Annotated in this window: 52 protein-coding genes, 3 pseudogenes, 1 riboswitch and 1 other annotated feature (1 of these 57 running past the window's edge); of the genes and pseudogenes, 14 read left to right on the forward strand and 41 right to left on the reverse strand. The window is 34.5% G+C overall.

Annotated features, from left to right (window positions below; translation table 11 throughout):
- Positions 1–77 precede the first annotated feature (77 nt).
- A complete protein-coding gene (brnQ, locus tag CQZ94_RS00005) occupies positions 78–1,436 on the reverse strand; it encodes a branched-chain amino acid transport system II carrier protein (protein ID WP_105583781.1) in 1,359 nt (452 codons plus the stop codon).
- A 237-nt stretch (positions 1,437–1,673) separates the two neighbouring features.
- Positions 1,674–2,366: an FMN-dependent NADH-azoreductase gene (locus CQZ94_RS00010; protein ID WP_105583782.1), complete on the reverse strand. Its 693-nt coding sequence runs from the start codon at positions 2,364–2,366 to the stop codon at positions 1,674–1,676.
- Positions 2,367–2,714: 348 nt separating this feature from the next.
- On the opposite strand from CQZ94_RS00010, the gene CQZ94_RS00015 reads away from it, so the two are divergent.
- Positions 2,715–3,686 (forward strand): arsenic resistance protein, encoded by a 972-nt coding sequence (locus CQZ94_RS00015; RefSeq protein WP_105583783.1) that lies wholly within the window; start codon positions 2,715–2,717, stop codon positions 3,684–3,686.
- 41 nt (positions 3,687–3,727) lie between these two features.
- Here the strand turns inward: CQZ94_RS00015 and topB are convergent, their stop codons facing one another.
- A complete protein-coding gene (gene topB / locus CQZ94_RS00020) occupies positions 3,728–5,872 on the reverse strand; it encodes a DNA topoisomerase III (protein WP_105583784.1) in 2,145 nt (714 codons plus the stop codon).
- A 438-nt stretch (positions 5,873–6,310) separates the two neighbouring features.
- Here topB and CQZ94_RS00030 point away from each other — a divergent pair, with 438 nt between their 5' ends.
- Complete coding sequence (locus CQZ94_RS00030; RefSeq protein ID WP_105583785.1) at positions 6,311–6,856, forward strand: hypothetical protein; 546 nt, start codon at positions 6,311–6,313, stop codon at positions 6,854–6,856.
- A gap of 79 nt (positions 6,857–6,935) precedes the next feature.
- Here the strand turns inward: CQZ94_RS00030 and CQZ94_RS30805 are convergent.
- Together CQZ94_RS30805 and CQZ94_RS00040 are read right to left on the reverse strand one after the other, a co-directional pair.
- Positions 6,936–7,055: pseudogene (locus CQZ94_RS30805) on the reverse strand (multicopper oxidase domain-containing protein); the annotation flags it as partial.
- 172 nt (positions 7,056–7,227) lie between these two features.
- Positions 7,228–8,511, reverse strand: coding sequence for an aminopeptidase P family protein (locus CQZ94_RS00040; RefSeq protein WP_105583787.1), 1,284 nt, complete (start codon positions 8,509–8,511; stop codon positions 7,228–7,230).
- A gap of 192 nt (positions 8,512–8,703) precedes the next feature.
- On the opposite strand from CQZ94_RS00040, the gene CQZ94_RS00045 reads away from it, so the two are divergent.
- Positions 8,704–8,934, forward strand: a complete 231-nt coding sequence (locus tag CQZ94_RS00045) for a DUF896 domain-containing protein (RefSeq protein WP_105583788.1) — start codon at positions 8,704–8,706, stop codon at positions 8,932–8,934.
- Between the two features lie 50 nt (positions 8,935–8,984).
- Here the strand turns inward: CQZ94_RS00045 and CQZ94_RS00050 are convergent, their stop codons facing one another.
- The 6 genes from CQZ94_RS00050 to deoC all read right to left on the reverse strand — a co-directional run bounded on the left by CQZ94_RS00050 (position 8,985) and on the right by deoC (position 13,756).
- Positions 8,985–9,467 carry a CcdC family protein gene (locus CQZ94_RS00050; protein WP_105584302.1) on the reverse strand — a complete coding sequence of 161 codons (483 nt, stop codon included), beginning with the start codon at positions 9,465–9,467 and terminating at the stop codon, positions 8,985–8,987.
- 21 nt (positions 9,468–9,488) lie between these two features.
- The gene (locus tag CQZ94_RS00055) at positions 9,489–9,884 is read right to left on the reverse strand and encodes a DUF2871 domain-containing protein (RefSeq protein ID WP_105583789.1); all 396 of its coding nucleotides are present in this window, start codon (positions 9,882–9,884) and stop codon (positions 9,489–9,491) included.
- Positions 9,885–10,030: 146 nt separating this feature from the next.
- A complete protein-coding gene (locus CQZ94_RS00060) occupies positions 10,031–10,426 on the reverse strand; it encodes a cytidine deaminase (RefSeq protein WP_000358532.1) in 396 nt (131 codons plus the stop codon).
- Positions 10,427–10,459: 33 nt separating this feature from the next.
- Positions 10,460–11,761, reverse strand: coding sequence for a pyrimidine-nucleoside phosphorylase (locus CQZ94_RS00065; protein ID WP_105583790.1), 1,302 nt, complete (start codon positions 11,759–11,761; stop codon positions 10,460–10,462).
- A 36-nt stretch (positions 11,762–11,797) separates the two neighbouring features.
- Positions 11,798–12,979 (reverse strand): NupC/NupG family nucleoside CNT transporter, encoded by a 1,182-nt coding sequence (locus CQZ94_RS00070; RefSeq protein ID WP_105583791.1) that lies wholly within the window; start codon positions 12,977–12,979, stop codon positions 11,798–11,800.
- Between the two features lie 105 nt (positions 12,980–13,084).
- Positions 13,085–13,756, reverse strand: a complete 672-nt coding sequence (deoC, locus tag CQZ94_RS00075; protein WP_105583792.1) for a deoxyribose-phosphate aldolase — start codon at positions 13,754–13,756, stop codon at positions 13,085–13,087.
- A 156-nt stretch (positions 13,757–13,912) separates the two neighbouring features.
- Here deoC and CQZ94_RS00080 point away from each other — a divergent pair, with 156 nt between their 5' ends.
- Complete coding sequence (locus tag CQZ94_RS00080; RefSeq protein WP_105583793.1) at positions 13,913–14,275, forward strand: hypothetical protein; 363 nt, start codon at positions 13,913–13,915, stop codon at positions 14,273–14,275.
- Between the two features lie 47 nt (positions 14,276–14,322).
- On the opposite strand, the gene CQZ94_RS00085 is transcribed toward CQZ94_RS00080, so the two are convergent.
- From CQZ94_RS00085 to CQZ94_RS00130, 8 genes are all read right to left on the reverse strand, one after another.
- On the reverse strand, positions 14,323–15,270 hold the full coding sequence (locus CQZ94_RS00085) for a DNA-binding transcriptional repressor DeoR (RefSeq protein ID WP_105583794.1): 948 nt from the start codon (positions 15,268–15,270) through the stop codon (positions 14,323–14,325).
- 450 nt (positions 15,271–15,720) lie between these two features.
- On the reverse strand, positions 15,721–16,320 hold the full coding sequence (locus CQZ94_RS00090; RefSeq protein ID WP_105583795.1) for an undecaprenyl-diphosphatase: 600 nt from the start codon (positions 16,318–16,320) through the stop codon (positions 15,721–15,723).
- A gap of 432 nt (positions 16,321–16,752) precedes the next feature.
- On the reverse strand, positions 16,753–16,932 hold the full coding sequence (locus tag CQZ94_RS00100) for a type 2 periplasmic-binding domain-containing protein (RefSeq protein ID WP_105583796.1): 180 nt from the start codon (positions 16,930–16,932) through the stop codon (positions 16,753–16,755).
- Positions 16,933–17,461: 529 nt separating this feature from the next.
- On the reverse strand, positions 17,462–18,088 hold the full coding sequence (locus CQZ94_RS00105) for a LysE family translocator (protein ID WP_105583797.1): 627 nt from the start codon (positions 18,086–18,088) through the stop codon (positions 17,462–17,464).
- Positions 18,089–18,322: 234 nt separating this feature from the next.
- A complete protein-coding gene (gene nheC / locus CQZ94_RS00110; protein ID WP_105583798.1) occupies positions 18,323–19,402 on the reverse strand; it encodes a non-hemolytic enterotoxin subunit C in 1,080 nt (359 codons plus the stop codon).
- 131 nt (positions 19,403–19,533) lie between these two features.
- A complete protein-coding gene (nheB, locus tag CQZ94_RS00115) occupies positions 19,534–20,742 on the reverse strand; it encodes a non-hemolytic enterotoxin NHE subunit B (RefSeq protein ID WP_105583799.1) in 1,209 nt (402 codons plus the stop codon).
- Positions 20,743–20,779: 37 nt separating this feature from the next.
- Positions 20,780–21,940 carry a non-hemolytic enterotoxin NHE subunit A gene (nheA, locus tag CQZ94_RS00120; RefSeq protein WP_105583800.1) on the reverse strand — a complete coding sequence of 387 codons (1,161 nt, stop codon included), beginning with the start codon at positions 21,938–21,940 and terminating at the stop codon, positions 20,780–20,782.
- Between the two features lie 603 nt (positions 21,941–22,543).
- Positions 22,544–24,370 (reverse strand): APC family permease, encoded by a 1,827-nt coding sequence (locus CQZ94_RS00130; RefSeq protein ID WP_105583802.1) that lies wholly within the window; start codon positions 24,368–24,370, stop codon positions 22,544–22,546.
- Between the two features lie 144 nt (positions 24,371–24,514).
- Positions 24,515–24,661, reverse strand: a riboswitch (cyclic di-AMP (ydaO/yuaA leader).
- Between the two features lie 161 nt (positions 24,662–24,822).
- Here CQZ94_RS00130 and CQZ94_RS31585 point away from each other — a divergent pair.
- On the forward strand, positions 24,823–24,951 hold the full coding sequence (locus CQZ94_RS31585; RefSeq protein WP_255295617.1) for a hypothetical protein: 129 nt from the start codon (positions 24,823–24,825) through the stop codon (positions 24,949–24,951).
- Positions 24,952–25,041: 90 nt separating this feature from the next.
- Here CQZ94_RS31585 and CQZ94_RS00135 read toward each other — a convergent pair whose 3' ends face one another.
- Both CQZ94_RS00135 and panE read right to left on the reverse strand, forming a co-directional pair.
- Entirely contained in the window at positions 25,042–25,422 is a 381-nt protein-coding gene (locus CQZ94_RS00135; RefSeq protein ID WP_105583803.1) for a hypothetical protein, read from the reverse strand.
- A gap of 533 nt (positions 25,423–25,955) precedes the next feature.
- Positions 25,956–26,888: a 2-dehydropantoate 2-reductase gene (gene panE, locus CQZ94_RS00140; RefSeq protein ID WP_105583804.1), complete on the reverse strand. Its 933-nt coding sequence runs from the start codon at positions 26,886–26,888 to the stop codon at positions 25,956–25,958.
- A 177-nt stretch (positions 26,889–27,065) separates the two neighbouring features.
- Between panE and CQZ94_RS00145 the strand changes: the two genes are divergently transcribed.
- A complete protein-coding gene (locus CQZ94_RS00145; RefSeq protein WP_105583805.1) occupies positions 27,066–28,541 on the forward strand; it encodes a hypothetical protein in 1,476 nt (491 codons plus the stop codon).
- A 49-nt stretch (positions 28,542–28,590) separates the two neighbouring features.
- Here CQZ94_RS00145 and trhO read toward each other — a convergent pair whose 3' ends face one another.
- Entirely contained in the window at positions 28,591–29,550 is a 960-nt protein-coding gene (gene trhO, locus CQZ94_RS00150; protein ID WP_105583806.1) for an oxygen-dependent tRNA uridine(34) hydroxylase TrhO, read from the reverse strand.
- A 603-nt stretch (positions 29,551–30,153) separates the two neighbouring features.
- On the opposite strand from trhO, the gene CQZ94_RS00155 reads away from it, so the two are divergent.
- Positions 30,154–31,449, forward strand: a complete 1,296-nt coding sequence (locus tag CQZ94_RS00155; protein ID WP_105583807.1) for an Nramp family divalent metal transporter — start codon at positions 30,154–30,156, stop codon at positions 31,447–31,449.
- Positions 31,450–31,508: 59 nt separating this feature from the next.
- Here the strand turns inward: CQZ94_RS00155 and CQZ94_RS00160 are convergent, their stop codons facing one another.
- The 3 genes from CQZ94_RS00160 to CQZ94_RS00170 form a co-directional block, all read right to left on the reverse strand.
- The gene (locus CQZ94_RS00160) at positions 31,509–32,369 is read right to left on the reverse strand and encodes a M23 family metallopeptidase (protein ID WP_105583808.1); all 861 of its coding nucleotides are present in this window, start codon (positions 32,367–32,369) and stop codon (positions 31,509–31,511) included.
- An 88-nt stretch (positions 32,370–32,457) separates the two neighbouring features.
- Positions 32,458–33,519, reverse strand: coding sequence for a sensor histidine kinase (locus CQZ94_RS00165; RefSeq protein WP_105584303.1), 1,062 nt, complete (start codon positions 33,517–33,519; stop codon positions 32,458–32,460).
- Complete coding sequence (locus CQZ94_RS00170; protein ID WP_105583809.1) at positions 33,509–34,207, reverse strand: response regulator transcription factor; 699 nt, start codon at positions 34,205–34,207, stop codon at positions 33,509–33,511. Before CQZ94_RS00170 ends, CQZ94_RS00165 begins: the two co-directional genes overlap by 11 nt.
- A gap of 146 nt (positions 34,208–34,353) precedes the next feature.
- Here CQZ94_RS00170 and CQZ94_RS00175 point away from each other — a divergent pair, with 146 nt between their 5' ends.
- Entirely contained in the window at positions 34,354–34,884 is a 531-nt protein-coding gene (locus CQZ94_RS00175; RefSeq protein ID WP_105583810.1) for a GNAT family N-acetyltransferase, read from the forward strand.
- Between the two features lie 58 nt (positions 34,885–34,942).
- Here CQZ94_RS00175 and CQZ94_RS00180 read toward each other — a convergent pair whose 3' ends face one another.
- The 5 genes and pseudogenes from CQZ94_RS00180 to CQZ94_RS00200 all read right to left on the reverse strand — a co-directional run bounded on the left by CQZ94_RS00180 (position 34,943) and on the right by CQZ94_RS00200 (position 40,168).
- The gene (locus CQZ94_RS00180; protein ID WP_105583811.1) at positions 34,943–36,580 is read right to left on the reverse strand and encodes a peptide ABC transporter substrate-binding protein; all 1,638 of its coding nucleotides are present in this window, start codon (positions 36,578–36,580) and stop codon (positions 34,943–34,945) included.
- A 154-nt stretch (positions 36,581–36,734) separates the two neighbouring features.
- Positions 36,735–38,060, reverse strand: coding sequence for a bifunctional S-methyl-5'-thioadenosine deaminase/S-adenosylhomocysteine deaminase (locus CQZ94_RS00185; protein WP_142395705.1), 1,326 nt, complete (start codon positions 38,058–38,060; stop codon positions 36,735–36,737).
- Positions 38,061–38,170: 110 nt separating this feature from the next.
- Positions 38,171–38,460 (reverse strand): annotated as a pseudogene (locus CQZ94_RS00190) (YunG family protein).
- A gap of 122 nt (positions 38,461–38,582) precedes the next feature.
- Complete coding sequence (locus tag CQZ94_RS00195; RefSeq protein ID WP_105583813.1) at positions 38,583–39,188, reverse strand: pentapeptide repeat-containing protein; 606 nt, start codon at positions 39,186–39,188, stop codon at positions 38,583–38,585.
- Between the two features lie 56 nt (positions 39,189–39,244).
- On the reverse strand, positions 39,245–40,168 hold the full coding sequence (locus tag CQZ94_RS00200; RefSeq protein WP_105583814.1) for an alpha/beta fold hydrolase: 924 nt from the start codon (positions 40,166–40,168) through the stop codon (positions 39,245–39,247).
- A 208-nt stretch (positions 40,169–40,376) separates the two neighbouring features.
- Between CQZ94_RS00200 and CQZ94_RS00205 the strand changes: the two genes are divergently transcribed.
- Positions 40,377–41,138 carry a DODA-type extradiol aromatic ring-opening family dioxygenase gene (locus CQZ94_RS00205; protein WP_105583815.1) on the forward strand — a complete coding sequence of 254 codons (762 nt, stop codon included), beginning with the start codon at positions 40,377–40,379 and terminating at the stop codon, positions 41,136–41,138.
- Between the two features lie 54 nt (positions 41,139–41,192).
- On the opposite strand, the gene CQZ94_RS00210 is transcribed toward CQZ94_RS00205, so the two are convergent.
- The 3 genes from CQZ94_RS00210 to CQZ94_RS00220 form a co-directional block, all read right to left on the reverse strand.
- On the reverse strand, positions 41,193–42,407 hold the full coding sequence (locus CQZ94_RS00210) for a multidrug efflux MFS transporter (RefSeq protein ID WP_105583816.1): 1,215 nt from the start codon (positions 42,405–42,407) through the stop codon (positions 41,193–41,195).
- Between the two features lie 212 nt (positions 42,408–42,619).
- Complete coding sequence (locus CQZ94_RS00215) at positions 42,620–43,486, reverse strand: GNAT family N-acetyltransferase (protein WP_105583817.1); 867 nt, start codon at positions 43,484–43,486, stop codon at positions 42,620–42,622.
- Between the two features lie 15 nt (positions 43,487–43,501).
- A complete protein-coding gene (locus CQZ94_RS00220; protein WP_105583818.1) occupies positions 43,502–44,221 on the reverse strand; it encodes a DUF554 domain-containing protein in 720 nt (239 codons plus the stop codon).
- 273 nt (positions 44,222–44,494) lie between these two features.
- Between CQZ94_RS00220 and CQZ94_RS00225 the strand changes: the two genes are divergently transcribed.
- Positions 44,495–45,598 (forward strand): CapA family protein, encoded by a 1,104-nt coding sequence (locus CQZ94_RS00225; RefSeq protein WP_105583819.1) that lies wholly within the window; start codon positions 44,495–44,497, stop codon positions 45,596–45,598.
- Between the two features lie 51 nt (positions 45,599–45,649).
- Positions 45,650–45,877 carry a hypothetical protein gene (locus CQZ94_RS00230; RefSeq protein WP_105583820.1) on the forward strand — a complete coding sequence of 76 codons (228 nt, stop codon included), beginning with the start codon at positions 45,650–45,652 and terminating at the stop codon, positions 45,875–45,877.
- Between the two features lie 99 nt (positions 45,878–45,976).
- Here CQZ94_RS00230 and ilvA read toward each other — a convergent pair whose 3' ends face one another.
- The 3 genes from ilvA to CQZ94_RS32545 all read right to left on the reverse strand — a co-directional run bounded on the left by ilvA (position 45,977) and on the right by CQZ94_RS32545 (position 49,318).
- Entirely contained in the window at positions 45,977–47,239 is a 1,263-nt protein-coding gene (gene ilvA / locus CQZ94_RS00235; RefSeq protein WP_105583821.1) for a threonine ammonia-lyase IlvA, read from the reverse strand.
- Positions 47,240–47,271: 32 nt separating this feature from the next.
- Positions 47,272–48,945 (reverse strand): dihydroxy-acid dehydratase, encoded by a 1,674-nt coding sequence (gene ilvD / locus CQZ94_RS00240; RefSeq protein WP_105583822.1) that lies wholly within the window; start codon positions 48,943–48,945, stop codon positions 47,272–47,274.
- Between the two features lie 193 nt (positions 48,946–49,138).
- Positions 49,139–49,318 (reverse strand): hypothetical protein, encoded by a 180-nt coding sequence (locus tag CQZ94_RS32545; protein WP_142395706.1) that lies wholly within the window; start codon positions 49,316–49,318, stop codon positions 49,139–49,141.
- 238 nt (positions 49,319–49,556) lie between these two features.
- Here CQZ94_RS32545 and CQZ94_RS00250 point away from each other — a divergent pair, with 238 nt between their 5' ends.
- On the forward strand, positions 49,557–50,315 hold the full coding sequence (locus CQZ94_RS00250; protein WP_105583824.1) for an SDR family oxidoreductase: 759 nt from the start codon (positions 49,557–49,559) through the stop codon (positions 50,313–50,315).
- Positions 50,316–50,405: 90 nt separating this feature from the next.
- Positions 50,406–50,942 carry a peptide-methionine (S)-S-oxide reductase MsrA gene (msrA, locus tag CQZ94_RS00255; protein WP_105583825.1) on the forward strand — a complete coding sequence of 179 codons (537 nt, stop codon included), beginning with the start codon at positions 50,406–50,408 and terminating at the stop codon, positions 50,940–50,942.
- 168 nt (positions 50,943–51,110) lie between these two features.
- Here the strand turns inward: msrA and CQZ94_RS32315 are convergent.
- From CQZ94_RS32315 to CQZ94_RS00290, 5 genes and pseudogenes are all read right to left on the reverse strand, one after another.
- Positions 51,111–51,310 (reverse strand): annotated as a pseudogene (locus CQZ94_RS32315) (hypothetical protein).
- 492 nt (positions 51,311–51,802) lie between these two features.
- Positions 51,803–52,813: an RCC1 domain-containing protein gene (locus CQZ94_RS00270; RefSeq protein WP_105583828.1), complete on the reverse strand. Its 1,011-nt coding sequence runs from the start codon at positions 52,811–52,813 to the stop codon at positions 51,803–51,805.
- A 147-nt stretch (positions 52,814–52,960) separates the two neighbouring features.
- Complete coding sequence (locus CQZ94_RS00275) at positions 52,961–53,599, reverse strand: FusB/FusC family EF-G-binding protein (RefSeq protein ID WP_105583829.1); 639 nt, start codon at positions 53,597–53,599, stop codon at positions 52,961–52,963.
- Positions 53,600–53,735: 136 nt separating this feature from the next.
- The gene (locus tag CQZ94_RS00285; RefSeq protein ID WP_002171359.1) at positions 53,736–53,999 is read right to left on the reverse strand and encodes a CD3324 family protein; all 264 of its coding nucleotides are present in this window, start codon (positions 53,997–53,999) and stop codon (positions 53,736–53,738) included.
- Positions 54,000–54,307: 308 nt separating this feature from the next.
- On the reverse strand, positions 54,308–55,645 hold the full coding sequence (locus tag CQZ94_RS00290; protein ID WP_105583830.1) for a sodium-dependent transporter: 1,338 nt from the start codon (positions 55,643–55,645) through the stop codon (positions 54,308–54,310).
- Between the two features lie 450 nt (positions 55,646–56,095).
- Positions 56,096–56,319, reverse strand: a binding site (T-box leader).
- 220 nt (positions 56,320–56,539) lie between these two features.
- Here CQZ94_RS00290 and CQZ94_RS00295 point away from each other — a divergent pair.
- Positions 56,540–57,671: the 5' portion of a putative polysaccharide biosynthesis protein gene (locus CQZ94_RS00295; protein WP_105583831.1), read on the forward strand. The gene runs 503 nt beyond the window's last position; the window shows 1,132 of its 1,635 coding nt (coding positions 1–1,132); it begins with the start codon at positions 56,540–56,542; its stop codon lies beyond the right edge, outside the window.

Here is a 57,671-nt window from a genome sequence, read left to right on the forward strand (position 1 = left end):
CTTCTTGATGTTGCCTAACTTTTTTCAAAATGTCCTTTACAAAGGGTACAGATTAAAATTCTATAACTTTTTTAAATTTAACCTATTTTCTTATTCGCTCTAGCTGCTGGATGAACTTCATTTTTCATTTTCACAACACTAATGCCGTATCCAATTAATCCACCAATTACTGCTGGTAATACCCAGCCTAATCCAACTTCATGCATCGGAAGTAGCTTAGTAAGAACATCATTCACTACTGCTACCTTTACACCAGCTGCATTTAATCCATCAAACATACTCACGATAAATGTTACTAATAAACTACCTTGATACACTTCTGCTCTTCCTTTGAATAAAGGATGAAGAAGCGTCAGGAAAATCAATACGATTGCTAATGGATAAATCGCTGTTAATACAGGAACTGAAATTGCGATTAACTGTGTTAATCCTACATTCGCAATAACTGCACTAAAAACAGATAATATAATCGCGATTGCCTTATAAGGAACCCCAGGCAACAACTTATGGAAAAATGAAGAGCACGCTGAGACAAGTCCAACGCTAGTTGTTAAACATGCTGCTATAACCATTATACCTAATATAACTCCGCCGTATGAACCGAAATAATAATTTGAAACCTTCGCTAATACTGCACCACCGTTGTCTAAGTGACCAAGTTTTGCAACACTTGAAGCCCCCATAAATGAAAGTGCTGAATAAATTATTGCTAAAATAGATGCAGCGATCAATGTTGCTTTTGCACAAACAATCATAATTTCTTTTTTTGTTTTTGCGCCCTTTTCTTTAATAGCATTGATAATGATAATACCAAATACGAATGATGCTAACGTATCCATTGTTAAGTATCCTTCTTGGAATCCTTTAAAGAACGCATGTGATGTATAAGCCTCTGCAGGTGCTTGCATTTCTCCCATTGGATGAATAAAAGCAAAGACTACCAAAATTCCAATAAACGTTAATTTAATTGGCGTCAAGATTTTTCCTACAATATCGACAATTTTCGCAGGGTTTAGCGAAAAAAAACAAGTGATGCTAAAGAATACCATTGTGAAAAGAATTAAAGCTGTAGAACTTAACCCCTCTGGCACGAAAGGTTTAATACCAATCTCATAAGAAACGCTTCCTGTTCTTGGAATAGCAAATAATGGACCGATCGCCAGATATAAAACTGTTGTAAATACAATACCGAATACAGGATGAACTCGGCTTGCTAATGACTGCAAATCTTCCTTACCCGAAATTCCAAATGCCAATACACCAAGTAGTGGCAACCCTACTCCTGTAACTAAAAATCCAGCGTTAGCAATCCAAACATTTTCACCTGCTGATTGACCAAGCATTGCTGGGAAAATTAAATTTCCTGCTCCAAAAAATAGTGCAAATAACATTAATCCAATAACTACTATGAACGAAAACGGTACTTTATTCGCCATAATATAACCCCCATTCAAAATTCCTTATCTCATTTCCAAATTTAACTAATTGAATTTTCTGAATATTTAATTTAAGTATCAACTATTCTTGAACTTATTATAGTTTGATATATAATATTTTGCAATACTATTTTCTAACTTTTCTTTTATTTTATAAATATACATTTTTTTACACGAAAACCAGACTAAAAAACCAACATGGTCATCCATGCTGGTTTTTCCGTTTACTATCATTAATTAAAATTTCGCCGCTACTTTCTTAACGTTTTCTAAACCTTCTTCAACAATTTGTTGTGAGCGATCTGGATATTGATTGTGTCCTTCAATTACAACTGTCTCTGGATTTGTAATCCCCCAGAATCCAAGCACATTTGTTACATAGTTAACTGCCATTTCCATAGGAGCCATTTGTTCTGAAGAGTAATCTGAACCACGAGCACCTAACACAACTACTTTCTTATTCCCTGCTAAACCTTCTGGACCATTTACTGTATATTTAAACGTTTTTCCAGCTTGAGATAAGTATGAAATATACGTGATTAATGGTGCCGGTACTGTAAAGTTCCATAATGGGAATGCAAATACTACTTTTTCAGCTTCTAAAAACTGGTTTAAGTATTTATCTACTGTAGCGACTGCCTTCTCTTCTTCAGCTGTTAGCTCCATTCCTTGACTACGTTTATATCCACCTGAAATAGCGATGTTCCCGTAATAAGGAAGATCTAATGCAAATAAATCTAACTCCGTTATTTCTGTATTTGGATTCGCTTCTTTATAAGCACTTACAAATGTTTCATACATTTTCGAACTAATTGCTTGCTCCGCTGGGCGATCGTTCGCTTTTACAAATAATACTTTTGACATTGTTTTATTCTCCTCTACTTTTTCATTTTCTTCTTTTTTACCAAATAATGAGCTAAATAATCCCATTCTCTTCACCTAAACTTTCTTTTCATATTCATTATTCATCAGCATTAAAAATCTTATTCCAGTAAAAGGTTTCGTCACGTATTGCTGAAGTCATCTCATTGAACTCCATTTCAATACTTTTTCTAAACTGACTTTTAACTTTTAGTTATTTAATTACCTTATGTAAGTGATTATATTAGCGTTACTTACTTTAGTCAAGTAACTTTTTTATCAAGAGAAAACTCTTGAATTAAAAATAATAACGAAAGATATTTCCTCAGTCGAAATGATAAATCCGAAAACACATAAGTGAAATACCTTGTATAATACAACTAGAGAGGGAAATTCATCTATAGAGAGGATTTATTAATGAGTACTTTAGAAAAGATTCAAACCTTTATCATTCTTGCAGCTGTTATATTCGGGGTTATATTAGGACAATTTAATATCATACATATGTATTCGGAAAAATGTATTGTCCCCTTCTTATTTTTAATGCTTTACGGATTATTCCTCAGCATCCCATTAAAGGATATAAAAAACGGATTCCGTAACTTGAAATTTGCTGGAACAAGCCTTGGTATTAACTTTATATGGACACCTTTGCTTGCTTGGGGATTAGGCGCGTTATTTCTTTCAGCTCACCCCGCACTTTGGGTTGGATTTATAATGTTAATGGTTACTCCATGTACAGACTGGTATTTAATTTTCACAGAGATTGCAAAAGGTAACGTAGCTCTATCTACATCCATTCTACCTGTGAATTTAATTTTGCAAGTATTGTTACTACCCGTTTATTTATTTTTATTTGCAGGTGTAATGAAAACCGTAGAGATTTCTGTTTTAGCAGAAAGCATCGTTATCGTACTTGTCTTACCATTTTTACTAGCACACGGCACAAAATTCATTATGAATAAAATGAAAAAGAACAATGTATTAGAGAATAAGCTCATTCCGTTTTTCAGTTCTGCTCAAATCGTATTTTTAAGCTTAGCAATACTAGCGATGTTTGCCTCACAAGGAAAATACTTATTACAAAATATGAATGTTGTTTTATTATTACTTATACCAGTGTTACTGTTCTTCATGATTAACTTTATACTAGGACAGTTTGTAGGACGTATGATGCATTTATCCTATGAAGACACTGTAAGCCTAAGCTTAACAACATTAGCGAGAAACTCACCTGTTGCACTCGCAATTGCTGTGACTGCTTTTCCAGACGAACCTCTTATTGCACTTGCCTTGGTCATTGGGCCATTAATTGAATTGCCTGTGCTTGCTAGTGTTTCACAAGTATTGTTGCTTATTAAGAGAAAACAACGAGTGGTAGAAAGTTAACAATAAAAAGAGCCTGCTTTATTAACAGCAGGCTCTTTTTATTAATTCTCAAACACAAAATTAATTTTATTATCTTTCCACTCTAACTTCGCATCAAACGTTTTCTCGCCTTTTTTAAAGCCTTTTATTAAATCGGTCTTCTCACCTTTTAATAGCTTTGTCATGTTCTTTTGCGAAATTGTTTTACTTAATATCTTTTTTGAGATTGTAAAATCACATTGTGTTGTATTGTAGTTAGAACAACCGTAAAATGTCGACTTATCAATCACATCACCATCACATTTTTTACAGCTACCAACCTTTTTACCTGTCGTAAATTTCGATCCTTTTCGTTCAATCGATTCAACATGTAATCCAGTGAAATCCCATTTCTCAGACATTTCAACTGCGTCTTCAATAATTTTAGCTGACAGTTTCTTCGTCTGTTCCATAAATGTAGCTGGTGAAGCTGTACCTTCACCAATTTCCGCAAGACGTTGCTCCCATTTCGCCGTCATTTCTGGCGAAGCTAAAATTTTGTCGCCGATTGCTGTAATTAATACTTTTCCTTTATCGGTTGCGTACACTTGATTTTTCTGCACATCTATATATTTACGGTCTTTCAGCATCGTAATAATACCTGCACGAGTTGCCTCAGTACCTAGACCTTCTGTTTTCTTTAACACTTTCTCCAGCTCTTCATTCTCTAAATACTTACCTGCTGTTTTCATTAACGTAATAAGTTGTCCTTCTGTATAACGCTTTGGTGGCTGTGTTTTTCCTTCTTTCACTTTCACCTTTACAACTTTTCCTTGTTCGCCTTCTGCGACAATTGGAAGAATCGTTTCGTCATCTTTATCATCTTGGAAAATAACTTTACGCCAACCTTCTTGAATTTGCTGTTTTCCTTTCGAAATGAACTCAGCACGTTCGTCTACAAGAGTTGTAATCGTTGTGTAGTCAAAGATGGCTACTTCATAATGCGCCGCAATAAGTCTTCTTACGATCATATCGTAAATTTTCTTTTCATCACCTGATAGTTTGCTTGGATTTGTAACTTGCTCTGTCGGTATAATTGCGTAGTGATCTGTAACTTTCTTTTCATTCACATAACGCTTATTGTTCATAATCGATTCAATTGGTGCTGGTAATAAACCTTTATATTCATCAAACTGACTTAACTTCTGTAAAATATCAGGGAACGTCGCTGCCTCTCCTTGTGTAACATAATTAGAATCCGAACGTGGATAAGAGACTATCCCTTTTTGATATAGTGCTTGCGTTATATCAAGCGTCTTTTTCGGTGAAAATTTAAAGGCTTTATTCGCTGTCGCTTGCAGTGCTGATAAATTAAATAAAAACGGCGGCTGAAACTCTTTACGCTCCGTTTTCATTTCTTTTACTACAGCCAGTTTGTTTTGACAAAACGCTGCAATTTTATTTGCCAAATCAGGATCATTTAAGCGGGACTCATTATCTTTTTCCCATTTCCCCTCATACTTCTTTCCTTCTATATTAAAGGTTGCGAACACTTCCCAAAACGGCTCTGATTTAAAGTTCTCTATTTCTTTCTCCCGTTTTACGATTAACGCGAGTGTCGGTGTTTGTACACGACCAGCGGAAAACACATCATTCATTCCTTTTTTCTTTAGCAAAATACTAAAGACACGCGATGCATTCATACCAACGACCCAGTCAGCGCAAGATCTTGTATATGCTTCGTAATACGTATTAATCGTATCTGCTTCATCTAGTAAGTTTTTAAACCCTTGGTAAATAGCTTGTTTCGTTAAAGATGAAATCCAAAGGCGCTTCATCGGCTTTTGCACGCTGCAAAGATTAATAATATTTCTTACAATCAGTTCACCTTCACGCCCAGCATCGCCCGCGTGAATAATTTCTGTTACCTGAGGATTATGTAACAGCTGTTTCACTACATTAAATTGTTTATACTTCGACTTTGTTACTTCAAATTGAAAACGCTCTGGAATCATAGGTAACGTATTAAGTGACCATTTTTTCCACTCTGCGTGATAATGTTCTGGATTACATAACTGCGTCAAATGACCAATTGCCCATGTACAGTACGCTCCATTTGGAAATAACTCATTTGCTTCTACTTCTAAATATCCATCTTTCCGGCGATATTTAAACTGTGAAACAAGAGCCAAACCTTGATCTGGTTTCTCGGCTAAGATTAATTTCATTTTATAACTCCCTATCTGTATTCCAGTGTTACTTTCATTGTATATCTGTTTAGAAGCGATGATAAAACAACAATCTTATTGATCATTCGCGGTTTGTCTCACAAATGGGAGACCTATAATATTATACGCTGATTCTTTATGGCTTCACAATAGAAACTCATTATATAACAACCTCTTTCGCATACTCACAAACAAAAAAGACGTCCAAAAATCGAGCGTCCTTTCCATTCACTACTATTTGCTTTCATATATTCTATAAAATTAAAAATATAACAATTCCTTATGAAGTATCGTCTACAAAGATAACCACCATTATTTGAAAATTATATTGAACTTACCTTTTTTAAATTGTGCAGATAATTTGCAGATATATATAAGCATAAGTACTCTCCATTTGAACATATGATGAAGTGAATGATAGGACAGGGAGGTATCATGATGTTTGCTTATACATTAACTGCCTTAACACTTTGTTGTATCTCGATTATTATTACATCGCATATTTCTAAACGTAAGGGTACCCTAATGGAGTATATGGTATTTATTATGTCTTTTAGTATGAGTATCGGTTTAAGTATCGGTTTTTATTTAGGTATTCTCTTTAAAGGAGAGTTACTATATTCTACTTTACTTGCTATTTTGATTAGTGGTTTTATCGGTTTTTTAGTCGGTCTACGTTTTCACCTGTATACTGCCTTAGAAGGAATGTTCTCTGGATTAATGGCAAGTATGATGGGAGCTATGATTACAGAGATGTTAAACGCTCAACAAGCCCATAGTATACTGTTCATTAGCCTCTTGCTTACCATAACGATAACTATGTCATGTATGATTCAGCTTTTATCAGAAACCTTTTCTACTTATATACATCGTCGGTTTCTATTATTACTTTCCATTAGCGTAGTAATTGTTCTTGCTGTATTCGTGACATTCCCAGATCATACTCTCCCATCTTCATCCGGGCACGATCAACATATGCATTAACACTTGCAACCAAAATTAATAAAGCAGCTATCCAATAAGATAACTGCTTTATATCATAATAAACTACATGAATTTTATATTATTCTGGCTTATTTGGAATATTAGGGTTTGGAACATAATCAGATTTATAATCTGTATATTTCACTTCTGTTACCATCCCCGCTGAAGCATGGTGTAAATCATGACAGTGGAACATCCAGCAATTAAAGATATTACGGAGACTGTAACTGCTGTTAATACAAATCTCTTCATCGAAAATTCCTCCTTTTTCTTTTTCAAGCTTATTATAGAAGACAATTTCCAAGAAAATATGGAGATTTAAAATGAGCAAAATAAAAAGGCGCCCAAAATTTGAGCGCCTCTTCTAATTATTATTTCGTAACAACTTCATCTTCTTTTACATTTACATTATTGTTACTCATAAACTCTTCAATCTCTTCAACTGTTCTAATGATATCTTTTGACAAGTTTTCATACCCGTCCTTTGTGATAAGAATATCATCTTCAATACGAATCCCAATTGATTCTTCTTCAATATATAGACCTGGTTCAATCGTAATAACCATACCTTCTTCTAATACTCTCTCTTTGTATGTTCCTACATCGTGAGTATCTAAACCGAGAAAGTGACTGACACCATGATAATAATATTTAGATAGTTCCTCGTCTTCTTGAATTAAACCAATTGCTTTACACTCTTCTGCTAGTACTTTTTTTGTATGCTCATTTAATGCAGCAAACTTTAATCCTGGCTTAATAAGTTCGGTTGTTTCTTTTAATGCTTTTAACACGATATTATACATTTGTTTTTGGCGACTAGAGAATGTTCCACTAGCTGGGAATGTGTAACTAATATCAGCATTGTAGTAATCTTTTTGAGCACCTAAATCGAGCAGTACTAAATCACCTTGATCCACTTTTGCATCATTATCTTCATAATGCAACACAGTAGCATTTTTACCGCTCGCTAAAATTGTATTGAATGCATGATGTTTAATTCCAGAAGATTTCAGCGTAAAATCAAAATGAGCTTCTAATTCATATTCCATCATATCTGCTTTTGCATGCTTCAACACATTATAAATACCCTCTTTAGTAACCGCGATAGCTTCTTTAATGATTTCAATTTCTTCTTCTGTTTTAAACACTCGTAATTCACAAATGTTTGGGTATACATTCCCAATTGTTATGTGCGGGTACTGTTCTCTTACATGTTTAGCAAACGCTAATGTTTTCGTCTCAGTACCGTTCCACTCACGAAGTTCCAAGTCTAAATTCACATGTTTCACATTTTCCACAAAAAGCGTATTCGTCATCGTCTTTTCAAAGCTATCTAAATACACAACTTTCTTTATACCTGATAATTTCTCTGCTTCTTCTTTAGAAACTGTTTTTCCAACCCACTTTTCAAGAACTGGATCTGATTTTTCAATGAAAAGAGTCTCTTCTACACTATTCCCAAACTTTTTTAACATGAAAATAACATTCGGCTCATCGATTCCCGTTAAGTAGTAAAAATTACGATTCGGTACAAATTTATAATGTGCATCGGCTGACATATGCGGTGCTTGTCCAGCAAATAAAATAGTAATAGACTCATCTGGTAATGTTTTCGTTAGTCGCTCTCTATTTTGAGCAAAAAATGTTGATTTCATAATAATCCCCCTAGCGTTCTATGTATGCATTTAAAGCTAATTGTCCTCTGTTATTCATTTTATTATTGTTATAATTTTTCGTCAATTATTAGCCTTTTTTAGATGGTGTTGACATAATAAAAATTACGCGTTAAAATAACTATAAATTAGTAAGTAACTAATTTAATTAAATCTAACTAGAGGTGAAAACAAATGCAAAACATTTTATTCCGTATTAACGAATTAGCAAAAAAAGAAAGAACATCTGGATTAACAGTTGATGAAAAACAAGAACAACAAATGTTGCGTCAAAACTATACAAAAACATTTCGCGGAAGCCTAGATTCTATTTTATTAAACACAAAAATTGTTGATCCAACTGGTGTTAATGTTACACCAGTTGCATTACAAGATGCTAAAGAGCGTTTGAAATTTAGTAAATGAGTTCCGCGCATAAGACCACATTTCAAAAAACATAAAAAGAGCTGGATTTCCTATATAGAAATTCCAGCTCTTTTTATTGTCTTTTCTAATTTAACATACGAGCGATACATCGCAATTCTCCACGATACAATCATCGCAAATGCGAGTAAGAAAAACATTCCACTTAACTGCGCTAAATCAATCGATTGACTTAAATATGATTTTAATGCTACTCGTACAGCTAATAACCCAACTAAAATAAATATAAACGCTTTAGACGGTTTCATATATATCTGCTCATTTCTTATTTCAAACTTCGTTGTTTTAATAAGAAATATAGAGAAAATAAGTCCTATGGTAATTGCTTCTACTATCTCTAAAGATGTTAACCGAAACTCTGGTAAGAAGTACATCACAGCACCAGTACTCATAAAAAATGGTGGTAATATAATTTTCTTTTTCGTTACCGGTTTTTTCGCTGCTTTAAAGCGTAGAAACATTACTCCAACAGCCATACAAACTGCTACGATACTTGATAAAAGTGCTACATTCATATTCATATTCCCCACTCCTATCTATTTAAAAGACTTTTTAAGCAAAATCATAAACCAAACGAGCCCGATACTTATAATGACATGAGCTAATCCAGTCATATGGCTTAAACCGTTAAAGTCAGTTCCGTTTACTTGTAGAAGACCTCTAAATACCATTGTAGCAATAGTAAAAATTAGTCCTATATTATAAACAACAAACCATGCACGAAAACTTTTTGTTTCTTGCATTTGAAATACTTTAAATAAAGCGAAAGCGACCAAAAAGAATATGAATCCTAATACTAATACGTGCGTATGCACTAATTGCAACATAGTAGAGCCTTTAATTCCTTGTGCTTTCGTATACTCTCTTGCAAATACTCCTGATAATAAACCAATTATTAAGTAAATGTATGCTGCATTATATAATTTCTTCATTATATTCCTCCTGCTGTAAACTTTCCATATTCGATGCAATAATTTTACGCAAAGATTATGAACGGAGTATGAACAAAATATTACATTCTATTTTTGAAAATAAAAAAGCCATTCCACAATTATTAATTGCGAAATGACTTTTCATCTTATTTTAAATCTTCAATTGAGAAAGCACCCGGCAACAATTGTTCAACCGTCACTTCTTTTTCATCGCCTTTTACATTCGTTAGTAAAACTGGCATTTTCGGATCACAAAATTCAGCAATAACTTGTCTACATGCACCACATGGTGAAATTGGTCCATCAGTTTCGCCTGTAATGACTAGGTAACTAAAGTCACGCTCACCTTCTGATACTGCTTTAAAGATTGCTGTTCTTTCTGCACAGTTACATAAACCGTAAGAAGCATTTTCTATATTACAACCAGTATAGATTTTACCTTCTTTCGTAACTAATGCAGCACCAACGGGAAATTTCGAATACGGAATATATGCTTTTGATAACATCTTATTTGCTTCTTCAATATATTTTTTCTTATCCATATTATTTCCTCCTCAAAGTAAATGTAATGATGATTAGTCAGTAATAACTGTATGAACTAATTTAGGAGCCACTGCTGTTTCAGCGATAGAAATGTTCTCATAAATTTTTGCTTTTACATCTTCTACATTTTCGCGATTTGCATAAATCGTTACGAATGGCTCGCCTTCTTTTACTGCATCGCCAACTTTTTTACGTAACATTAAACCTACAGCTAAATCGATTTCATCTTCTTTCGTTGCACGGCCTGCACCAAGTAACATAGCTGCGATACCGATTTCATCTGCAACAATGTTTGAAATAACACCTGAAGTTTTTGCAGGTACATCAATTACATACTTCGCTTGTGGCATTTTTTCTGGATTGTCTACAATCGAGCTGTCTCCGCCTTGATTGCTTAAGAACTCTTTAAATTTCTCAGTTGCTTTTCCGTTTTTCATAACTTCAATTAGCATTTCACGAGCTTCTTCTAATGTATTTGCTTTTTTCGCAAGTACAACCATTTGGCTACCTAATACAAGTACTAATTCTGTTAAATCTTCTGGACCTTCGCCTTTTAAAGTATCAATTGCTTCCTTCACTTCTAAAGCGTTACCAATCGCAAAGCCAAGAGGTTGTGACATATCTGAAATTACTGCCATCGTTTGACGTCCAACATTATTTCCGATACGTACCATTGCATGAGCTAATTCTTTTGCGTCTTCTTCTGTTTTCATAAATGCACCAGCACCTGTTTTTACATCAAGTACGATCGCATCAGCACCCGCTGCAATTTTTTTACTCATAATTGAACTTGCAATTAGAGGAATCGAGTTTACTGTTCCTGTTACATCACGAAGTGCATAGATTTTTTTATCAGCAGGTGTTAAGTTTCCTGTTTGTCCGATAACAGCCACTTTATCACGGTTTACAATATCAATGAATTGCTCTTTCGTAATCTCAACGTGGAACCCTTCCACTGCTTCTAATTTATCAATTGTCCCGCCCGTATGTCCTAAACCACGGCCAGACATTTTTGCTACTGGTACATCTAAAGCGGCGACTAATGGTCCTAATACTAATGTTGTTGTATCACCAACACCACCAGTTGAATGTTTATCTACTTTAATGCCCTCAATTGCTGATAAGTCGATTGTTTCTCCAGATTCAACCATTGCCATTGTTAAGTCTGCACGTTCACGATCCGTCATATCTTGGAAGAAGATTGCCATTGCAAGTGCACTCGCTTGATAATCAGGAATACTTCCATCTGTATACCCTTTAATAAAGAAGTTAATTTCTTCAGTCGTTAATTCTTTTCCATCACGTTTTTTCGCAATAATATCTACCATTCTCATTGTAATCACCGTTCCTTTTTATATTATATGAATCTGTTAAAATAATAAGCCAACGATTGTTGCTGATAAGAAACTTACTAATGTTGCACCGAAAAGTAATTTCAAACCAAATCTTGCGACTACATTTCCTTGTTTTTCATTTAAGCTTTTCACTGCTCCTGCAATAATTCCAATTGAAGAGAAGTTTGCAAATGAAACTAAGAATACAGATATAATCGCTGTCGTTCTAGCTGAGAAATTAAAGTTTCCTTGCGCTAAATCTGTCATCGCTACAAATTCATTTGATACGAGTTTTGTCGCCATAATATTGCCGGCATTAACTGCTTCATGCCAAGGTACACCCATAATAAATGCAAATGGTGCAAATACATAACCTAGAATTTCTTGGAATGAGATACCGATTACACCTTTAAATACTGCATTAATGAATGCGATAAGAGCAACGAAACCAATTAACATAGCTGCTACTGTAATCGCAACTTTAAATCCATCTATAATATATTCCCCTAATACTTCAAAGAAGGTCTTTTTCTCTTCCTCTTGTACTTCTAACATATCTTCTTCTTCAGTAACTTCATAAGGGTTAATGATAGAAGCAATAATGAAGCCACCGAATAAGTTAAGCACTAAAGCGGTTACAACATATTGCGGTTTTAATAACACCATATATGATCCAACGATAGACATAGATACTGTAGACATTGCAGATGCACATAATGTATACATTCTTTTCTCTGGCAATAATCCCAGTTGTTTCTTAACTGAAATAAACACTTCAGATTGTCCTAAAATCGCAGAAGCTACCGCGTTATATGATTCGAGTTTACCCATCCCATTTACTTTACTTAATGCTAGACCGATAGATTTCACAATAATAGGTAATACTTTAATATGCTGTAAAATACCTATTAAAGCTGATATAAATACGATTGGCATTAATACACTTAAAAAGAATGAAAACTCTTTTTGATTTACTAATCCACCAAATACGAAATTCACACCATCAGCGGCATATTTTAATAACTCTCCAAAACCATCTGCTATTCCGCTAATTAATATATTCCCAATGCTCGTATTTAATAATAAGAATCCCAGTATAAATTGAAGTATAATCATCGTTATAATCGGACGATATTTTACTTTACTTCTATTATTACTAGCAAGCCAAGCGATACCTAAAATTAATACGAGGCCAAAAACACCGATTAAGTATTTCATAAGCCGTCTCCTCCCATTCGTATCCGCTTACATCTTTTTCAATTGTTAGAGCAATAGATACACTTTATTTTAAACGTGTATCTATTGCTTTTCACACTTTATTAATTAGTAGTTATCTGTAGCACCTTTTGCATCGTTTAATACGATTGCAACACTAGCACTTGCTCCAACGCGTGAAGCTCCAGCAGCTACCATTTTCTCTGCATCTTCACGTGTACGAACGCCACCAGATGCTTTTACACCAACGTTTGGTCCAACTGTTTTACGCATTAACGCGATATCTTCAGCAGTTGCTCCGCCAGTTGAGAATCCAGTTGAAGTTTTTACGAAATCAGCGCCAGCTTTTACTGATAATTCACAAGCACGAACTTTTTCTTCGTCTGTTAGAAGGCAAGTTTCAATGATTACTTTTACAAGAGCTTTTCCTTTTGCTGCTTGTACTACTTCATAAATATCTTTTTCAACGAACTCATTGTCGCCATCTTTTAAAGCACCTACGTTGATTACCATATCAACTTCAGTTGCACCTTTTGCGATAGCATCTTTTGTTTCGAATGCTTTTGTTTCAGTAGTGCTTGCTCCTAATGGGAAACCGATTACAGTACAAACGTCTACATCATGTCCAGCTAATTCTTCAGCAGCTAGCTTTACCCATGTAGGATTAATACAAACTGAAGCAAATTTGTATTGCTTTGCCTCTTCGATTACTTTCATAACATCTTCTTTAGTAGAATTTGGTTTTAAAATTGTATGGTCAATTAACTTTGCAATGTTCATTATCTTCACTCCTCATATCTTTTAACAACTTCATTCTAACCCTTAGTTGAACAAATGTAAATATACTTTTGAAATTTTGTTCATTCTTTTTTAGAAGGGAATTTCTTGTAATACATTGAAAGTAGTATAAGCTTGTAAATAAAGGATGTGAACCACTTGTTTAAGTCAAAATTCTTTATATTCACATTGCTAGTATGCACCTCACTATCCATATTTATTTTTTATAAAAAAGATGTTATTTTCCAAGAAGGAAACCCCATTCCATTTGCTTTAGCTATGTCTAAGATGGTTATTCAAGATAAAGAAATGGTGGAAGTAGAACCGATAGATAATCAATACCCCTACTTAGTAAAGCGCGGAAAAATGGAACCTTTTATCGATATGATGGAGCAAGATGGATGGACTTTTGTAGATAGAGATATTATGGCTAACTCACTAATTTTTGAAAAAGGAGATCAATCAAAGAGCGTTCCTTACAAATACTTTACAAGGTACTACACCTTGATTTATTCATACTAAAATAGAAGGCCCTCTCAAAATAATACCGTTGAGAGAGCCTTCTATTTCTAACCTTTTTGATAATGTAACAATTCCTTCGCCGTATGCTGATCGATAATTAATACATTTGCATACCCGCCACGTAACGCACCATCAATTGCTTTTACTTTTCTATTACCACCTGCAACTAAAATAGAACGTTTCTTTAATTTAAGTTCCTCTAACTCAATTCCAATTGTACGCTTATTAATTTCTTCGCTACTAATATTTCCGTCTCCATCAAAGAAACGTGAACAAATGTCACCGACAGCTTGTTTTTTCAGAATGTTCGTTTCATCCTTATCTAAATATCCTAATCGGAATAATAACGCTTCATCACGCACTGTACCAACAGTAAAGATTGCAATATTTGCTTGTTTCCCCATTTCAATTATGTGATGAATATGTCTATCTTGCTCCACTAATTCTTTTGTCACCGCATTATCAAATATAACTGGAAGTGGTAGATTTCTTGGCGTCGTTTGAAAAGCATCTGCAAATAAAGCGATGGTTTCATTCGCATATGTATTTACACTTGAGTGACTAATGCCACCTTTTAATTGGACAACCTCTACTCCTTTTACATGTTGCGGCACGATTTTCCTAGCGATTTCATACATCGTCATTCCCCAGCTTACACCAACGATATCACCAGTTTTCACTGTCTTTTCCATATACTCAGCAGCATATTTACTAATGTACTCCGTAATCGTTGCATATTCCGGAACTGGAGAAAATACAACATGTGCTTCTAACAAATTATACTTTTCTTTAAGTAAATTCCCGACATTATCTAAATCAGCAAATGGATCAGCTATACTAATTTGAACAAACCCTTTTTCTTTCGCGTACTTTAATAATCTAGAAATCGTCGGTCTTGAAATATTTAATTTGTTAGCAATTTCTTGCTGACTATAATCTGATTGATAATATAATCTTGCAACTTCAACGCTTAATTGTTGTTTATCTTTTTCCATAGTAACTCATTACAAATCCTTTCCTGTATTTCCCTTTCGTTACAAGCATTATACAGCTTTATGCAAGAAATTTCGACTCCCTAAATTTCTCTGCCTAAACTTCTACTCCAATTAGTATATACAGTGAAGCTTTATTGTGTAGCTCCATAAACTCAATACAGATGATCTTGAATCAGATAAATCTCATATGCATTTCATTCTTTTTGTTCTTTCTGTAGTAACGATAACAAAGCCCTTCAATAACAAACATTAAATATCGTTTATGGAACTTCCTTAACGTACGGTAAAACCAAGTTTTTTAACATAGAAATTCCTTAGCGTACGCTAAGATTCTTTCAACATAAAGATTGTTGATAACTTGTACGTGTCAGAACAGCTGCAACATGAATACATTCCATATATAGGTCGTCAGCATCTGTATCTTTCACGCTAACTTTTATACTTGTATACTCAAAATCCCTTTGATTTGTTTTTGGATGGTAAAACATGTTTCTCTACTCTTTCATATAGAGTAAGCAATTGCTTGATAAAAGAAAATTTCGGTACTAACCAATACGAAAATAACGCTGAAACACATCCTATTAAAGCCCCTGTTGCAACATCAAAAGGATAATGAACCCCTACCCAAATACGAGAGATCGCTACACAAAATGCAAGTATAAGCCATAACCATCCAGTCTTTTTACGAACAAGCCAAAACGAAAAACAAATCGAAAAAAAGAGAATCGTATGGTCACTAGGAAATGAATTATCTACAGCATGGTCGACAAGTTTATTAACATCAGGCAATACTGCAAACGGTTGATAATTCAAATGAAATTTCCCTGCTATTTTTCCAATCACCTCAGCAATCACAAAAGCAACCATCGCTTGAATAACCATCATCCTACTTTTTCTGGACCCGGTAAACCAATAAGCTATAATAATTAAACCAAAAATATATACCATATATTCTGCCAAAAATACCATGGCTGAGTTTAGGAATGAATATTGTTTACCTAAATCATTAATTGCTCGAAAAATATCAATATTGAATTGAGAAAAAGACATTTTCAAATCCCTCCTTTATAGTAAGGTGTTTAACTGATTGCCATATACCTTCATTACATGAATAGTTTTGATTATTGTACTCATCTAAAAATACCAACCTTCTTGTACGCTTATAATTTTATTATGGGAAAAAAGGTTTAAATGGGACTTAACTACTTCTTAACTATGTGAATGTACTGTTTCTTCCTCTAACATGACGTTTTCACTTAAAAAACAAGCGGCATACGTACGTATATTTCGACTAACGTTTTTAAACGTGAGCTGAGAAAACGTCATCTTCCTTCCCCTCCCACGCTTTTTTTACTTTCATAAAAATAGGTATCACCATGAGTATGACATCTCCTTCTTCTTTCTTCTTTTTCACTATAATAAAAAAAGAAAAAGGAAAACATCGAACTTTCTTACAAACATTCGTGCATTCTTACAGTCTTGTCATTTTTCTCGCCATTTTGTAAATGTGTTCATCGCCTTGCCTTTCGCTATTTTCAAAAACTCTTGTAACTCTGGGTTTATATTCGTCTTTCGGTATGCAACGGCTAGTTCCGCAACAATTTTAGAATCACATATTTCTTTGTAGACAACTTCTGATTGATATAATTTATTTGCAGACACTTATCCGCTGTTAATTAAATAAGAAAAATTATATGTTTCTAATACATGTTTTTGATCGAGCTTTAATTTAAACCTACAAAGAATTAAGGAAAGTACCCAAAACGACCGTTTATGGGACTTTACTTATTTCTACCTAAATAGAGAAAAATACTATTCAAATTCAGTTTCAAAACTCATTACCAAAAATAAAAGCTCCTAACATATTAGTCATATATAATATGACTAATATGTTAGGAGCTTGATATTTTAAGTTTTTTTGTGGATTTAGGTCTTGATAACGTACGAAATTCGCGTTTTGATGGCGAGACCCCATCGCCATCAAGCTAAGATTTTGAAGTAACCCCTAATATAGGATTTTTTCTTATTAAGCAAACGGGATAGATTGTTAAGGACCTCATTTTTAAAGCCCATGTTAGATAGGTATATAAAATTAGTATGAAGGTGTGAAATCAATTGTAAAATGATAGTTTTAGAATAAGTGAATAAGAGAAATAACCACCATTGATTATTTCTCTTTTCATATACATATTTATTTTTGGAAAAATAGCCTGACTCCAAATACTAACAATACTGTGCCAGTAATACCCTCTATTGTACGGTTCACTTTTTCTTTTCTTAAAAAAGTTCTTAATTGACGTATTAGTGAGATATAAAGTAAATACCATATTGCTGTCAAAGCCGTAAATGTGAGTCCTAACAAAAGAAATTGGAAGAGATGACTTTGATTGCTCACAATAAATTGGGGTAGAAAACTAAGGAAAAATACAGCAGTTTTTGGATTTAAGATTGCCGTGGTAAATCCTTGTCTAAAACTTTTAATCGTTCCAATATCCTTAGAGTTCATTCCCACTAAACCTGACATATTTTCTTTTTTAGAAAAGGCACTTTTAATTGACTTTACAGCTAAGTAAATTAAATAAAAAGCCCCAGCATATTTTATTAATGTAAATAGCATAGCAAATTTCATTAGGATAGCAGAAAGTCCTAGTGTAGCCATTATTGTATGAATCATCATTCCAGATACCGTTCCTAAGACGGTCTTTATCCCACCATTTTTACCATGAGAGATAGTGTTTTTTGTAACTAAGGCAAAACCGGGACCAGGCATTATTATGATTAGGATTGCTGTAAGGATAAATAACAAATAATTTTCCATGTTCTAGTATTTCCTTTCCAAATTTTAGTTTTGCCTATAGTATAGCTTTTTTACTTAAAACATTAAATATAAAAAGCGTGATCAGGAGTTTATCGAGGTTATTAGTATCAATTTGACCAAACATTATCCCAAAGCTACATTGATAAAACACACGGCAAACTTATGGGTAAAATTACAAGCTCGGCTCTCACAAAAAACGGGATAAAAAAATAAACAGCGGAACTAGTCCACTGTTTATTTCGTCACACCCTCATGTAATTTTTCTGTATAATCCTTTACATCTTTCCAGCTATCTTTCGCTGTATTTAAATCTTCTTTTATAAACGTAAATTCTTCTGGACTGATTCCTTTTACGTTTTGTAGTAAATTATTATATTTTGCACCTACCGTATACCACTGATTTGATATGTTTTGCAGTGCTGTAATTGCTGCATCAATTGTTTCTGTCATGTTTGTTGTTTTATTTTTCACATCTGTCAAAATTGCCACTTCTGCCTGCGCTCCAGAAATTCTATCTTTTAAATTGGCTATTTCTCTTTCTGCATTTGCGATATCTTTTTTCGCAATCGCAATCATCGGGCCGCCAGCAAGACAAGTTATTAGTGCTACGCAAAGTACGCCACCAGCAATGACCATATCATTACTCTTTTTGATCGAATCGTTATATGTATTGATTTGTTGCTCTAGAGCTGGAATGCCAGCGTTCGTACTTGCCAAAATCGCTGTTAATTGATTTGTATCCTCTTTATAACTATTTGTGTCTTTCGCCATTCTATCGCGAAAAGCTTTTAAATTCCCTAATAATACATCTACTTCATTTTGATTCTTTAAAATATCCGCATACAACTTTTCTAAATCCGCTTTTAATTTACCGCTATCTTTTTGATCAATCGCTACTAGCATGTCACTATAGTACACTTGAAAAGTATTGTTGTACTCGATAATATTTTGATCCGTTTTCATAATTTGAGGCTTCATATTATTTAACCAATACGCCGCGTTAATTTTTGCATCTCTTTGGTGCTGAACCATATTTCCTTTAAACTCACCATTAATTGAACTTATTTTACTCAAATCAGTCTCTTGTTGATTTTGAATTAATTTTGCATATGAATCCATTGCGAATATGCTCGACGTCGTTTGCGCCATTACATCTTGGAATCCTGCTGGTCCTAGAGAATAATTTTTCGCATTTTCTTGTAACATTTTTACGTTTTGTTCTGCTGCGAAAGGATGTAAAGGAAACGCATTACTCGTTGCCACCCCAGCAATCATTATCGTTAAAAGACATTTTTTATAGAAATTATTACGCATACTTATCACCTATTCTCTTATGAGGATGTGAAACGTTAGAGGTAAAAAAGCTCCTGCTCATTACTGAACAGGAGCTCTCTGTTTTAAAATATTAATCATCTGTACATAATGTTGTAACAGTTTAATCGCTATTATGCTTTCTTCGTATCTACTACTTTAATATCTTCAGCATAAATTTTTTCTGCATAGTCTTTAATGTTTTTCCAGCTATCTTTCGCAATGTTTAAATCTTCTTTAATGAAAACAAGGTCGTTTGGACTAATTGAATCTACATTTTGAAGTAAAGAATTGTATTTTGATCCCATTGTATACCATTGGTTTGAAATGTTTTGCAACGCTGTAATTGCAGTATCAATTGTGTTTGTTAAATACTCAGTTTGCGTTTTAATGTTCGTTAGTCCTGCCACTTCTAATTGGGCAGTTGTAACTTGTCCTGTTATCTTTTGAATTTCTGCCTGTGCATTATCAAGCTCTTTCTTCGCTAATACGATTCCTGCTGTACCACCACCTACTGCTGCTGCACCACCTGCAATTAATGCGATTCCTAGCGGAGTTCCTGCTCCCGTAGCAATAACAACCGCACCACCTATAATTGCAATTGGTCCTAATGCTGTCGCAACGGATGAACCGATAATAATTGCATTATATTTACTAATTGCTTCATTATACGTCGTGATTTGATTTTGCAAGAGCGGAATTCCAGCATCTTGACTAGCTAAGATAGATGTAATTTGATTTGCATCTCCCTTGAAATTTTGAGTATCCGACGTCATTTTATTTCGGAATTTCTTCAAGTCTTCTACTAACTGATCTACTTGCGCTTTATTTTCATTAATACTACTTGATAATCTAGTTAAACCTTTCGTAAGTGTTGCTTTATCCTTTGCATCAACCGCAGCAACTAAAGTATCATAATAGTTTTGGAATTTCGTATTGTAATTAATGATATTTTGATTTGTTGAAATAAGCTGTGGCTTCAATACATCTAGCCATTGTTTTGCATTCCCTCTAGCTGTATCTTGATGCTGAATCACTTTTCCTTTTAAAGCGGCATCAACTGACGATACATTTCCAAAATTAACATTGCCTTGTTTAATAATTGTTAAAGCGTACAGATCCATTACTAAAGCGTTAGAACCTGTTCTTTCCATTGCATCTTTAAGGCCTTCTGGTCCTAATGAATATTCTTCATACTCATTATAAGCTTTTGCTACCGCATGAACTGGAGCTTGTTTCACTGTACTTTCAGCTGCATACGTATGAGCCGGTATAATATTCCCTGCTGCAAATACTGCCATAAGTGCTGATAGAGCCATTACTTTATAAGGTTTTTTTGTCATTTTTCTTCTCTCCCTATATCGCTAATTATTTTTCTGTTTAATGTACTTCAACGTTTGTAACGTAATCTTCAAATTGATTTGTTTGCTTATTCATTTCATCACTTACTTTTTTAAGTTGATTGAAATGTTTTTGAAGTAAACTACTATCTGTATACGTGCCTTCTTCAATATTTTTTTGAATTTGGATCATATTATTGTTTAAAACTTTCCAATCCGTTAATAACGTCTCTAAAGTTGTAATTTGACGATCAATTAGTTCTGTAAAGCTACTTACTTGATCTTCAACGAATGTAATTTGAGTCGCCTCTGATTCAGTTTGTGATAACTTTTGAATAAGTGGTAACAGCTCTTTTTGCTTTTGTTGAATACGAAGAGCTGCTTCCCTCGTTTGACTATCTGCAGCATTTACAATTTCATTACTTAAAGTACCGATAGATACAAAATCGATTGTTTTCGTTTGTGCAGTTTGATTTGTAATTGTAAATACTTGTTTACCGATATTAATAGAACCTTTAATAATTTCTTGAGGTCTATTCAAAATAGTAGTTAGTTCAGCTTGAATTTCCCCTTGAATTCTTTTAATATCTTCTCTTAATTTCACAATATCCCCATTTGATCCTTGCAATGTTTTTATTGCTTCATCAGCTTTAATCGATAAATTGTTACTATCTTTATCTAATACCGTTTTAAATCGATTTAGTTCTAATAAATCTTGCTCCATACTTTCCTGAATCGTTTGTACTTGCAATTGTAATTTTCCATATGCATTTGTAAAATCTGCTTTTGCCTGTTCATCTTCATTTACTTTTCCTGCTAGTTCATAGAGCTTACTATAATAGCTATTAAATCTAGTGCTGTATCTCATCATCTCTTGATTTAAGTCGATTAGCTTCGGATTATATTCATCAATCCACTCTCGTACATTCGCCTTTGCAAATTTTTGATGATTCGTCAAACTACTCATCGCATTTACCTTAATGTCTGGCTGTTGCAAAATAACTAATCCGTATGCTTGTATAAGCGGTGACTGTGATCCTAACATTCTAATTGAATTGGATAATGTATTTGGAGCAATTACATTTTGCACATATACTGTTTTCACTTCTGTTTGCCCCTCCTTAGCGTAAGCGCTTACAGGAATGAAGCAACTCGTAGATACTGCTGTAACCAATAACCCTGTAATTAAAGTCTTTTTCACTTTAACTCCTCCTATGTATTAGCAACTATTACTATCGCATTTTAGTATTCTATTTTCTTGCAAATAATTTGAGATGGTTCAAATAGAGAACATTCTCACCGTGATTCATGTACGAACCACCTCTCTCAAATTTTATTGCTACAGTACTTACTTATTGTTATAAAACGTTCCATAACTTTTCATATGTGCTTAGTATGAACAAGATTGTATAAATTTTCTATTTTATCGCAATTTCCACATTCACACAGCGAATATATTACATAAAAATATTATTCATTTTAAACTAATTAGCGTATGAAAGTATGAAATTTCGTTTTGTTTTCATGTAAGTTTTGTACTGTAAAGTCATTTAAACACAGCTATTTATCTAACGTAAAGAAGTATTTTCATTCCCTTTATTTTCAAGCTCTCATGTCCTTATTCCAAAATAAAATCCGATTCACTTCCCCGATTAAAATATCCATATATCACAACAGAAAACACTAATTACTCACAACGAACAAAATTATATCAATATACCTTTTCGCTGAATATGCAATTATGCATAGAGTATACACAAAAAGGATAGCTTCACTTTCGTGAAACTATCCTTAAAAAATCTTCTTACTTTTTCAAATGATACGGTACTGTCGTAATAACAACATTTCTTCGATACAGTAAATACGCACGAATTAATAAACTAGACTGATTATGAAGAATGTTATGCCAACCTTTTTTCGGAATAAACTGCGGTATAACGACCGTAACTCGGTAATTTGATTCACTCGCTTTATATTGCACTGTATCAATAAACTTTGTTAACGGTTGAATAATACTTCTATAATGAGAATGTAATGTAACAAGCCTTACTTCAGGTTGCCACTTCTTCCACTTCTCTTCAAATTTCTTTTCCTCTTCTCTGTCAAAAGAAACATATACAGCGATAACTTGATCTGGAGAAAGAGCTTTAGCATAGTTCAATGAATTTTCTACTACATGAGTCATACCAGCTACAGGAACAACAATTACATTCCCCTCAATCGGAATAAGCGGTTCACAAGTTTTTAAACTTAGTTGATCGCCCACTGCATCATAGTGCTTCTTAATTCGGTGGAACAAGAAGATAATAGCAGGTAAGAAAATAAGGATCGACCAAACTTGTGCGAATTTAGTTAAAAAGAACATGCTCATTACGATAAAACTAATGACTGCACCAATTAAATTAACCGTTAATCTCAAAGCCCATCCTTCAGGTTTTTCACGAAGCCATTTTAGTACCATTCCAGTTTGAGAAAGTGTAAATGGTATAAATACTCCTACCGCATATAGCGGAATTAAATGTTCTGTTTGTCCTTGGAAAGCTACAATTAAAATAATTGAAGAAATCCCAAGTATAATAATACCGTTTGAATAACCTAGTCGGTCTCCTCTAATCGTAAACATTCTTGGTATAAACTTATCTTTCGCAAGATTAACCGCTAATAAAGGAAATGCAGAATAACCTGTGTTAGCAGCAAGAATTAATATTAAAGCTGTTGTACCTTGTATGAAATAGTACATGAAATTACGTCCAAATGTTTGTTCAGCTATTTGTGAAACGACTGTTACTTCCTTACTCGGTGTAATTCCGTAATAATATGCTAAAAAGACAATTCCTGAAAATAAAACAGCAAGTAACGCCCCCATTGCAAGCAATGTTTTTGCTGCATTGTTTGGGGCAGGATCTTTAAAGTTCGGAATTGCGTTAGAAATTGCTTCAACACCTGTTAATGCAGAACTACCTGATGCAAATGCTCTTAACAGTAGAAATAAACTAATTCCCGCGACTGGTGTTCCAATTGGCGAATGCAGCGTGGGTGAAACTTGACCAGTTAAAATATTGTATACCCCTACACCAATTAATATAAATAAAGCTAGAACAAATAAATAAACCGGATATGCTAAAACGGAAGCTGATTCCGTTACGCCTCTTAAATTTAAGATGGTAATCAATATGACAAATATAATCGCAATGATTACATTATGTGCATGTAAGCTGGGAAAAGCAGATGTGAGCGCATCTGTACCCGCCGATACACTTACTGCAACGGTTAAAATGTAATCTACTAATAAAGATCCTCCTGCTATTAAGCCGGGATTCGTCCCTAAATTCTCTTTTGATACAACATATGCCCCGCCGCCATGAGGATAGGCAAAAATAATTTGTCGATAAGATAAAATAAGAGCTGTCAATAATACTAATACCCCAACAGCTATTGGAATTGAATACCAATAAGCTATTGCTCCAAGGCCGGCTAAAGCGATTAAAATTTGCTCTGGTCCGTATGCAACCGATGATAAAGCGTCAGAAGATAAAATTGCTAGCGCCTTCGTTTTATTAAGCTTTTGCTCTCCTAACTCAGTTGATTTTAACGGCCTTCCAATTAAAAACCTTTTGATAGATGAAACCAATGCTGTCCACTCTCCAATAATTTTGCACGAATTTTTCTGCTAATTACAGCGGATAAACTATTTCTTCAGAAAACAAAAAATGTCTACAAGCCATAACGAAATAGACTTGTAGACATTAATTTTTTTGTCGCACAAGCTCCACCTTCCTTCTCAATATAACGCTTACGAGGTTAGCTGTCGGATTCGGACCTATGAGTAGCCCTACCTTTTTCAAGGATTCACCCCATTGAATTATGCACTAATTCATTAAAACGGGTCCCCCGCACCATGCGGTTTCAGCGATTTAGAAAATTGAAACTGTGGATTATAATACTCCTTTATTTTTAAAAAGTAAATAAAAATTTTCATGAAATAACTCAAATTTTAAAAAGCTAAAAAAATTATGATGATTATGTATGATTCCAGAATAAATAATCATAATTAATAATATTACATCCATTTAGGAGGCTCATATGTCAAAGAAAAAGAAACCAATCTTATCAGATTCTTTTTTAGATGAAGTTAGAAAAGAAATCAACCATCTATACGGTAATATGGAAAAAGAACGAGATATTACACAAGAAAATAAAAGGAATCGATAATTGATTTGAACTAAGTTACAACATTAAAAAAGTCTGTTTTTACATAATGTAACTTAAAACAGACTTTTTTATTCTTAAACACCGATAAATCTATTGCGTATAAATTACAACAAGCATCCAAATGGCTAAAGCAGAAATAACTGCAAGTACTATACGAGTAGATAGTACACGTACTTCAAAATTTGTCTTTTTTGATGGTTCAGGATATGCAATAATATAGATCCCTTTTAAAAGTGATAACCACCCTATAAGTGTTACAAAGCCTTGCCAATTGAACTCCCATACATTATGCAAAATAACTGTGCTTACGCCTAAGAAAATTGATAAAAATCCATACATAATTCCAGAACCTCTATCTTCCACAACTAGCCTTTTCAATTCGCGTAACACGGATGGCCGTATAAAAAGAATTCCGGATACAATTAATATAATCCAGCCCCAAAACAAACCTAAAAAAGTAATTATAGTCATGCTCTCCTCTCCTTTCCATCATATTTATATTTCAATAAACACCATTTTTAGAACTCACTTATTTATCTATGTATTAAGAGCAAACATCCAATTTCATCAAATGCTGTTTTTATCATTTTCCGATAGAAAACTCCCACCTCAAGGAATGGATAGGACATTGTCCAATGAGTAGGTAGGAGATGAATGGAGGTTAGGCAAAAGCCTAAAGGTTTTGCTTGCTGAAGAATCAGTATAAGGTATCAGTATTAGTTCGTTCCTATAGAAAGAAAATGCTGCATATCCGAAGCATCCTTACATCTACGGAATTGTTTCCATTGTAAAAGTTTCTTTCATTTGTATATTTTTTTTGAATGGGACAGAGGATTTTCGACAAAAAAAAGAAACAATACGTGAGAAGTATTGTTTTTGCTATATTCTGATATCGTTTCCATACATATCATGAAAACGATTGTAAACAAGTAAAAATAGAAAGAAGTATAGAAGAAGCAATAATGCTTTCTCTATACTTCTTTCATTTCACTAATACAAATAAACTATACCAATTCTTTATTTAAAAACATTTCTTGATATACTTTTAAGTTTTGATATACTACTTCCAATAATGGAGTATCTATATGAAGTTGCTTTGCTAGTTCCAACAAGTATCCTTGCAAATGTTTCCCTTCAATGAACGAACCTTTTTCCATATCACGTTGCATAGATGACTTCATATCATAAGAAATTTTATCAATTGTTTTCATATGCTCTTCAACAATGTTCTCCTTAACTGGAGCCCCCAATGCCCTCATAATTTGCACAGATTCTTCAAATAAGTTTCGGATAAAATCACGTCCACCTTCACTTTCACGAATCGGACCTATTGGTGCACGCATTAATGTTGTCACACCTGACATTACAGTAATAAATAAATATTTATGCCACATATCTTGCATAATATTTTCACTTAAAACAAAACTAGCTTTCGTACCCGCAAATATTTTAGAAATACGTTGCATCCTCTCAGAATCTTGAGGCTTAGTTTCCCCGAATATAAGTCGGTTGGCAACACTAGTTTGCACAACATCACCTTCACTATTTAATGTCGTTTCGATAAAGCATAAACCGCCAATTACTTTTTCTTCACCGAATTCATTTTGTAATAGTGATAAATGAGCGATACCATTTAACAATGGAATTATGACTGTATTCTCACCTACAAATGGTTTCAAATCTGTTATTGCCTTGTTTAGGTGATACGCTTTTGTTGAGAATAATATTACATCAAACGGAGCAGTTATATCTTCTTTCGTTATTAATTTCGGTTGAAATGAAAAATCTCCATTAATACTTCGGATAACTAAACCTTTTTCCTCTATTTGTTGTTTCCGTCCACTACGAACGAGAAACGTAACATCTTCTCCCTTTTCGGCAAGTCGTCCACCAAAAAATCCTCCAACGCCTCCAGCTCCTAATACTAAAATACGCATAATACATCCCCCTTTTCAAAATACAATTATACTACTTTTAGTATACATAATATTATACATGTCCCCTAATAAATAAGCTGAATTTTTCATTCTTAATCATATGAAAATCCAGCGGTTATTTTTTAGTAGATTAGGGCATGTTGTTTCTATAGCTTACATTGAAAGGAAACAATATAAATGGAGGCAATACAAACGATCGAAGAAAAATATGTAACAACAGCTATTTTTCAATTTATTTTCCCATTTTCGTTCAAGAGCGGATATGAACAAAATATGTTCCCTTTCTTACAAAAAAATGATTTTCGGCCTTTTCGACTCGATCATCTCGAAGATGAAAATACATATTATGGGGAGTTTAAAGTTTCACATCAAAATATGGAAGCATACTATCTTTCATTTACGAATAAAATTCTCTTTCCTCCTTCAGAGCATCAAAAAGGATTACAACGCTATTCTAAAGATCTTAATTTAAACGGACATTTAACAACAAATCTTATCTCCGTCCCGTTCACAGTACACTCAATCGATGTAACACTTTGTCCTTATGAACTTGGGTTTCTAACAATCCGAACAGAAGTTAACATCTCTCCAAATATGACATTATCAGACGCAATAGAATTCGCTGCTCACTTTCGCGTACTTGAAACGCGAAATGAAAAGGACGAGAACATTTGTATAGAATGTAACGGAAAAAGATATTCACAAGTTGAAAAGTTCATTTTTGGTTATTTATTTAACGGCTTAACGGACTTCTTTGAAAAGAAAAGAGTAAGAAGTTCATACTTTCAAACCTTCCCTTTCTTCGAAGACCAAAGAATGTACGTTCAAACTTTATTATCTCTAAAAGAAAGTATGGAACTTAATGTAGTTGATGTTTACCGTACTTCCAGTCTTTCTGGATTAACAAGTGATGGTAAACCATATGTAAGTGCAAACAATCTCCCTTATATTCATGATTATTTAAAACAACACGCCTATCAAAGGTGGGCTCCTAATCGTTATTTCATAATGGAAGAACATATTTTTACATGTATTACGAACGAAGATGACGATAAAGTAGCTAAACTTGCTAGTCAAATGTATGGGGAGTTTTATTACGCTTTATTATTAAACCTATTTCATAAAATTGTTTTATTAAAAATGGCAAACGCTTACGCTGAACTAAATATTGAACAAGATACAAATGAAATAGAGAAGTTAATCTACTCTATCAATTCGTTTACAGCTAATTATTTTTCTTTAGAATTAGTATCTCAATCACAAAGTGAAGATATTTTCTTTCGTTTAAGAAAACTTTTCAACATTGAAATACTATATACGAACGCGAAACAAAATCTTGATAGTTTGTTTAAATATCAAGAAAATGTTGCTTCTAAAAAAGATAGCCTTTTATTATTAATTTTAACGCTCTACTCTGTAGTGGGCCAAATGTTAGGGTTTACGATAATTGACCTTTTAAAAAATACCGATTCAAATCATATATCTTCACCTCTTGAATACTTTGCTCTATTAATAGCTAGTAGTGGCATAGTCATTTCACTGATTTTAGGTGTACAAGGTTTATACCAATGGGCTATACAACATAAAAATCGAAAAGCATGGGTAAAACAAACTGTATTATCTGCTGTGAAAGAGAAAGAAGATACAAAGTAAATAAAAAAACAGATGGCAGCACGATGCTACCATCTGTTTTCTATTATGCTTACTTCCCTGCTTCGATTTTTTCTAATGCAGCAGCTACTTGCTCTTCTGTTAATTCACGTTGCACTATATAACGATTACGTGGGTGTACACGACATTCATGAGAACATGCACGTAAATGTTTTGCTTCACTTTCTTCAGAACATAAAATTTTCTTGTTACATTCTGGATTTGCACAATTTACATAGCGCTCACATGGCTCTCCTGTAAAATGATCTTTACCAACGATAACATGTTCTTTTTGGTTTACTGGTACAGCGATACGCTCATCAAATACGTAACATTGACCATCCCAAAGTTCACCCTGTACCTCTGGGTCTTTTCCGTACGTTACAATTCCGCCGTGAAGCTGACTTACATCTTCATGGCCTTCTCGAACTAACCAACCAGAGAATTTCTCACAGCGAATTCCACCTGTACAGTACGTTAAAATCTTTTTACCTTCAAGTGTTTCTTTGTTTTCTCTAATCCAATCTGGTAATTCACGGAATGATTCAATATCTGGTTTGATCGCACCTTTAAAGTGTCCTAAATCAAACTCATAATCATTTCGTGCATCAATGATAACTGTATTTTCTTGCTTCATTGCCTCATAGAATTCTGTTGGTTCTAAATATTTCCCAGTTATTTCTTTTGGATTAATGTCATCCTCTAAACGAAGTGTAACTAACTCTGGGCGAGGACGTACGTGCATTTTCTTAAATGCATGTTCATCTGCCTCATCAATTTTAAAAACGATTCCAGCAAAACGTGGGTCATTGTTCATTACTTCCATGTATTTCTCTGTTTGCTCAACAGTTCCAGAACAAGTTCCGTTAATTCCTTCTGTTGCTACAAGAATTCTTCCTTTTAACTCAAGTGAATTACAAAATTCTAAATGCTCTACAGCAAATTCTTCTGGGTTTTCAATTGTTGTGTACATGTAATATAGTAATACTCTATATGGTTTTGTAGTTGCCAATGTATTTCTACCACCTATCTAAATTTTAAAATCATGTATAAGTTAACGTTCATATCAAAACATATATAATAAGAAAATATATACAAAATTGTACTTAGCCTATTTTCTTCTATTTACAATTTTTTCTACAAGTTAACAGAAATAAAAACAAGATTACAGAACAAAACACTACGGTTAGGTTGTAATCCCAATATATTATATATCATACAATTTCATTTCCATCAATTAATATGCTGTAATATAGGCTGTATGTTCACATAAATTTCAAAAACAACCCTATAATTTATTATCTTCTCCCTTATTCAGCAACCATAAACTCCCATTTTTTTTGCATCGTCACACCATTCATTGCGCACAGTCATATAATTTGCATTAAGGAAACTTTTATGTTCAAATGAAATTGTCACATAATATATCTAAATGTATTGAAATAATGAGTAAGAATAAAATGAAACTTTAATCAGTGGGGCTTTTACGAACAGTTGATCTCCCACCTAACTTCCTCGCATTCGCCGAAATTCGAGGGGGGAGTCTTACTGCCCGCAAATAGCAGGATAAATACAATAACTTCATCAAGTTAAGATTTCAAAGGGGAAAACTACTATGAATAAAGATATAACAAAAGATGAACAAGTCCCTTCTCAAAGTACAACAGTTCAATCAGCCCATTTAGCGTTAAGCGGACAAACAAAAGGCTTTAAAAGACTGTTACCATTCTTAGGGCCTGCTTTTATCGCATCAGTTGCTTATATTGATCCTGGGAACTTCGCTACAAATATCGCTGCCGGGTCACAATATGGGTATTTACTACTTTGGGTAATACTCGCTTCTAATTTAATGGCTGTATTAATTCAAACTTTATCAGCAAAATTAGGAATTGCTACTGGGAGAAATCTTCCTGAAGTTGCTCGCGAAAACTTCCCCAAACCAGTTTCCATCGGTTTATGGATACAAGGTGAACTCGTTATTATGGCTACAGATTTAGCTGAATTTATCGGGGCAGCACTCGGCTTATACTTACTATTTGGAATTCCGATGTTACCAGCTGCTTTAATTACAGCAGTTGGATCATTTATTATTCTTGAATTTCAACGCAGAGGCTTTCGTCCATTAGAAGCTATCATAACAGGAATGATTTTTATCGTTGTTATCGCTTTTGGTATCCAAGTCTTTTACGCAAAACCGGAATTAAGCCCTCTACTCTCAGGACTTTTCACTCCAAAATTCCAAGGTGTAGATAGCATCCTTTTAGCAGCTGGAATTTTAGGTGCGACAGTAATGCCGCACGCGATATATTTACATTCGGCCTTAACGCAGCGCCGTGTAGTCGGAACAAATGATGAACAAAAGAAAAAGATTTTCCGCTTCGAATTCATCGACATTATTATTGCAATGGTTATCGCTGGAGCTATTAACGCAAGTATGCTAATTGTTGCTGCTGCACTATTCTTTAAAAATGGTCTACACGTTGAAGATCTTGATGTTGCTTTTAACCAATTTAGCAACTTAGTCGGTCCTGCATCCGCTGCTTTATTTGGAATCGGACTTTTATCAGCGGGATTATCTAGCTCTTCTGTCGGTACAATGTCAGGTGATATTATTATGCAAGGATTCATTCGAATGCATATTCCGTTATACTTACGCCGATTTATAACAATGATTCCACCGCTGGTTATTATCGCTTTAGGTGTAAATCCAACTTACGCTCTCGTAATGAGCCAAGTCGTTTTATCATTCGGTATTGCTTTTGCATTAGTACCACTCATCATGTTCACAAGTAATAAAAAGATTATGGGCGCACTCGTTAACCATCGCATTACAACATTCACCGCATGGTTAATCGCCGCTCTCGTTATCATTTTAAATATTTTCTTACTGTATCAAACGTTTGTTGGTTAATGAAAAAGGGTATTCCAATTTTAATTTGGAATACCCTTTTTCAGCGAAATAAATTTCTTCTAATTACCACTTATGTATGCCCCTCTTTCAGGCATCATCGCTCCTTTTTCAGTTCGAAAGTATAGCGGTAATCCTTCCGTAAGAAACATACTCGTATTAGATGGATCCTGCCTCTGATGATGAATATGTAAATGTGGTTCACTGGAACTTCCCGAGTTACCAACTTGAGCAAGAACCTCCCCTTCATTTACGTGTTGTCCTTCTTTAACTTTAATTGACCCTTTCTTTAAGTGGGCGAGAAATAAAAATGTTCCTGTTTCATCTAGCTGTATATAAATGTGATTTCCTGCCATTGACTGAAAATCATCGGATCCCGGAACTAAATCTTTTTCATCATTATTAATTGATACAACTGTTCCAGAAGCCGGTGCCAGTACATCTGCGCCATATATTCCATAATCCTTTAACTTATTACTTTTCACTTCAGCAGGTGGAATGAGAATATCGTATGCCCATCGTTCATTTGGTTTTATCACATGATAATTCTTCTCCAATCGATCACCACCCCAACCTACTAACGCCCGTTTGTTCAATGGAAAGCGGACTACTACTTTAGGAGTCATAGACTCTATATCTACTGGATAAGCAAGTCCACCTATGTTAGCGAACCACCCCATGGGCCAAGCTCCAATGATAGAGAAAAGAACTATTAAGAGTAGCAATCTATCTATCCGCTTTCTAAAAATGCTTTTCCAAACAAACATTACTACTGATCCTATTAAGATAAAAATTGAAACTAAACTAAAAGCCTGTATAACCCACCAAATAAAAACTGATATTACACCATTAGCTAAAAAAACAACACTCCAACTTGTAATTAAAAAAACACATAAAATTGCGAGCAAATATTTCTTCCACATGTTGTATCCCTACTCTCATATCTTTATTCTCAATGATACAAAGTAAAATTTACGACATATGAAAGAAATACTTACGACTTTCTTACACTTATTTATACTGCGGTAAAATTACGATGAAAACTGTTTCTTTATCGTTACTACGCACAGTGATATCTCCTTTATGGAGCTCTGCTATACTTTTCGCAATTGTAAGCCCCATTCCTTTCCCACCCGTATGAGAGCTACGTGATTTTTCACCACGATAAAACTTTTCAAAAACGTAAGGAAGGTTCTCTTTCGGAATGCATTGTCCAAAATTTTTAATTTCTATTTCAACATTCAGTTCTCTTTTTGAAATTCGAATTAAAATTTCCTTTCCAGCTTTCCCATACATAATGCTATTACTAACTACATTTTCCAATAGTCTCACTATAAGTGCTACATCAACTTCTACATGTAGCTCCTCTTCACTATTAATATAAAAACTCATATTCGCATCATCTAATTGTGGTACAAAATCTATCATAATTTGCTCAATTAATGCTTTCATATTTATTACATCTTTATGTAATTCAATTTCTCTATAATTTATTTGACAGTATTCTAGCAAATCATCTACCTGACTTTTTAATTCATAGCTTTTTCGCTTTAATACACTTACATATTGGTCACATTCTTCTACATTTGAATGCAGCTTATTTCCTATTAGGTCAGCATAACCTATTAGAGATGTTACAGGCGTTCGTAAGTCATGAGAGATATTACTAATCATTTCATTTTTCATTTCCTGTGATTTTTTTTCATTCTCAATAGACACTTTTAAACTTTTAGCCATTCCATTAACATTCTTCGCTAGTTCACTAATCTCATCGCTTTTCGAAATAGGTATATGTATTTCCAAATTACCATTGCTTATTTCCTTCACACTTTGGTTAATCTCATTCAATCTTTTTATAGTTGTTTTTGTCAGTAATGCAAAATATATAGTCGTTAAAAGAAGAAAAGCTATAAAATAAAGAAATGAATATCTTTCCTCTAGCACAGCAACATTATTATATATATGTCCAAATAAAATTTGAACTAATATCATACTTACTGTAGCTAATAAAATACTACATATGAATGCGAAAAAGAATTTAGCTCTAATTCCTTGTAATGATTTAATCTTCAATTTTATATCCGACTCCCCAAACATTTTGTATAAACTTCGGCTCTTTTGGATTCTCCTCTATTTTATTTCTTAATCTCGCAATATGAACCATCACCGTATTATTACTTTCATAAGCCCGTTCATTCCAAACACTTTCATATATCTCTTCAATTGTGAAAATACGATTTCTTGCTACTGCCATTAAATGCAAAATGGCGTACTCAGTTTTCGTAAGATTAATTGCTTGTCCATATAGCATTACTGTTCTCGACACTTCATCTATTTCTAAACCTCTAATGTTTATCTTTTTTTCAATTACTTGGACATTATTTTGATTGAAATATGTATATCTTCTTAATTGAGCTTTCACTCTTGCAATAAATTCAATTGTACTAAACGGCTTTACGATATAATCATCTGCCCCAGTACTAAATCCAATCACTTTATCTACATCTGATGATTTAGCGCTTAAAAACATAATTGGCAAACTATATTTCTCCCTTATCCTTCTACACAATTCAATCCCATCCATTTGAGGCATCATAACATCAAGGATAGCAAGTTGAACATTATTATTATTCAATACCTCTAACGCCTCTTCTCCGTTGTCAGCACTAAAAACAGTAAAACCTTCTTGTTTTAAATTCACAGTAATAAATCGAATAATATCTCGATCATCATCTACAATTAAAATTGAGTTTTTCTCCATATCTAAACCTCTTTTGAAATATATTCCACAGTCAATTTTAACATAAATCAAAATCATCATTACACCTTGAATAATCTTTATTTTCAGATTAAATTATATATATAATAACAAATACATTCTAATTTCATATGAACAGGAGTGAAGGCATGTTTCCTATATTAAAAACTGAGCGACTTGTTTTAAGAGAACTTACCGAAGAAGATGCACCGAGTATACTACATTGCTTTTCTAATACCGATGTCCTGCGCCATTATGGCCAAAAACCATTACAAAATTTGGATCAAGTAAAACAAATCCTAAATAATTTTAAGTTGAGTTACAACACAAGAAGCGGCATTAAATGGGGTATCGAATTAAAAGACAAAAAAGGGCTCATTGGAACAATTGGTTTTCACGATTGGTCTTCTGAACATAAACGAGCAAATATAAGTTATGCCTTTTTCCCTGAACACTGGGGAAATGGCTATGCTACTGAGGCCGTTTCTGAAATTATATGTTACGGCTTCCATACGCTTCATTTAAAACGTATCGGGGCAATTGTATTTCTTGAAAATGAGGCTTCAAATAAAGTTCTATTAAAATTAGGTTTTGAAAAAGAAGGGGTTCTAAAAAACTATATGTATCAAGATGATATCCCATATGATACGAATTTTTATTCTTTATTAAAATCGGTTTAATAGAAGTTATATTCAAAAAAGAAGCCTCACTTTTAAAAGTAAGGTTTCTTTTTTAGAATTAATATTTTTTCTTATTATCGATATAAGCATTCTTATAAGTATAAACGCCACCAAATTGATGTTTTTCAATTCCTTTTACATAATCCTTTTGTACATACGCTGAGCCAATATGATAAAGCGGTGCTATCGCAGCGTCCTCTAATAAAATACGCTCAGCCTCTTGCAGAGCTTCCCATCTTTTCTTATGCTCTAGTACAAGTTCATTTTTGGCTTTTTTAATTCGTTCATCATAATGAGGATTGGAATAATTCATTTTATTATTTGGATTATTCGTCGTAAATAGCTCTAAATAACTAATTGGGTCTTTATAGTCAGGTCCCCAATTTACCATAGCTATATCGTACTCACCTGTTTGTTCTAATTGTAATTTTTGCTTAAATGGCTGTTGTTTAATTTGTATCGTTAATCCATGCAAATTCTTTTCTAAGTCACCTTTTATATATTCTGCCATACGTTTTGCGTTATCTTGTTCAAACGTTAAAAACTCGAGTTTTACTTGTTCTACTCCAAGTTCTTTTTTCGCTTCTTCCCAAATCTTTTTCGCATTTTGTAAATCATATGGAGAAATATCTCCGTTTTCTTTTCTAAAATCTTTACCAGTCTCTTCATTTATATGACCAACTGGTACAAGTCCACTTGCAGGTTTTGCCCCGTTATTAATAAAGTGAGTAACAAAATCATCTTTATTTAACGCTAGTGATATAGACTGACGCACTTTTTTATTTGCTAGTGCGCTATTTTTTTCGTTAAAACGGAGCATCGCAATTCCAGGATCGCTCGACATATGCAATTCCTTGTTCCCTTTATACTTGTCTACAACTTGTGAATTAATAGCTACTCGATCCAGATTACCAGCTTCATATAAATTTACTGCTGTCATTGTATCTTTCACAATTTGAAAGTTTATTTCGTCTAATTTCACTTTCTTTTGATCCCAATATGTAGCATTCTTCTTTAATTGGAACTCTTGTTCATGCTTCCATTTTTCTAATACAAATGGGCCGTTATATATGAGATTACTAGGTTCCAATCCATAATTCTTTCCTTGTTCTTTTAAAAATGATTCGTGCTGTGGTAAGTAAATTGGGAGCGCTAGTAATTGTAAGAAATACGGAATTGGCTGTTCTAGTTCAACTTCTAACTTATAGTCATCTAGTACTTTTACTCCAAGTTCATTAAGAGGCATTACTCCCTTATTTATTTCTTTCGCATTTTTTATATAAAACAGCATGTATGCATATTGCGACGCTGTTTCATGGCTTAACGCTCGTCTCCACGCAAACATAAAATCATTTGCTGTTACTAGGTCTCCATTTGACCACTTTGCATCTTTACGCAAATGAAATGTATATTTTTTACCATCTTCACTTCTTTCAAACGATTTTGCTATAGCAGGAGTTGGATTATCTTGATCATCTAGCACATACAACCCTTCAAATATGTTTTGCATAACGTGTGCTGATGTACCATCCATCGTTTTCGTAGTATCAAGAGAAGGAATTTCTTCTGATACTGTTACATTTAACACTTGTTTTTTAGCTTCTGCATCACTTTTATTAGCTTTATTATTACAAGCTGTTAAAAATAAAGATGTAACAAGTGCCATTACCATTAAACGGCTCTTTTTTCGCTTCATGAATTGTGCTCCTTAATATAAAATATTATAAAACGTTATATATTATAGCAGAAATACCAATAGAAAGATGCGACATTACATTGAATATTTATTCGTTCAAGAAAAAAGCTACCCTTTTTAAAAAAGGATAGCTTTTTCAACCGACATGTAATACCTATCTTTGTAAACCTCGTTTATAACGACCTGCTTCGAATATTATACGCTCTTCATCTAATGTTTTACATTCACCATTCCAAACGACACGTTTTCCGTTAATAATTACATCGCTTATATCTTTTCCACTAGCAGCATACACAAGATGTGATAACACTTCATCTGCTGGTTGTAAATGCGGTTTATTAGATGGATCAATTGTAACAAAATCGGCACACTTTCCAACCTCAAGTGATCCCGTTTGTTTCATCCCAATTACTTCAGCTGCTCCTTTTGTTGCAAGAGAAAGAGCTGTTTCAACTGGCAATGCTGTTGCATCTTGATGAATACCCTTTTGTAATAAAGTCGCAATACGCATTTCTTCAAACATATCTAAATTATTATTAGACGCAACACTATCCGTTGCAATTCCTACTTTAATTCCTACCTCTAGCATCGCTTTTACATTCGCTATACCCGAACCTAGTTTTAAATTACTATTCGGATTATGAGCTACTCGAACATCATGTTCTGCTAAAAATGCACGCTCATTTTCATTTAGAACAACACCATGTGCAATGACTGTTGGTCGTTTAAATAATCCGCAACTTGCCGCATATTCTACTGGACGTTTTCCGTATCTTTCCTCAATATCACGTACTTCACGCTCTGTTTCAGAAAGATGGATATGAACCATAGTTTGATTTTCCACGGCAATACGTGCACACTCTTCTAACATTTCTGTAGAACATGTATATGGACTATGCGGAGCAACCATCGTAGTTAACATGCCACTTTCTTTATAGTAGCGCTTCACGTATTTCTCAGCTTCTTCTATCGCTTTCTTTTCATCTTCTTTCGTTCCAAAGCTGAATAAAGTTCTTGAAACTGCAGCTCGCATTCCGCTTTTTGATACCGTTTCCATAATTGCATCTTGGTCTACTCCAATTGGGTTAAACATATCAGAGAATGTTGTTGTACCACTTTTCACCATTTCAAGCAATCCTAATTCCGTACTAGCAACCGCAAGTTCTGGAGTAAACTGACTTTCAAGTGGCCAAATTCTCGTCTCTAACCACGGCTGTAATAACATATCATCTCCGATACCTCTCAAAAGGCTCATAACAACATGTGTATGTGTATTGACAAGCCCTGGTAAAACCCACTTCCCTTGCATATCTATCACTTCATCCACTTCATAATGAGAAGGGATTTCTCCGCTATTCACTTCTATAATTTGATCATCTTCTACAATGATATATCCGTTTTCTAACACTTCATTTTGTTCATTCAACGTTACAATCGTAGCGCTTACATAAGCTGTTTTCAAAAGTATTTCCCCTTTCAACTCTATGAAATTCCCTTTAATTAGTTACCACCATTATAGTAACTTATCGGAGATTAAGAGTCAAAAGATAATTTTAATTCTTTAACTATCTTTTCCTTCAAAATGTCATATTATTTTTCATTTGTATCTGCAAATGCTTCTTCATGGCTCGACTTCATGTCCATATAGTTTAATGTTTCATGAAATTGGGTCCAAGTAAAATCATACCTTTTCCCATCTACTGTATTGTAAAAATGCCATACTTCACCTATCTTCGTCTTTATCACAATTCTTGGACAATAAGGGCCGTTACATCACATTATTCCTTTGCTGGGCTTTCTCTCGTCCACTTAGAAATCGTTTCTATTGACCAAGATTTTCTTAATGCTTCATATAGTTGTTTAATCTTTATGCTATCCATTTACAGCATCTCCTGACATTTGCAGTTTTACACATCAAATTGTAAAAGCGGTAAAAGGCGATTTTTAAAAATTATTACTATTTGTAACACCGTTCAATATATTGAACGGTGTTACAAATGATTTAATTCACCTTTGCTCCATAACATCTCGCAACTGCAATCGCCTGCGCTATATCCAATTTCACATTTTTTAAATCGAAACTTTTAAAATCAACTCTATCAACTACAGCTCCTCTTAAATCCGCCCCACTAAGTTTTACCTTACCTAATTGAGCACCCGTTAAATCTGCTTCACGTAAGTCTGCTTTTTCTAAATTACATTCATACAAGTCAGCTTCAACTAAGCGAATTCCCTTTAATACTTGCTTACTTAAGTTCGCAAACCTAATATTTGTATATGACCAATCGCCTGATATAATTGTTATTCCGTCTAAATTTGCCTCTTCGAAGTCAGAACCAGTCATTTTACATTCTTCAAACTTAGAGACAAATAAATTTGCACCAAAAAACTTACAATTAGCAAATGTAGTTCCTTGGTGGATAGAAGCATTAAAAAGAGTACCAGTAAAATCACATTCTATGAAATTACAATTTTCAGTAAAAACTTCTGATGCATCTATCCCTCTAAAACGGCATTTTATGAAGGTACAATTTTTCAATTCCTCTTCTTTAATCAAAACATCTTGAAAATCTATTTCTACATATTCTTTATTTACAAATTCACTCATAATCAATCCTCCAATTTCTCAAAAAGCCTCACTTCAGCATGAAGTGAGGTTTCTTCTTATACAATATGCTCATCTAACCATGAAATCAAATCTTGAAATACATCTTCTCTATTCACTTCATGGAACATTTCATGTCTACCATTTTCATATAATCGAAGTGTTACATCTTTCACACCGCATTTTTTATAGTTTTCGTATACTTCTTTTACACCTTTCCCCATATCTCCAACTGGATCACGATTTCCAGAAAAAATATGTATTGGAAGTTCTTTCGGTGTCTTCTCATATTCTTCTATTTTATTTACTTCTAATACCCCATGAAATAATTCTCGGTAAAAACTAGTCGTACAAATGAATCCACATAACGGATCGGCAATATATTTATCAACCTGATTTATATCTGAAGATAGCCAATCAAATTTTGTACGATTCGGCTTAAAGTGTGAGTTGAAGTTTCCGAAAGATAAAAAGTTCAGCATCGGACTTTTCTTTTTCTTTCCGCGAAGTTTCATCTCAATTGTCGCTACTTTATGACCAACGATGCCTAAAAACCCCGGATTTCCCCCAGTTCCCGAAATGAGAAATCCATCATATAATTCACCTCTAAGTTGTACAGCCCGTCTAGATAAAAACGAGCCCATACTATGTCCAAGTAAAAACAGTGGACAGTTCTGTTCTTTTTTTATAGTTTCCGATACAAAGATTACATCAGACACAGCCTGATTCCAACCAATATCCGGCTCAAAATGCCCATAGTCTTCTTCTCTTTTCACTGTTTTCCCATGTCCTTTATGATCATGAGCATAAATACCATATCCTGCTTCTAATAAAGCATCAATGCATTCGGTGTAAGCACCTGCATGTTCTGTCATGCCATGTGCGATTTGAACAATCCCCCGCGGATTGCCTTCTGGTAACCATTTACGCAAATAAATTTCCGATTCATCCAATGCCGTAACGAAATTTTCCTGTATGTTCATTTCGACAGCCTCCAAATCTATTATGTATCTCTTTAATAAAATGAATTTATATTCATTATTCTTATTATGTATTATATGCAATTGCTCTCATTATGACAAATGATCTATTGTTTCAATTATATATTAAACTATTCTCTTGACGAACCAAAAATAAAATTATATAGTTACTTACATAAAGTAATCACTATATTTTTAGGAGGTTTCAATTATGATGCCATCACTATTTTTAGCACATGGTTCACCAATGCTTGCTATTCAAGATACAGACTATACACGTTTTTTAAAAACACTTGGAGAAACATATAAACCGAAAGCAATTGTTATTTTCACCGCTCACTGGGAAAGTGAAATATTAACGATTTCCTCTTCAGATAACGAATATGAAACAATTTATGATTTCGGCGGATTCCCTCCTGAATTATATGAAATAAAATATCGATCTAAAGGTTCTTCTAACATTGCAACTATGCTGGAAACAAAATTTAAAGACAAAGGAATTCTAGTCCATAAAAATACGACGAGAGGTTTAGATCACGGTTCATGGACACTCCTGCATCGTATGTATCCAGAAGCAAATATTCCTGTCGTACAAATATCAGTAAATCCTTTCCTTCCCGCAAAAGAGCAATATGAAATTGGAAAAGCACTAAAAGGACTTGGACAAGAAGATATTTTAGTAATCGGTAGCGGGGTTACTGTTCATAATTTACGAGCATTAAAATGGAATGAAACCGCTCCGGAACAATGGGCGATTGAATTTGATGATTGGATTATAAATCATATGCATACTAGCGATAAAGATGCATTGTTTAACTGGGAAAGAAATGCTCCTCATGCACAATTAGCAGTGCCAAGAGCAGAGCATTTTGTTCCTTTATTTATCGCAATGGGTAGTGGTGAACAGACAGGGAAAGTCATTCACCGTAGCTACGAGCTTGGTACATTAAGTTATCTTTGCCTTCAATTTTAATGAAAAAGGATGAAGCAAATATTGCTTCATCCTTTTTACTGTTCATTCACCTAATTAACTAACTTCCAAATGTTGTTTCTCTGATACCTCTGCATTTTTACTATGAAAATAAACCCAAATACATGCAATAAATAATAATGATGATGTAGAGAAGAAAACATATTGGAATCCCGCATGAGCTGCAATTTGTCCACCAAGTACTGGCCCAATCATATTTCCTAAAAACTGAAACGATTGATTATATCCAAATATTCGTCCCGTTACATGGGTTGGCGTATGTTGTTTTAGTAGAGTTTGTACGGAAGGTAATAGTCCTGCTTGTGCAATACCTAATAAAAAGCGAAGAATTAATAGTTGCCAAGCTGAGGTTACAAATGCTTGCGGAATAAAAATAATTCCTGCAGCAAACAACGCTACAACTAACGTTTTTTGAGGTCCAATATGATCTGATAATCTTCCTAGCTTAGGGGCTGCTAAAATAACTGCTAATCCTGTCGCAGACATGACTGCACCTGCAATCATTTCAATATGATCTGTTCCTGGTCCTGCCAAATGCTTTACGTACAACGTAATAATAGGTTGAATCGACATATTTGCAAGCTGAATAATAAACGTTGCTACAAATAAACTCATAATTAATTGTTTTGCTGGCACCATCGTCCATACTTTCTTCGGCTGTGCTTTTTTTTCTTTAGCAGAATGCTTCTCTTCATGTAAGAAGAAAAAGACGATGAGAAAGGAAAGAAATAAAAAAGCTCCTGTAACTAGAAAGACATGACGCATTCCGATTAACTCAGACAAATACCCTCCGAGCAATGGCCCAAGTAAAGAACCGCTCACGCCTCCAGTTGAGATTGTAGAAATTGCCCAACCTGAATGTTCTCGCGGAGTTTCTGCCGCAATAAATGTCATCGCTGTAGAAAGGAAACCTGATACCGCTCCCATTAAAAAACGAAGTGCGACTAGTTGATACACATCTGTCACAAACCCCATAAGCGTCATAATAATCGCCATTCCAAGGCTCGCACGAATGAGCATCAATTTCCGTCCATGTATATCACCGAGCTTTCCCCATATCGGTGATACAATCGCACCCATTAAAAATGTTACACCAAATGCAAGTCCCGACCACTGTGCAATACTAGAAGTTCCGGTCACCCCTAATTCCTCAATATAAAAAGATAAAAAAGGAATTACTAAACTCATACCGGCGGCAGTGGTAAAACAACCTAGCCAACAAATGATTAAATTTCGTTTCCAGCTGGCCATTTTCACACCTTCTTTCATTCGATACCCATTCTACACCCTTTCCTGTAAAAAGTTTAGTAATTTGATTTATACGTAATATTAATTACAAATCCCGTTATTTTCAAACAAAATACAAATATTTCCAACAGAAATCAACATCCTGATTTACAAATACTCACTACATCGACATAATGGTTTCATAATAAAACCAACTCCACTGCAAATGGAGTTGGTTAATTATCCTCTATCGGTATTAAACGTGCATTACAACACCTCTCATAAAATTCAATCGGACCTGCTTGTCCAATAATTGCATATTCATATCCGCTTTTCTTCATGTTATATAAACAATAATGCAATAACTCCTTCCCTATACCGTTCACACGATTATTTTTTGTTGTCCCCATCGGGCCAAACAATCCTTTCTTACCTCCCACAACATCGTAACAAGCGAAACCAATGATTACTCCTTCCTGCTCAGCAATAAAAATAGGCACCTCTTCTTTATATGTCCGAAATCCATAATCTAAAGATTTTAACCAACGCTCACCAAATTCACCCTTAACAAAACGTGCCAACTTTTCAAAATCAGAAGAGACAGCTCTTCTAATATCACAGCATAAATTATTATAAATAGGATTAAATCTTTTTAATGCAACCGTCAAGTCTCTTGGCTCAGATGTAATTTGCAATACATCTTTTTGCACATTTTTACTTATAACCTTTTCAATAAATGTATCCACTTGAAAAAGCGCATATAAAACATGCCCTTCATTTATTAATACTTGCTGAAAACGTTCCATCCGTTTCTTCGCTACTTGTAAAATTTCTATCGTCTTATAAGAATATTTGTATTGCCCAGCCTCTATATACTCTTTTTCGTTTAAATAGTATCGTTGAAATAACGATATTTCCTCTAAAAAATTCTTGCCCAGCTTGTGAAATAAATACATATGTAACTCCGCGCAAACTCCAGTACCCTCCTTATAAGCACCTATCAATAGATGCACAGGATGAATAATACCTTTATTACACTCAGCCTCTCGCGTTGCAATCTCCAATATTTTATGTGCACGTTTTGTGAATTGGAAATCCTCCATCTATATTCCTTCCTCCTAAAAACTCAATATTAAACCGTAACCATACATAATTGAAACAATCATTCCAACTACCAATATACCTGGAAGTAAATTTGCCACTTTAATTTTAATAAATCCAAGTAAGTTTAATCCAATTGCAAAAATCATAATCCCACCAGTTGCTGTCATTTCAACTATAAATTGATTCATTAACTTTTCTGGTACAAAACTATTAATTTGTGTTGCAAAAATTGCAATGGCACCTTCATATAAAATAACTGGAATCGCTGAAAATACCACTCCAATCCCAAGAGTTGTCGTTAATATAATAGAAATGAATCCATCAATAATCGCTTTTGTGAATAAAACATCGTGATTCCCTCTAATACCACTGTCTAATGCGCCAAGTATCCCCATCGCTCCAATTGCAAAAATTAGAGTAGCTGTTACAAAACCTTCTGATATACTTCCTTTACCTTTCGATCCAACTTTATTTTCTAGCCATTCTCCTAACTGTTTTAATCTTTCTTCTAATTGTAGCCATTCTCCAATTACCGCACCAATAACTAAACTTAAAATCACAACGAGAAAATTTTCACTCTTCAATGCCATTTGAAGTCCAAGTGCAGCAACCGTTAAACCAATTGCATGCATAATCGTTCCTTTCATACTTTCTGGAATATTACTAAATAATTTACCAAACAAAGTTCCAATTATAATGCAGACCCCATTTACAACTGCTCCTAATATAACCATATTACATTCTCCATCCTCTGAATTCTTTATTACTATATTCTGGATTACACATTGCTTTAAAGGTTACCTATATGTTAACTTAATACTGAGAATATTAACAAATGATTTCCATTACTAAAAACCCGCTTTTTTAGCATCTATGAATCTATTTATACGTTATTTTCACTACATTCATTGTGGAAGTTCACGATTACGGTATACAGGGAACCTTTAGTCAGTGATAGATTTTTATCAGTTGAACAAAGCGGGACAAAACCAAAAGGGACGGTAGCTATGAAAACTTTATTAAAACGACTTATTTTAATAGCCTTTTTCATTACACCAATTGTTTTATTAATCAATTACACTTACATTTCAAAAGCAAAAAATAAATCAGATTTACAAAACGCATCAACCAAAGCAAATTCAACGACCGAAAAGAAAAATGAAGACCCTGAAATTACGCTCACCTTCTCTGGTGATACAATGTTCGATTGGCAATTACGTCCTGTAATCGAAAAAAATGGGGCAGATTACCCATTCCAACATGTAAAAGAAGAAATAACGAAAGCTGATATCTCCTTTATTAATTTAGAGTCTGCATTTACAACGAGAGAAAAAAAAGTACCTGGGCAACAATTTTGGATTAAAAGCGATCCATCCACACTACAAGCAATTAAAAATACTGGATACGATATTATCAATATTGGCAATAACCATACGCTTGATTATGGACAAGATGGACTACTAGACACCATTTCTCACGTCGAAAAATTAAAACTACCTTACACTGGAGCCGGAAAAAATGCTGAAGATGCTTATACCGCTCGTGAACTAACTGTAAAAGGAAAAAAGTTTAAATTTCTTTCCTTTGTACGCTTTATGCCTAACTTTAATTGGGTAGCTGGTGACAATAAACCTGGCGTTGCAAACGGATATGATCTAGATCTTGTAACAAAAACGATTCAAGAGCAAAAGAAAGATGCTGATTATGTAATCGTTTATATGCATTGGGGCGTCGAAAAATCTAATCGCCCAATAGATTACCAGAAACAATATGTTCCGAAAATGGTAGATGCAGGTGCTGATGCAATCGTTGGAAGTCACCCGCATTGGTTACAAGGGTTTGAGTATTACAATAAAGTTCCTATCGCATACTCGTTAGGAAACTTTTTATTCCCAAGTTATGTGAATGGAAAAAGCGCCGAAACTGGCGTATTAACTTTAACCTTTAAAGGAAAGGATGTCCAAATGTCATTCAATCCTTACATCATTCGCAACAACCAAGTTTCCCCTGTAAATGAAGAAGAAAAGAAAAAAGTACTACAATATTTACAAACGGTTTCAACTGATGTAGAAATTGATGATACTGGAAAAATAATAAACAAACGCAACTAAACAGCATGAGATCCATTTCTCTGTGATATACATTACAAAAAGGTGATGAATATGCTGAAAAACTTGTTAGAAAATATAAGTCTGTTAGAAAACATCTATGAAATATCTATAGCGATCCTGCTTTTATGTTCCGTTTTTTCTGTTAGACTTCTAAGAAAAATAAAGCGAGAGAGAAAACTTTCCCCCTTTGAATTTGCAATGTACGTAATCATTCGTATTGCAATACTTTTTTGGTTAACTAGCTTTATCCTTCTTGAATATGGAACGTATTTCGTTTAACTTTCAAAGAATAAAAAAGATAGAACAAGCAGGATTGCCCTCCGCTTGTATCTATCTTTTTTATTTCAAGTAGAATTGTATGTTAACTCTTTTCTTTTATTAAATAAGTAAATCAAACAGCACAGGATTTTTATTAAGCTCCACAAATTGAATGTTATTTTCTTGAAAACGAGTAATTAAAGCTTCATAGTCTTCCCTATGTTTTAATTCTACCCCCACTAAAGCTGGACCATTTTCTTTATTATGTTTCTTAATATACTCAAAGCGAGTAATATCATCTTCCGGTCCTAATCCTTTATCCAGAAACTCTCGTAGTGCTCCTGAACGTTGAGGAAATTCAATGATGAAGTAATGCTTTAATCCTTCATGAATAAGGGATCGTTCTTTCATTTCTTGCATTCTATCAATATCATTATTCCCACCACTTAACGTACATACAACTGTTTTCCCCTTTATTTCATCTCTGTATAGATCAAGTGCCGCAATAGAAAGTGCACCAGCCGGCTCTGCTACAATCGCATTTTTCTTATACAGTTCTAAAATCGTCGTACAAACCTTTCCCTCTGGTACTAAAACTATGTCATCAATTACATCTTTACAAGTTTCAAAAGTTAACTTTCCTACCTTCTTAACAGCTGCACCATCAACGAAACTATCAATCTTATCTAATGCAACATTTTCATTTTGAAGAAAGGCCTCTTTCATAGATGCAGCTCCCATCGGTTCTACACCGATTACCTTTGTAGTAGGACTAACCCCCTTTACATATGTACCAATACCAGATGCTAATCCACCACCGCCAATTGCTGTAAATATATAATCAACTGGTTTCTCCATATCATGCATAATTTCAACAGCGACTGTTCCTTGACCAGCAACGACATACGGATCATCAAACGGATGTACAAATGTCATCCTATTTTCCACACAATAGCGCTGCGCCTCTTGGAAAGAACTATCAAATGTATCACCAACTAATACAATTTCTGCGAAATCACCACCAAAAAATTCAACTTGTGATACTTTTTGCTTAGGTGTCGTTGTTGGCATGAAAATTTTTGACGGAATCTTCAATAAATTACACGTATAAGCAACTCCTTGTGCATGATTACCAGCACTTGCACAAACAACACCATTTTGTAACTTTTCTTTCGGTAAACTTTGAATTAAATTATACGCACCACGAATTTTGAAAGAACGAATAACTTGTAAATCTTCTCGCTTAACGTATACGTCACATTCATATTTCTCAGATAAAACTGAATCTCGTTGTAACGGTGTTTTAATAACGATATCTTTCATGCAATTATGGGCCATTAAGATATCTTCAATTTTCACTCTCTCCTTTACATTTTGCACCATTCCATATCATCCTTATCTCTTTTTATATTGGCTCAATCAAAATTTGGGATTTTCAGAACTGCACCTGTATTCGCCGATGTTACCATTTGTGCATAACGTCCAAGCCACCCAGTTTTCACTTTTGGTTCTGGTCTTTTCCATTCTTTTTTACGCTTCTCTAATTCCTCATCGCTAACTCTCACTTCTAACAAGCGTTCCTCAACATCAATACATACAATATCTCCTTGTTCAAGAAGTGCAATCGTTCCGCCTGCAGCTGCTTCTGGTGAAACGTGCCCTACTGAAATACCACGTGAAGCACCAGAGAAGCGACCATCAGTTAAAAGTGCAACATCAGCTCCTAATCCCATACCAGCAATTGCTGATGTTGGTGCTAACATTTCCGGCATACCAGGTCCGCCTCTTGGTCCTTCATAGCGAATAACAACTACATCTCCTTTCTTAACTTTCCCAAGCATAATGCCTGCAAGCGCCTCATCTTGTGAATTAAAAATAACGCAAGGTCCTTCAAATCGTTTTACTTCTGTTGCTCCGCTTTTAATAACCGCTCCGTCTTTCGCAAGGTTTCCTTTTAATATACGTAATCCTCCTTCTTCACTATGAGGGTTTTCGAGAGAATGAATCACTTCCTTATCTTGAATCTCTGCATGAGCGATATTTTCTCGTAACGTTTGCCCAGTAGCAGTTATACGATCAAGGTGAAGCACCCCTTCTTTTCGGCTCATCTCTTTCAAAATTGCACTAATCCCGCCTGCTCGATCGATATCTTCCATATGCCAATTAGAAGCTGGACTTACTTTACATAAATGCGGTACACGCCTTGAAACTGCATCAATGCGGTTCATATCGTAATCTAACCCCGCCTCTTGTGCGAGTGCTAACGTGTGTAATACTGTATTCGTTGATCCACCCATCGCCATATCAAGTGCAAACGCATCATCAATTGCTTCTTCTGTTACAATGTCGCGTGGTTTAATATCTCTTTCAATTAAAATTTTTAATTTTTCTGCTGCCTGTTTAATTAACTCCTCACGTCTTGGATCAATCGCTAAAATACTCCCGTTACCAGGAAGAGCTAAGCCTAACACTTCACATAAACAGTTCATAGAGTTCGCTGTAAACATACCGGAACAAGAACCACAAGATGGACAGCCATGATCTTCAATATCCTTTAATTCTTCTTCTGAAATTTTCCCAGATTGGTAGGCTCCTACCCCTTCAAAAACAGAACTTAAATCGACAACTTCCCCTTTAGATGTTTTCCCAGCTGCCATCGGGCCACCTGAAACAAAAACAGTTGGAATGTTTATGCGAAGTGCAGCCATCATCATACCTGGTGTAATTTTGTCACAGTTTGGAATACAAATCATTCCGTCAAACCAGTGTGCATTTACAACCGTTTCTACTGAATCTGCAATGATTTCACGACTCGGAAGCGAATAACGCATACCGATATGGCCCATCGCAATACCGTCATCTACTCCAATTGTATTAAATTCAAATGGAACCATGCCTGCTGCACGCACTGCTTCTTTTACAAGTTTCCCAAACTCATTTAAGTGCTTATGACCTGGAATAATTTCAATAAAAGAATTACAAATTGCTATGAATGGTTTATCAAAATCTTCATCTTTTAAACCAGTTGCTTTTAATAAACTACGATGCGGAGCTTTATCAAAACCTTTTTTAATCATGTCACTTCTCATCTTGTCAAATCCCTTCTTACACATTTTTTCTCTTACTTAATCTATTTTTTAAAATAAAAACTCTCACCTCAGCAATCAACTACTACTTAATAGTAGCTTTGATTGCTGAGGCGAGAGTTTCGCGTTACCACTCAGCTTCCTTACACTTCTCACGAAATATAAGCTTTGTAGGTCCAACCAGACCCCCGTCCTTTTACCGGAGACGATGCCGCCGCCCTCTACTCGGTTTCCCTTTCGCAAGCGATGCTCCGAGGTGATCTTCAATGATTCGATTGTTACTACTCTCACAGCCTTGAAGTAGCTCTCTGAAACGATCATAATCATCTACTTTCCTCTTCTTTGCATATACATAATATAAATTCTGAAAATTCATAATTGACTTTTATTTGTTAAACGTATTATAGGACTTTGTTCTTTTCATTGTCAATATATTTTTTGAAAATTTATTTTTTAATCTCAATTCATATACTAAAAAGTTATTTATTTTTCTCAAAACAAAATTGGAATGCACTTCTTACACGTACTCATATATTACTTAAGTATGTTTGCTTTTCTACATAAAGAAAAACAACTTAAAACATATAAAAAAATTATGAGGAGATGAGAGAAATATGTTAAAAGGTAAAATAGCATTAGTTACTGGAGCAAGCCGAGGAATTGGACGTGCTATCGCAAAGCGTTTAGCAAACGACGGTGCATTAGTTGCTGTTCATTATGGTAACAGAAAAGAAGATGCTGAAGAAACTGTTCATGAAATTCAATCAAATGGCGGATCAGCTTTTTCTATCGGTGCAAATCTTGAATCTTTACACGGTGTAGAAAACCTATATAATTCTTTAGATACTGAATTGCAAAAGCGAACTGGTGGAACGGAATTTGATATTTTAATAAACAACGCTGGAATTGGACCTGGTGCTTTTATTGAAAAAACAACTGAACAATTTTTTGATAGAATCGTTTCAGTAAATGCAAAAGCACCATTCTTCATCATCCAACAAGCTCTACCGCGTTTACGTGACAATAGCCGGATTGTTAATATCTCATCAGCCGCAACTCGCATTTCTTTACCTGATTTCGTTGCATATAGTATGACGAAAGGTGCAATTAACACAATGACTTTCACGCTAGCAAAACAGCTCGGAGCACGAGGAATAACGGTGAATGCAATACTTCCAGGCTTTATCAAAACAGATATGAACGCGGAACTCTTGAGCGATCCAATGATGAAACAATACGCTACTAACATTTCCACTTTCAATCGATTAGGTGAAGTAGAAGACATTGCCGACACTGCTGCGTTTCTAGCTTCCCCTGATAGTCGCTGGATTACTGGACAATTGATTGATGTGAGCGGTGGGTCTTGTTTATAAAAAACATATATTTTCAAATCTTTTTTATTGCGCAATAAAACAATTTATATAATACTGTATAAAACATATATATTTAGGAGGATTACAGCAATGTCAGAAAAAACATACGAACTCGCAACCTTCGCAGGTGGTTGTTTTTGGTGCATGGTAAAACCATTTGATGAGCTCCCTGGTATCCAAAACGTACTTTCCGGCTATGCAGGTGGTCATGTAGAAAACCCAACATACGAACAAGTAAAGACCGGAACATCTGGACATTTAGAAGTTGTTCAAATTACATTCGACCCTTCTATTTTCCCATATCAAAAATTACTAGATTTGTACTGGCCACAAATCGATCCAACTGATGATGACGGACAGTTTTTCGATCGCGGTCCATCTTACCGAACTGCTATTTTTTATCATAATGAAACGCAAAAAGAGCTTGCAGTAAAATCGAAGCAAACTCTAGCAGAAAGCGGTATGTTTAAAGATCCTATCGTAACTGAAATTCGTCCAGCTGCACCTTTTTATGAGGCAGAGGAATACCACCAACATTTCTATAAAAAGAATCCAGAGAAATATGCTACCGAGCAAAAAGAATCTGGTCGTGAAGATTTTATTAAAGAAAATTGGCAAAAAAAATAATAAAAATGCATCGTGCTTTCTTTTCAAAGCGCGATGCGTTTTTATCTTTGAAAAAAGTACCATACAATTATAAGAACAACCGTTGTTAATGTCCAAAGTACTATCTCGTTTTTCACCTTATTCTTTTTATTACTCATTTCATTCCCTCCTTATAGCTATTAAACATATTCAAGATTTCCTTTGTTTGATTGTCCACTTGATGAATTTGAATAAATCCGTACATATTCTTATAGCAAGACCACCAATTATTCCGATTGCAATCGCGATTAATAACACCTGTCCAAAACTAAGAGAAGTTGTGTACGTTATGTAGAGAACGATACATACAAGTAAAAAATCTGGTAAGAAAGTAAAAACTTTTTAAATATTTCTTCATCTCTCCTATGCTTTAATTGTAAATTATATCTTCTACTGTAGCTTTGAAATAAAGTTTGTTCAAAAATGCCATGTAAACTCTCATTTTATGAAAAAGAATAAGAACCCCTTTTGAAAAAGGATTCTTATTCAGCGGATTTAAGTTTGATCATTTTCTACATATCTTGTTCCATAATTACTCCTGAAATAAAATAATATTACTGGCGATTTGTTGTAAATTAAATATTGTTATTCCTCATCAACAAATATTTAGACTGACAAAATGGTTGTATCGTCCATTCACTTCTCATTGCACGTTCGTAACTTATTAATTTTTCAAATGACTCTAAACTAATGCTGCCATCCTGAAAAAATCTTGTAATTAATAGATTGATGTTCAGATAAATGGACAAAGCGATACAAGCACCACTTAATTGAATAAACTTATTTCTAAAACAATACCCATTAGCTCGTTCAGTGATTCTCTGGCTTGTTGTTATTAAAAACTAATTGCCGGGCAGTCGGATACTGCGCCAGCTACCTACATCGCATTGGCCGTATTCATTATCACCTACCGCTACCACCGTACCGTCAGATTTAAGACCGACGGTATGGGTACAACCCGCCGCTATCGCTACAATATCACGCCAATCACTTACATCACATTGACCATGTTTATTATTACCCACAGCCGTCACCATGCCGTCAGATTTAAGACCAATTGTATGATTACTCCCTGCCGCTATCGCTACAATATCACGCCAATCGCTTACATCGCATTGACCATGTTTATTATTACCCACAGCCGTCACCATGCCGTCAGATTTAAGACCAATTGTATGATTACTCCCTGCCGCTATCGCTACAATATCACGCCAATCGCTTACATCGCATTGACCATGTTTATTATTACCCACAGCCGTCACCATGCCGTCAGATTTAAGACCAACGGTATGAAGATAACCCGCCGCTATCGCCACAATATTCCTCCAGCCACTTACATTGCATTGGTCATACCGATTATTACCCACAGTCGTCACAGTGCCGTCCAATTTAAGACCAATTGTATGCCAGTCACCCGCCGCCACCGCCACAATATCATGCCAACCGCTTACATTACATTCACCTTCTTTATTTCGCCCCACTGCTACCACCGTGCCATCCGATTTAAGACCAATGGTACGCCGCCAACCCGCCGCCACTGCTACAATATTATTCCAGTCGTTTACATCGCATTGGTTATGCTTATTCCAACCCACAGCTGCCACAGTACTGTCAGTTGTAAAACCGATTGTATGAGCATTACCTGTGTTCGTCGCCATATGAACATTACCCACCGCGACCGCTTCAATATCACGCCAGCCGCTTACATTGCATTCACCTTCTTTATTTCGCCCCACTGCTACCGCCGTGCCATCCGATTTAAGACCAACGGTATGACTACGACCCGCCGCTATCGTATCTTTAGGCCACCGTTTCACCTTTAACACCTCTTCTTTCGGTGAAATATAATCCATGTTTTACCTCCTTAAAAATAAGCAACTGTATCGAAATAGATATTTTTATCAAACTTTATTTGTAATCTAAATCTACAAAGGAAACCTATTACTACTTCTTCAAAAAATAAAAACCTCCAGTTTAAGTACTAGAGGTCTTCTATTTATTTATTTCTTCAATCTCTCAATAAAATCCTGTAATTTATCAAGCGATTTCATGTTATGGTTACAAGCAACACCATCTTTGCAAATATAATTCCCCTTTTTAACAAACGTTCCTGGGATCTTTCCTTTTATTTCAACTAAAAACATCCCTAATTCTTCATGCCCATGACATAATGAACAAATACTTTTTTTATTTATGCTTTGGAACGTTCCTTGTAGACCAACGAACTTATTATTATTTTTTGCAATTATAAATTTCCTGCTTGTTCCTTTATCAATCCAGCTTAAATAAGACGTTTCTTTCATATTAATTTCTTCCATATCAGGAATTTTTAATTTTTTCGCCTTAGGAAATAGTTTTTTTAACGTTTGTGCTGTAACTTCCTGAAATGGAATTACATACGGATTTAACTTCAGTAAAAATGATTCTGCATCTTCTCTATTTTCAACTGTTAATACCATATCAATTAACTCTTTTTGTTCGGTAGCCAAATTCTCAAAAACATTTAGTACTTTTTCAATAGCAAGAGATTTCAGTGCCGCAATAACCCCTCGATCATTTGCTGTCGCATGTCCATTTGCTAAAATATAAGCTTGTGACTTTATAAAATTATATTGATCACTTCTAATAAAAGCTTCCATCTTTATCACTCCATACAAATTGTTGGTCTAGTTTTATTGTATACAATGATCATGTTTTTTGATATGTAAAAGACGATTTACAAAAGAACTTTACATAACAAAACCGCCTCTAAGTTTCCCATTAGAGGCGGTTTCCTTATTTAGAATACACGATTTTTTTAATCGTTTCTCCGGACAGAAAATACTTTTCAGCAAGTTGATGAATAGCAATTCCACTTTTAAAAGCGTCTTTAATCGCTTTATTTCGTTCATCCAATTGCTTTCTTCCTCCAGATTGTGTACCCCATTTATAATGTTCCGTTTCTTGTTTTGGAATGTAAATTGTTTCACCTTGTACATACTTTTGAATTTCAATAATTAAACTTTCTGGTAAAACAGTCGCAGCTTTTACGTATTTCATTTCTGCTCGCCCCTTATTTTTTATGGTTCATTTCAATAAGGTGCAAAGCCAAATATAAAAAATAATACGAGCTCATTTGGGCGATTGTATATTACTTGTCTACCTCACGCAAAGTATCGCCATTTCCATACTTGGCTTTGCATGAGACGTTGCAGTGTCTGGCAATTGAATTATAATCGCCATATAAACACCTCCTAATATACCTTTTGCATTTTATTATATGACAAATCCTCTCACCTTGCACTTTCCATGCTTTCTCAAAGAAAAAGCACTAGCCTTTCGTTAAAACGATAGACTAGCGCTTTAGATTAAATGATTCCTAATACATTTAGGAATACGATAATAATCGCAATTGGTGCAATATAGCGAAGTAAGAATAACCATAATACGAATAATTTATAGCCTTTATTTTTACTTACACCAAGCTCTTTCATTAATACATCTTTCTTCATTTTCAACGGAACAAAGATGGAAACTAATAAAACACCAAGTGGCATTAGTATGTTACTAACCGCATAATCTGCTAAATCAAAAATTGTTTTTCCAAATGGTTTCACATCGCTTAACAAACCGAATGATAATGCTGATGGTACCCCAACAACGAAGATTAATAATCCTACGATTAAGGCCATTTTTTCACGTTTCCCTTTACCTTTTGCAGTTAAAGATGCAACGCTAATTTCTAACATCGAAATTGCTGATGTAATAGTAGCAAAGAAGAATAGTAATAAGAAAACGATGAAGAATAATTTTCCGAACGCCATTTTACTAAAAATAGCTGGCAATACGATAAATAATAGTCCCGGTCCTTGAGATGGTTCCATCCCAAATGCGAACACAACTGGGAAAATTGCAAGTCCTGCAAGTAATGTAATAACAAGCGTCAAAGCTACAATAGAAAATGCTGAACGCGGTAAACTTTCTTCTTTCGGTAAGTATGAGCTATACGTTACCATAACGGCTACACCGACAGATAGCGAGAAGAACGATTGCCCCATTGCATATAAAATAATTTCTGACGTTACGTTTGAGAAATCAGGTTGTAAGAAGAAGCGAACTCCTTCTCCAGCACCGTCTAACGTAAGTGCACGAACAATTAATACAAAGAATAAAACGAATAATGCTGGCATGAAATATTTATTTACTTTTTCAACACCATTTTGTACACCTTTACTTACGATAAAAATAGTAATAAGGATGAATAATAGCTGTGATCCAACTGCTAAATACGGATTGGAAATGATTTCACCAAACATAGCTTCGTATGCCCCATTTCCTTCCCATAGTCTACCTGTAATTGCATTCCATAAATATAATATAATCCAACCTCCTACAACGCTGTAGAAAGAAAGTAATATGAAACATGTTACAATCCCCAACTTACCTAACCACGGCCATAACGTTTTAGGTGCAATTTCTCTGTACGCATCAACGGCCTCTTTTTGTGTACTTCTTCCAATAACGAATTCGGCTAATAATAGCGGTAAACCAATTAATAATGTGAATCCGATGAAAATAAGGAAGAACGCGCCGCCTCCTCCGATGCCGGCCATATACGGGAATTTCCAAATCGCCCCAAGACCAATTGCTGAACCTGCTGCAGCTAATATGAAGCCTAATTTCGATGTCCATTGCTGTGAATTCATTTATTTATCTCCTCTCTTTATCTTTTTTCTGTTTTACAATTCGGTATTTATATTGTTCTATCAATACTCTTTTCTAATACACTCACTTCCTCCCTAATAAAGTGAAACTTTAATCAGTGGGGGGTGTCCATCCCCCACTGATTATTAGCCCTCACCAATCGGGCATTTACGGGCAGTTATCTCCCACCTAACTTCCTCGCATTCGCCAAATTTTGAGGTGTGAGTCTTACTGCCCGTTAATGCGGGATAAAAAAACGCCCCTACGTAAACACGTAGGGACGACAAAAATATCGCGGTACCACCCTAGTTATGAAGATACAACAAAAGTAAGACCTAAATAAAAAACGTCCCTACGCAAATACGTAGGGACGATAAAATATCGCGGTACCACCCTAGTTATGAAGACACAACAAAGTTAAGACCTAAATAAAAAACGTCCCTACGTAAATACGTAGGGACGATATATATCGCGGTACCACCCTAGTTGTGAAAAAAATCTTCACCACTTTATTTGATAACGGTATGCACTACCGTCTTTCATTTCCTCACAATGTAAGATTTATGAAAGATGCTCCAGGACGAACTTCATGAATAATCTATATACTGATTCACACCAACCATCAGCTCTCTGAAATAGGGAGATTTTCACTACTATACCCTTTCATTGCCCAAATATTATTTTCCGAATTGATTACTATCATTTTTATCATACATTAAAAATAGTGTCAACTCATATTTTGAATTTTTATGTATTACATTCTATTTAAAAATTCAAAATATGACTTTTGTATGAATAGTATTAGAACATTTATGGTTTATACTGTATTAACTTCTCTAGCAGGTTTATAGTAGTATACGATGAATGCAAGACAGCACGAGTAGGAGGAAAGGATTTTGTCTACTTCAAAAGTTTTAAAAGGCACTGCTTTATTAAGCGGTGCAACAATGATTTCACGAATTTTAGGTTTTATATACTTTTTCCCCTTTCAATTATTAGTTGGAACACAAGGGGTCGCTTTATATGGCTACGCATACTCTTGGTACGGTATTTTATTAAGCTTTTCAACAGCTGGTATTCCTATTGCCGTCTCCAAATTTGTTGCAAAACATAATGCACTTGGTAATTACAGTACAAGTAAAAAATTATATAACTCTAGCGTAAAATTGATGCTATTTATGGGGTTTTTAGGATTTTTAATTTTATTTATTGGAGCACCATACATATCACAATTTATTATTCGTTCTAAAACACCTGATCCAAAATTTATCGCCGACGTAACACTTACGATGCGAGCATTAAGTTTCGCTCTTATTATCGTACCAGCTATGAGTGTTACACGTGGTTATTTCCAAGGTTTTCAACATATGAAACCAAGTGCTGTTTCTCAAGTCGTAGAACAAATTGCACGTGTCGTTTTCATTTTAGTTGGTAGTTTTATCGTCTCCAAATTATTAGGTGGTTCAGTAGCTTCTTCTGTTGCCGTTGCTACGTTTGGCGCTGTTATCGGGGCACTTGCCAGCGTCTCTATTTTAATGCTGTACTGGAAAAAGTATAACGGATTAAAGCCTCCTGAAGGTGAATTAAAGTCAAGGGCATCCGATATTCCATTAAAAAATATTTATATGGAATTACTTCGATATGCAATCCCAATTGTATTTGTTGGTATTGCAATTCCCCTCTATACGTTAGTAGATCAATATACCGTAGCTGATGTCCTTAGAGCGATGGGAGAGCCGTTAGAAACCGCGAATGCAGTTTTCGCTTATATAACGAACTATGCACAAAAGTTAATTATGATTCCAGCTTCACTTGCAACCGGATTCTCATTAACGATAATTCCAGCTATAACGAAATCATTTACAAGCGGGAAGCTAGATGAATTACAAGGACAAATTTCAAAGATATTTCAAGTATTATTATTCTTCACTATCCCAGCAGCATTCGGTTTAGCTAGTATCGCTTACGATGCATTCCGCATGGTTTATGTAAATCCTGAAATTGCACTTGGTGGATCACAATATTTAA

This window comes from Bacillus sp. MYb209, from assembly GCF_002975175.1.
Classification (GTDB): domain Bacteria; phylum Bacillota; class Bacilli; order Bacillales; family Bacillaceae_G; genus Bacillus_A.

What these genes read in the sequence shown, in the direction of transcription:
- CQZ94_RS00055 (WP_105583789.1), bottom strand. Translation starts at nt 9,884, where the DNA reads ATGAAGAAATTATATAATGCAGCATACATTTACTTAATAATTGGTTTA.
- CQZ94_RS00275 (WP_105583829.1), bottom strand. Translation starts at nt 53,599, where the DNA reads ATGGAAGCTTTTATTAGAAGTGATCAATATAATTTTATAAAGTCACAA.
- ilvD (WP_105583822.1), bottom strand. Translation starts at nt 48,945, where the DNA reads ATGAGAAGTGACATGATTAAAAAAGGTTTTGATAAAGCTCCGCATCGT.
- CQZ94_RS00155 (WP_105583807.1), top strand. Translation starts at nt 30,154, where the DNA reads ATGAATAAAGATATAACAAAAGATGAACAAGTCCCTTCTCAAAGTACA.
- CQZ94_RS00175 (WP_105583810.1), top strand. Translation starts at nt 34,354, where the DNA reads ATGTTTCCTATATTAAAAACTGAGCGACTTGTTTTAAGAGAACTTACC.
- CQZ94_RS00050 (WP_105584302.1), bottom strand. Translation starts at nt 9,467, where the DNA reads ATGAATGTAGCACTTTTATCAAGTATCGTAGCAGTTTGTATGGCTGTT.
- CQZ94_RS00210 (WP_105583816.1), bottom strand. Translation starts at nt 42,407, where the DNA reads ATGGCCAGCTGGAAACGAAATTTAATCATTTGTTGGCTAGGTTGTTTT.
- CQZ94_RS00285 (WP_002171359.1), bottom strand. Translation starts at nt 53,999, where the DNA reads ATGAAATACGTAAAAGCTGCGACTGTTTTACCAGAAAGTTTAATTATT.
- CQZ94_RS00015 (WP_105583783.1), top strand. Translation starts at nt 2,715, where the DNA reads ATGAGTACTTTAGAAAAGATTCAAACCTTTATCATTCTTGCAGCTGTT.
- CQZ94_RS00060 (WP_000358532.1), bottom strand. Translation starts at nt 10,426, where the DNA reads ATGGATAAGAAAAAATATATTGAAGAAGCAAATAAGATGTTATCAAAA.
- CQZ94_RS00170 (WP_105583809.1), bottom strand. Translation starts at nt 34,207, where the DNA reads ATGGAGAAAAACTCAATTTTAATTGTAGATGATGATCGAGATATTATT.
- CQZ94_RS00215 (WP_105583817.1), bottom strand. Translation starts at nt 43,486, where the DNA reads ATGGAGGATTTCCAATTCACAAAACGTGCACATAAAATATTGGAGATT.
- brnQ (WP_105583781.1), bottom strand. Translation starts at nt 1,436, where the DNA reads ATGGCGAATAAAGTACCGTTTTCGTTCATAGTAGTTATTGGATTAATG.
- CQZ94_RS00065 (WP_105583790.1), bottom strand. Translation starts at nt 11,761, where the DNA reads ATGAGAATGGTAGATATTATTGCGAAAAAACGTGATGGAAAAGAATTA.
- CQZ94_RS00200 (WP_105583814.1), bottom strand. Translation starts at nt 40,168, where the DNA reads ATGAACATACAGGAAAATTTCGTTACGGCATTGGATGAATCGGAAATT.
- CQZ94_RS00220 (WP_105583818.1), bottom strand. Translation starts at nt 44,221, where the DNA reads ATGGTTATATTAGGAGCAGTTGTAAATGGGGTCTGCATTATAATTGGA.
- CQZ94_RS00205 (WP_105583815.1), top strand. Translation starts at nt 40,377, where the DNA reads ATGATGCCATCACTATTTTTAGCACATGGTTCACCAATGCTTGCTATT.
- msrA (WP_105583825.1), top strand. Translation starts at nt 50,406, where the DNA reads ATGTCAGAAAAAACATACGAACTCGCAACCTTCGCAGGTGGTTGTTTT.
- CQZ94_RS00090 (WP_105583795.1), bottom strand. Translation starts at nt 16,320, where the DNA reads ATGTCTTTTTCTCAATTCAATATTGATATTTTTCGAGCAATTAATGAT.
- panE (WP_105583804.1), bottom strand. Translation starts at nt 26,888, where the DNA reads ATGCGTATTTTAGTATTAGGAGCTGGAGGCGTTGGAGGATTTTTTGGT.
- CQZ94_RS32545 (WP_142395706.1), bottom strand. Translation starts at nt 49,318, where the DNA reads ATGAATTTTCAGAATTTATATTATGTATATGCAAAGAAGAGGAAAGTA.
- CQZ94_RS00250 (WP_105583824.1), top strand. Translation starts at nt 49,557, where the DNA reads ATGTTAAAAGGTAAAATAGCATTAGTTACTGGAGCAAGCCGAGGAATT.
- CQZ94_RS00230 (WP_105583820.1), top strand. Translation starts at nt 45,650, where the DNA reads ATGCTGAAAAACTTGTTAGAAAATATAAGTCTGTTAGAAAACATCTAT.
- CQZ94_RS00030 (WP_105583785.1), top strand. Translation starts at nt 6,311, where the DNA reads ATGTTTGCTTATACATTAACTGCCTTAACACTTTGTTGTATCTCGATT.
- CQZ94_RS00160 (WP_105583808.1), bottom strand. Translation starts at nt 32,369, where the DNA reads ATGTGGAAGAAATATTTGCTCGCAATTTTATGTGTTTTTTTAATTACA.
- CQZ94_RS00195 (WP_105583813.1), bottom strand. Translation starts at nt 39,188, where the DNA reads ATGAGTGAATTTGTAAATAAAGAATATGTAGAAATAGATTTTCAAGAT.
- ilvA (WP_105583821.1), bottom strand. Translation starts at nt 47,239, where the DNA reads ATGGTGCAAAATGTAAAGGAGAGAGTGAAAATTGAAGATATCTTAATG.
- topB (WP_105583784.1), bottom strand. Translation starts at nt 5,872, where the DNA reads ATGAAATTAATCTTAGCCGAGAAACCAGATCAAGGTTTGGCTCTTGTT.
- CQZ94_RS00105 (WP_105583797.1), bottom strand. Translation starts at nt 18,088, where the DNA reads ATGGAAAATTATTTGTTATTTATCCTTACAGCAATCCTAATCATAATA.
- CQZ94_RS00135 (WP_105583803.1), bottom strand. Translation starts at nt 25,422, where the DNA reads ATGACTATAATTACTTTTTTAGGTTTGTTTTGGGGCTGGATTATATTA.
- CQZ94_RS31585 (WP_255295617.1), top strand. Translation starts at nt 24,823, where the DNA reads ATGTCAAAGAAAAAGAAACCAATCTTATCAGATTCTTTTTTAGATGAA.
- CQZ94_RS00070 (WP_105583791.1), bottom strand. Translation starts at nt 12,979, where the DNA reads ATGAAATACTTAATCGGTGTTTTTGGCCTCGTATTAATTTTAGGTATC.
- CQZ94_RS00085 (WP_105583794.1), bottom strand. Translation starts at nt 15,270, where the DNA reads ATGGAAAAAGATAAACAACAATTAAGCGTTGAAGTTGCAAGATTATAT.
- CQZ94_RS00270 (WP_105583828.1), bottom strand. Translation starts at nt 52,813, where the DNA reads ATGGATTATATTTCACCGAAAGAAGAGGTGTTAAAGGTGAAACGGTGG.
- nheB (WP_105583799.1), bottom strand. Translation starts at nt 20,742, where the DNA reads ATGACAAAAAAACCTTATAAAGTAATGGCTCTATCAGCACTTATGGCA.
- CQZ94_RS00010 (WP_105583782.1), bottom strand. Translation starts at nt 2,366, where the DNA reads ATGGGATTATTTAGCTCATTATTTGGTAAAAAAGAAGAAAATGAAAAA.
- deoC (WP_105583792.1), bottom strand. Translation starts at nt 13,756, where the DNA reads ATGAACATTGCAAAGTTAATTGACCATACAATTTTAAAACCAAATTCT.
- CQZ94_RS00145 (WP_105583805.1), top strand. Translation starts at nt 27,066, where the DNA reads ATGGAGGCAATACAAACGATCGAAGAAAAATATGTAACAACAGCTATT.
- CQZ94_RS00225 (WP_105583819.1), top strand. Translation starts at nt 44,495, where the DNA reads ATGAAAACTTTATTAAAACGACTTATTTTAATAGCCTTTTTCATTACA.
- nheC (WP_105583798.1), bottom strand. Translation starts at nt 19,402, where the DNA reads ATGCGTAATAATTTCTATAAAAAATGTCTTTTAACGATAATGATTGCT.
- CQZ94_RS00040 (WP_105583787.1), bottom strand. Translation starts at nt 8,511, where the DNA reads ATGAAATCAACATTTTTTGCTCAAAATAGAGAGCGACTAACGAAAACA.
- CQZ94_RS00180 (WP_105583811.1), bottom strand. Translation starts at nt 36,580, where the DNA reads ATGAAGCGAAAAAAGAGCCGTTTAATGGTAATGGCACTTGTTACATCT.
- CQZ94_RS00045 (WP_105583788.1), top strand. Translation starts at nt 8,704, where the DNA reads ATGCAAAACATTTTATTCCGTATTAACGAATTAGCAAAAAAAGAAAGA.
- CQZ94_RS00290 (WP_105583830.1), bottom strand. Translation starts at nt 55,645, where the DNA reads ATGAATTCACAGCAATGGACATCGAAATTAGGCTTCATATTAGCTGCA.